Annotated in this window: 52 protein-coding genes (1 of these 52 cut by a window edge); 32 read left to right on the top strand and 20 right to left on the bottom strand. The window is 72.8% G+C overall.

Going from position 1 to position 56,390, the window contains the following annotated elements; translation table 11 throughout:
• On the top strand, positions 1-1,005 hold the 3' portion of the coding sequence (locus tag DP107_RS02475; RefSeq protein WP_144260542.1) for a carboxypeptidase-like regulatory domain-containing protein. 228 nt of this gene lie to the left of the window's left edge; 1,005 of the gene's 1,233 nt are visible here — the last part of the coding sequence; the start codon falls outside the window, past its left edge; the stop codon is at positions 1,003-1,005.
• Positions 1,006-1,110: 105 nt separating this feature from the next.
• Here DP107_RS02475 and DP107_RS02470 read toward each other — a convergent pair whose 3' ends face one another.
• From DP107_RS02470 to DP107_RS02460, 3 genes are all read right to left on the bottom strand, one after another.
• A complete protein-coding gene (locus DP107_RS02470) occupies positions 1,111-2,193 on the bottom strand; it encodes a geranylgeranyl reductase family protein (protein WP_144260541.1) in 1,083 nt (360 codons plus the stop codon).
• Between the two features lie 52 nt (positions 2,194-2,245).
• Positions 2,246-3,001, bottom strand: coding sequence for a protein-L-isoaspartate O-methyltransferase family protein (locus DP107_RS02465; RefSeq protein WP_144260540.1), 756 nt, complete (start codon positions 2,999-3,001; stop codon positions 2,246-2,248).
• Positions 3,002-3,074: 73 nt separating this feature from the next.
• Entirely contained in the window at positions 3,075-3,905 is an 831-nt protein-coding gene (locus DP107_RS02460; protein ID WP_144260539.1) for a nucleotidyltransferase family protein, read from the bottom strand.
• Between the two features lie 83 nt (positions 3,906-3,988).
• Between DP107_RS02460 and truA the strand changes: the two genes are divergently transcribed.
• On the top strand, positions 3,989-4,864 hold the full coding sequence (gene truA, locus DP107_RS02455) for a tRNA pseudouridine(38-40) synthase TruA (protein WP_144260538.1): 876 nt from the start codon (positions 3,989-3,991) through the stop codon (positions 4,862-4,864).
• A 14-nt stretch (positions 4,865-4,878) separates the two neighbouring features.
• Here truA and DP107_RS02450 read toward each other — a convergent pair whose 3' ends face one another.
• From DP107_RS02450 to DP107_RS02430, 5 genes are all read right to left on the bottom strand, one after another.
• Positions 4,879-5,163: a hypothetical protein gene (locus DP107_RS02450; RefSeq protein ID WP_144260537.1), complete on the bottom strand. Its 285-nt coding sequence runs from the start codon at positions 5,161-5,163 to the stop codon at positions 4,879-4,881.
• A 174-nt stretch (positions 5,164-5,337) separates the two neighbouring features.
• Entirely contained in the window at positions 5,338-6,795 is a 1,458-nt protein-coding gene (locus DP107_RS02445; RefSeq protein WP_202877310.1) for a M28 family metallopeptidase, read from the bottom strand.
• A gap of 230 nt (positions 6,796-7,025) precedes the next feature.
• On the bottom strand, positions 7,026-8,093 hold the full coding sequence (gene aceA / locus DP107_RS02440; protein WP_185977134.1) for an isocitrate lyase: 1,068 nt from the start codon (positions 8,091-8,093) through the stop codon (positions 7,026-7,028).
• A 224-nt stretch (positions 8,094-8,317) separates the two neighbouring features.
• A complete protein-coding gene (hisS, locus tag DP107_RS02435) occupies positions 8,318-9,613 on the bottom strand; it encodes a histidine--tRNA ligase (RefSeq protein WP_144260793.1) in 1,296 nt (431 codons plus the stop codon).
• A 709-nt stretch (positions 9,614-10,322) separates the two neighbouring features.
• Positions 10,323-11,297 (bottom strand): lamin tail domain-containing protein, encoded by a 975-nt coding sequence (locus DP107_RS02430; protein ID WP_144260535.1) that lies wholly within the window; start codon positions 11,295-11,297, stop codon positions 10,323-10,325.
• Positions 11,298-11,401: 104 nt separating this feature from the next.
• Between DP107_RS02430 and DP107_RS02425 the strand changes: the two genes are divergently transcribed.
• The 3 genes from DP107_RS02425 to DP107_RS02415 all read left to right on the top strand — a co-directional run bounded on the left by DP107_RS02425 (position 11,402) and on the right by DP107_RS02415 (position 14,774).
• Positions 11,402-11,782, top strand: a complete 381-nt coding sequence (locus DP107_RS02425; RefSeq protein WP_144260534.1) for a hypothetical protein — start codon at positions 11,402-11,404, stop codon at positions 11,780-11,782.
• Positions 11,783-11,950: 168 nt separating this feature from the next.
• Entirely contained in the window at positions 11,951-13,630 is a 1,680-nt protein-coding gene (locus DP107_RS02420) for a GTPBP1 family GTP-binding protein (RefSeq protein WP_144260533.1), read from the top strand.
• Positions 13,631-13,730: 100 nt separating this feature from the next.
• A complete protein-coding gene (locus DP107_RS02415) occupies positions 13,731-14,774 on the top strand; it encodes a M48 family metallopeptidase (protein WP_238330740.1) in 1,044 nt (347 codons plus the stop codon).
• A gap of 19 nt (positions 14,775-14,793) precedes the next feature.
• Here the strand turns inward: DP107_RS02415 and DP107_RS02410 are convergent, their stop codons facing one another.
• Positions 14,794-15,915 carry a pyridoxal phosphate-dependent aminotransferase gene (locus DP107_RS02410; protein ID WP_144260532.1) on the bottom strand — a complete coding sequence of 374 codons (1,122 nt, stop codon included), beginning with the start codon at positions 15,913-15,915 and terminating at the stop codon, positions 14,794-14,796.
• A 370-nt stretch (positions 15,916-16,285) separates the two neighbouring features.
• On the bottom strand, positions 16,286-17,119 hold the full coding sequence (locus tag DP107_RS02405) for a DUF7839 domain-containing protein (protein WP_144260531.1): 834 nt from the start codon (positions 17,117-17,119) through the stop codon (positions 16,286-16,288).
• A 148-nt stretch (positions 17,120-17,267) separates the two neighbouring features.
• Here DP107_RS02405 and DP107_RS02400 point away from each other — a divergent pair, with 148 nt between their 5' ends.
• The 11 genes from DP107_RS02400 (at position 17,268) to DP107_RS02350 (ending at position 26,885) form a co-directional block, all read left to right on the top strand.
• Positions 17,268-17,870 carry an ATP-binding protein gene (locus DP107_RS02400; RefSeq protein WP_144260530.1) on the top strand — a complete coding sequence of 201 codons (603 nt, stop codon included), beginning with the start codon at positions 17,268-17,270 and terminating at the stop codon, positions 17,868-17,870.
• On the top strand, positions 17,867-18,652 hold the full coding sequence (locus DP107_RS02395; RefSeq protein WP_144260529.1) for a cobalt-factor II C(20)-methyltransferase: 786 nt from the start codon (positions 17,867-17,869) through the stop codon (positions 18,650-18,652). Before DP107_RS02400 ends, DP107_RS02395 begins: the two co-directional genes overlap by 4 nt.
• Positions 18,649-19,572, top strand: coding sequence for a cobalt-precorrin-4/precorrin-4 C(11)-methyltransferase (locus tag DP107_RS02390; protein WP_144260528.1), 924 nt, complete (start codon positions 18,649-18,651; stop codon positions 19,570-19,572). Before DP107_RS02395 ends, DP107_RS02390 begins: the two co-directional genes overlap by 4 nt.
• 220 nt (positions 19,573-19,792) lie before the next feature.
• Positions 19,793-20,785, top strand: coding sequence for a cobalt-precorrin 5A hydrolase (cbiG, locus tag DP107_RS02385; RefSeq protein WP_144260527.1), 993 nt, complete (start codon positions 19,793-19,795; stop codon positions 20,783-20,785).
• Complete coding sequence (locus tag DP107_RS02380) at positions 20,782-21,693, top strand: precorrin-3B C(17)-methyltransferase (RefSeq protein ID WP_144260526.1); 912 nt, start codon at positions 20,782-20,784, stop codon at positions 21,691-21,693. The genes cbiG and DP107_RS02380 overlap by 4 nt, the downstream gene beginning before the upstream one ends.
• Positions 21,694-21,695: 2 nt before the next feature.
• A complete protein-coding gene (gene cobJ / locus DP107_RS02375) occupies positions 21,696-22,724 on the top strand; it encodes a precorrin-3B C(17)-methyltransferase (protein ID WP_144260525.1) in 1,029 nt (342 codons plus the stop codon).
• Positions 22,724-22,972: a ferredoxin gene (locus DP107_RS02370; protein WP_144260524.1), complete on the top strand. Its 249-nt coding sequence runs from the start codon at positions 22,724-22,726 to the stop codon at positions 22,970-22,972. The genes cobJ and DP107_RS02370 overlap by 1 nt, the downstream gene beginning before the upstream one ends.
• Positions 22,973-23,045: 73 nt before the next feature.
• The gene (locus tag DP107_RS02365) at positions 23,046-23,747 is read left to right on the top strand and encodes a cobalamin biosynthesis protein (protein WP_144260523.1); all 702 of its coding nucleotides are present in this window, start codon (positions 23,046-23,048) and stop codon (positions 23,745-23,747) included.
• A gap of 178 nt (positions 23,748-23,925) precedes the next feature.
• On the top strand, positions 23,926-25,176 hold the full coding sequence (locus DP107_RS02360) for a CbiX/SirB N-terminal domain-containing protein (protein ID WP_144260522.1): 1,251 nt from the start codon (positions 23,926-23,928) through the stop codon (positions 25,174-25,176).
• Positions 25,177-25,213: 37 nt separating this feature from the next.
• Positions 25,214-25,591 (top strand): DUF3209 family protein, encoded by a 378-nt coding sequence (locus DP107_RS02355; RefSeq protein WP_144260521.1) that lies wholly within the window; start codon positions 25,214-25,216, stop codon positions 25,589-25,591.
• The gene (locus DP107_RS02350) at positions 25,578-26,885 is read left to right on the top strand and encodes an outer membrane protein assembly factor BamB family protein (protein ID WP_144260520.1); all 1,308 of its coding nucleotides are present in this window, start codon (positions 25,578-25,580) and stop codon (positions 26,883-26,885) included. The genes DP107_RS02355 and DP107_RS02350 overlap by 14 nt, the downstream gene beginning before the upstream one ends.
• Before the next feature lie 75 nt (positions 26,886-26,960).
• On the opposite strand, the gene DP107_RS02345 is transcribed toward DP107_RS02350, so the two are convergent.
• From DP107_RS02345 to DP107_RS02335, 3 genes are read right to left on the bottom strand one after another with little or no spacing between them, the layout of a single operon-like run.
• Positions 26,961-27,713 carry a CbtA family protein gene (locus DP107_RS02345; RefSeq protein ID WP_144260519.1) on the bottom strand — a complete coding sequence of 251 codons (753 nt, stop codon included), beginning with the start codon at positions 27,711-27,713 and terminating at the stop codon, positions 26,961-26,963.
• Positions 27,713-27,919, bottom strand: a complete 207-nt coding sequence (locus DP107_RS02340) for a CbtB domain-containing protein (RefSeq protein WP_144260518.1) — start codon at positions 27,917-27,919, stop codon at positions 27,713-27,715. The genes DP107_RS02345 and DP107_RS02340 overlap by 1 nt, the downstream gene beginning before the upstream one ends.
• Positions 27,920-27,971: 52 nt before the next feature.
• A complete protein-coding gene (locus DP107_RS02335; RefSeq protein ID WP_144260517.1) occupies positions 27,972-30,221 on the bottom strand; it encodes a VWA domain-containing protein in 2,250 nt (749 codons plus the stop codon).
• Positions 30,222-30,255: 34 nt separating this feature from the next.
• Between DP107_RS02335 and cobN the strand changes: the two genes are divergently transcribed.
• The 3 genes from cobN to DP107_RS02320 are packed head-to-tail and all read left to right on the top strand — an operon-like array spanning position 30,256 to position 35,841.
• Entirely contained in the window at positions 30,256-34,209 is a 3,954-nt protein-coding gene (gene cobN, locus DP107_RS02330; protein ID WP_144260516.1) for a cobaltochelatase subunit CobN, read from the top strand.
• On the top strand, positions 34,199-35,035 hold the full coding sequence (locus DP107_RS02325; RefSeq protein ID WP_144260515.1) for a precorrin-8X methylmutase: 837 nt from the start codon (positions 34,199-34,201) through the stop codon (positions 35,033-35,035). The genes cobN and DP107_RS02325 overlap by 11 nt, the downstream gene beginning before the upstream one ends.
• Positions 35,032-35,841 carry a cobalt-precorrin-7 (C(5))-methyltransferase gene (locus DP107_RS02320; RefSeq protein ID WP_144260514.1) on the top strand — a complete coding sequence of 270 codons (810 nt, stop codon included), beginning with the start codon at positions 35,032-35,034 and terminating at the stop codon, positions 35,839-35,841. Before DP107_RS02325 ends, DP107_RS02320 begins: the two co-directional genes overlap by 4 nt.
• Positions 35,842-35,929: 88 nt before the next feature.
• Here the strand turns inward: DP107_RS02320 and DP107_RS02315 are convergent, their stop codons facing one another.
• Complete coding sequence (locus DP107_RS02315) at positions 35,930-36,715, bottom strand: CbiX/SirB N-terminal domain-containing protein (RefSeq protein ID WP_144260513.1); 786 nt, start codon at positions 36,713-36,715, stop codon at positions 35,930-35,932.
• A gap of 174 nt (positions 36,716-36,889) precedes the next feature.
• Between DP107_RS02315 and DP107_RS02310 the strand changes: the two genes are divergently transcribed.
• The 5 genes from DP107_RS02310 to DP107_RS02290 all read left to right on the top strand — a co-directional run bounded on the left by DP107_RS02310 (position 36,890) and on the right by DP107_RS02290 (position 41,682).
• Complete coding sequence (locus tag DP107_RS02310; RefSeq protein ID WP_144260512.1) at positions 36,890-37,969, top strand: nicotinate-nucleotide--dimethylbenzimidazole phosphoribosyltransferase; 1,080 nt, start codon at positions 36,890-36,892, stop codon at positions 37,967-37,969.
• Positions 37,966-39,267 (top strand): cobyrinic acid a,c-diamide synthase, encoded by a 1,302-nt coding sequence (locus DP107_RS02305; protein ID WP_144260511.1) that lies wholly within the window; start codon positions 37,966-37,968, stop codon positions 39,265-39,267. Before DP107_RS02310 ends, DP107_RS02305 begins: the two co-directional genes overlap by 4 nt.
• Entirely contained in the window at positions 39,268-40,857 is a 1,590-nt protein-coding gene (locus DP107_RS02300; RefSeq protein WP_144260510.1) for a cobyric acid synthase, read from the top strand. It begins immediately after the preceding gene.
• An 83-nt stretch (positions 40,858-40,940) separates the two neighbouring features.
• Positions 40,941-41,177, top strand: a complete 237-nt coding sequence (locus DP107_RS02295; RefSeq protein WP_144260509.1) for a hypothetical protein — start codon at positions 40,941-40,943, stop codon at positions 41,175-41,177.
• 55 nt (positions 41,178-41,232) lie between these two features.
• On the top strand, positions 41,233-41,682 hold the full coding sequence (locus DP107_RS02290) for a pyridoxamine 5'-phosphate oxidase family protein (protein ID WP_144260508.1): 450 nt from the start codon (positions 41,233-41,235) through the stop codon (positions 41,680-41,682).
• Between the two features lie 270 nt (positions 41,683-41,952).
• Here DP107_RS02290 and DP107_RS02285 read toward each other — a convergent pair whose 3' ends face one another.
• The 4 genes from DP107_RS02285 to DP107_RS02270 form a co-directional block, all read right to left on the bottom strand.
• Positions 41,953-42,468, bottom strand: a complete 516-nt coding sequence (locus tag DP107_RS02285; RefSeq protein WP_144260507.1) for a type II toxin-antitoxin system RatA family toxin — start codon at positions 42,466-42,468, stop codon at positions 41,953-41,955.
• Positions 42,469-42,873: 405 nt separating this feature from the next.
• Positions 42,874-44,070, bottom strand: coding sequence for an ABC transporter permease (locus DP107_RS02280; protein ID WP_144260506.1), 1,197 nt, complete (start codon positions 44,068-44,070; stop codon positions 42,874-42,876).
• Positions 44,060-44,824: an ABC transporter ATP-binding protein gene (locus DP107_RS02275; RefSeq protein WP_144260505.1), complete on the bottom strand. Its 765-nt coding sequence runs from the start codon at positions 44,822-44,824 to the stop codon at positions 44,060-44,062. Before DP107_RS02275 ends, DP107_RS02280 begins: the two co-directional genes overlap by 11 nt.
• Entirely contained in the window at positions 44,821-46,479 is a 1,659-nt protein-coding gene (locus DP107_RS02270; protein WP_144260504.1) for a COG1361 family protein, read from the bottom strand. Before DP107_RS02270 ends, DP107_RS02275 begins: the two co-directional genes overlap by 4 nt.
• A gap of 165 nt (positions 46,480-46,644) precedes the next feature.
• Here DP107_RS02270 and DP107_RS02265 point away from each other — a divergent pair, with 165 nt between their 5' ends.
• Both DP107_RS02265 and DP107_RS02260 read left to right on the top strand, forming a co-directional pair.
• Positions 46,645-47,331, top strand: coding sequence for an SDR family NAD(P)-dependent oxidoreductase (locus DP107_RS02265; protein ID WP_144260503.1), 687 nt, complete (start codon positions 46,645-46,647; stop codon positions 47,329-47,331).
• A gap of 79 nt (positions 47,332-47,410) precedes the next feature.
• Entirely contained in the window at positions 47,411-48,283 is an 873-nt protein-coding gene (locus tag DP107_RS02260; protein WP_238330739.1) for a ZIP family metal transporter, read from the top strand.
• Between the two features lie 15 nt (positions 48,284-48,298).
• Here the strand turns inward: DP107_RS02260 and DP107_RS21040 are convergent, their stop codons facing one another.
• Together DP107_RS21040 and hisG are read right to left on the bottom strand one after the other, a co-directional pair.
• Complete coding sequence (locus DP107_RS21040; protein ID WP_144260502.1) at positions 48,299-49,609, bottom strand: twin-arginine translocase subunit TatC; 1,311 nt, start codon at positions 49,607-49,609, stop codon at positions 48,299-48,301.
• A 61-nt stretch (positions 49,610-49,670) separates the two neighbouring features.
• Positions 49,671-50,528 carry an ATP phosphoribosyltransferase gene (hisG, locus tag DP107_RS02250; protein WP_144260501.1) on the bottom strand — a complete coding sequence of 286 codons (858 nt, stop codon included), beginning with the start codon at positions 50,526-50,528 and terminating at the stop codon, positions 49,671-49,673.
• A gap of 470 nt (positions 50,529-50,998) precedes the next feature.
• On the opposite strand from hisG, the gene DP107_RS02245 reads away from it, so the two are divergent.
• From DP107_RS02245 to DP107_RS02220, 6 genes are all read left to right on the top strand, one after another.
• Positions 50,999-52,231 carry a hypothetical protein gene (locus DP107_RS02245; protein WP_144260500.1) on the top strand — a complete coding sequence of 411 codons (1,233 nt, stop codon included), beginning with the start codon at positions 50,999-51,001 and terminating at the stop codon, positions 52,229-52,231.
• Complete coding sequence (locus DP107_RS02240) at positions 52,228-53,127, top strand: glycosyltransferase family 2 protein (RefSeq protein ID WP_144260499.1); 900 nt, start codon at positions 52,228-52,230, stop codon at positions 53,125-53,127. Before DP107_RS02245 ends, DP107_RS02240 begins: the two co-directional genes overlap by 4 nt.
• Positions 53,128-53,318: 191 nt before the next feature.
• Entirely contained in the window at positions 53,319-53,543 is a 225-nt protein-coding gene (locus DP107_RS02235) for an NAD(P)(+) transhydrogenase (Re/Si-specific) subunit beta (protein ID WP_144260498.1), read from the top strand.
• 18 nt (positions 53,544-53,561) lie between these two features.
• Complete coding sequence (locus tag DP107_RS02230) at positions 53,562-53,993, top strand: DUF4260 domain-containing protein (protein WP_238330738.1); 432 nt, start codon at positions 53,562-53,564, stop codon at positions 53,991-53,993.
• 147 nt (positions 53,994-54,140) lie between these two features.
• Positions 54,141-55,490 carry a TIGR00341 family protein gene (locus DP107_RS02225; RefSeq protein ID WP_238330737.1) on the top strand — a complete coding sequence of 450 codons (1,350 nt, stop codon included), beginning with the start codon at positions 54,141-54,143 and terminating at the stop codon, positions 55,488-55,490.
• Positions 55,491-55,534: 44 nt separating this feature from the next.
• Positions 55,535-56,317, top strand: coding sequence for an SIMPL domain-containing protein (locus tag DP107_RS02220; protein ID WP_144260497.1), 783 nt, complete (start codon positions 55,535-55,537; stop codon positions 56,315-56,317).
• Positions 56,318-56,390 lie beyond the last annotated feature (73 nt).

Genomic DNA, 56,390 nt, shown 5'->3' with positions numbered 1-56,390 from the left:
GACGTGGAGCTGACCGTCCAGGACGACAGGTACGTCCGCAACTTCCCGAAACGGGTCACGGACGCCGAGGCCGAGGCGGTGACCGTCGAGGTCGCACGGAGGGGGTCCGCGACGCTGACGATCACCGACGGTGACGACCAGCCCGTCCGGAACGCGACCGTCTTCGTCCGGCAGGGACAGCGCGTGGTCGTCACGGGCCAGACGAACGCGGCGGGCCGGTTCAGTACCGGCACCGTCGAGCAGCGGGACTACAGGGTCATCTTCCGCAAGCCCGGCTTCTTCCGCAACGAGACCGCCCTCTCCGTCACCGGCAACGTCATCCGCTCGTACGAGATGCGCCGCGGGAGCGTCAACGTGGAGTTCCGCGTGTTCGACGACCACTTCGACGACCCGCGGACCGTCCCCAACGCGGCCGTCACCATCGAGGACATCGGCACCCAGCGGACCAGCAACGGTCGCGTGACGTTCACCATCCCCGTCAATACGGCGCAGGAGGTCTCGGTCACCAAGGACGGCTACCAGACCGCGGAACGGACGCTCAGCGTCGGCGAGTCGAACCGGGAGGTCAGCGCTACGATCCAGCGGACGCCGGAGCTGAACCTGACGGCCGAGAGCACGCGCGTCCTCGTCGGGAACCGACTTCGCGTCTCCGTGGTGAACGCGTACGGTGAACCGGTCAACGGGGCCGATATCAGCTACGACTCCGAGCGCCTCGGGCAGACAGGGGCCGACGGCGAGTTCCGCCTCCGCGTCGAGTCGTCCGGCAACCACACCGTCCAGGCCCAGTCGGGCAGCCTCAGCTCGAACACCCTGACCGTCCGTGGGTTCGACCCCGACGCGGGCACGCCGACCCCGACCCCGACCGCCACGCCGATCCCGACCCCGACCGCCACGCCGACCGAGACGGAAACCGCCACGCCGGCGGTCGGGCTCCCCGGGTTCACGCCCGCCGTCGCGGTCCTCGGCCTGCTGCTGTCGGCGCTGCTGCTCCGCCGGCGCGACTGACGACTCCCGCGACAGTCGCCGGGTGACGGGCCCCCCATCCCCGACCGACTCGCCGACGGGTTCCAGCCGCCGGCCGTGTCGGTCCTGAGCGCGCGTCCCGGCCCCCTACATCGGCAGTAGCGCGCGCAACTGTGCCCTGGAGAACAGCGTCGAGGGCTCGTCCATGTGGACGCCGATCTCCCCGGAGAACGCCCGGAGCCCGGCGCGTTTGACCGGCCCGGGAGCGTCGTAGCCGGCCCGGACGAGGTGGCCCAGGCGCTGCTCCGTGCGGAGGTCCTCGCGCCATGTCCGCTCGTAGTCACCCAGCGTCCCCGGGTCGGCTGGGTCGACGGCCCGGGCGGCGTGGTCGGCTGCGCGCATCCCGTAGAGGATGCCCCCGCCGGTGAACGGCTTGGTCTGGGCGGCGGCGTCGCCGACGAGCAGCGAGCGCCGGCCCGTCACCCGCTTGGGCGGGCCGACGGGGATGAGCCCGGAGCAGCGCCGGTCCAGCGTCACGCCGTAGTCCTCGCAGAGCGTCTCGAACCGGGCGCGCTCGTCCTCGCCCGGCGACACCGCCAGCCCGTACTCCACGCCCGCATCGCCCCGCGGGATGCGCCAGGCGAAGAAGCGCGGGACCGTCAGGTGGACGTCGACGAACTCCTCGGCGTCGGGGTCCTCGTCGAAGCCGAGCACGCCGTGGAGGAACTCGTCCGGCTCGGGGAGGCCACATTCGTCCCGGACCCGCGAGCGCGGGCCGTCGGCGCCGACGACCATCCGGGCCTCGTGGCGCCCCGTGCCGTCCGGGCCGCGGGCGGTGACGGTCACGCCGTCCCGACGCTCGTCGACCGCCGTGACGGTGTGGTGGTCGCGCACGTCGGCGCCGGCGTCGGCGGCGGCCCGCGCGAGGGCCCGGTCCAGCCCCACCCGGTCGACCGCGTTCGAGATGGGCTCGTCCCGGTGGAACCGGTGGGCGGGTGAGTCGGCGCCGCCGAGGTGGAACCGGGCCCCCCGGATGGCGTTCTGGAACAGCGTCTCGTGGTCGTCCTCGGGTACGTAGTCCCAGACGTCGAGCGAGACGTGACCGGAGCAGGCCAGCGGCTCCCCCACCTCGCCCTGTTCGAGGACGAGCACGTCCCGACCGCGCTCGGCCGCGCTCCGGGCGAACCGCGCGCCGGCCGGCCCACAGCCGACGACGACGAAGTCGTGCATCTATCCGTTCTCGGGGGCTGGTCGGTAAGTAGCTTGTCGCTCCGGTCGGCGACTACAGCTCCCGGTCCCAGTCGATCCACTCCTGCTCCCAGCCCTTCCGGCGCTCGGCGGCCCGCTCGGCGTGTTCGCGGTCCTCCCGCACCGTCCGGTTGCGCTCGACGGTGGTCGCCTGCTCGCCCTCGACGAGCATCGGGGCGAACGCCGTCGTCCCCCGGCGGCCGACGGTCTCGTAGCCGCGGGTGGCGGTCGGCTCGACGACGGTCAGCGTCTGCTCGCCGCCGCCCAGCGGGAGCACCAGCCGGCCGTCATCGGCCAGTTGGCGCACCAGCCGCCGTGGCGGCTCGATGGCCGCCGCCTCGACCAGCACCCGGTCGTACGGGGCGTACTCCGGGAGGCCGTCGGCGCCGTCCCGGCAGTCGACCAGCACCTCGCCGTAGCCCGCCTCGGCCAGGTTCGACCGGGCGTCGTACACCAGTCGCCGGTCGATGTCGACCGCGTGGACGTGGCGCGCGCCGGCCAGCTCGGCACAGACCGCGGCGGTGTAGCCGACGCCCGCGCCGACGACGAGCACCTCGTCGCCGGGCTCCGGGACGAGCGCCTCCAGCAGCCGCGCGGCGGTCGAGGGGGCCAGCACGCGGGTGCCGTGGCGCTCGAACGCGCGGTCGGCGTAGGCGGCCCGCTCGTCGTCGACGAACGCCTCCCGCGGCACCGCCCGCATCGCGACGCTGACGGCCTCCGACCGGACGCACCGCTTGGCCTCGTGTTCGAGGCTGTCGACCATGTCGTCCCGGAGGACCGCTGGGTCCATATCCTCGGTTGGAGACGGGACGGCTTGAATCCCGCGGCCACCGCGTCCCGCTGCAGTCGTGTGGTTTGCGGGGTCAACGGTGGGGGTCGCCCGACGCCTTCCCCCCGAGCAGCCGGGCCTCGACGGCCGCGCGGTCCCGGGGGGTGTTGACGTTCCGGCGCCAGCCACGCAGCCGGACGGTCTCGACGCGGCCCTCACGCGCCAGTCGGGAGATGGCATCCGAGAGCTCGCGTTCCCCGGTGTCGCCCCGTCCGACCGCGCGACAGGCATCGAAGACGCCCGGGGAGAACGCGAAGCGGCCGGTCTGGACCAGCCGCCCGGACCCGCCCGTGCAGCGAGCGCCGTGGGCCTCCGGCGGGAGGTCGTCGGGTTTCTCGACCACGTCCACGACCCGACCGTCACCGTCGGTCCGCACGACGCCCACGCGCCGGGCGGCTTCGGGGGGGACCCGCTCGACGAGCAGGACGGCGTCGGCGTCGGTCGCCCGCTGGCGGGCGACCAGCCGGCGGACGTTCGCCACCCCGCCGGGGTCGGGACCGAAGACGTTGTCCGCGTTCAGGTGGACGAACGGGCCCTCGACGGCGGGCTCGGCACACGCCAGCGCGTCGGCCAGCCCGCGCTGCTCGGGCTGCTCGACGTACGTCAGCGGCAGCCCCCGGTCGCTGTCGCCGAACCGGTCGCGCACGCGGTCGCCGTGGTCGCCGCCGACGACGACGGCGCCGCTCACGGCGGTGCCGCTCGCCCGGGGCGTCTCCGACGCCCCGCTCTCGACCACGGGCCGGACGGCGTCCAGCGCGTGCGCGAGCAGCGGCCGGCCGCGGACCGGGACCAGCGGTTTCGGCCGTCGCGCGGTGAGCGGACCCATCCGGGTGCCGCGGCCGGCGGCGGGGAGCACAGCCTGCACGGACGGCGCCAGGGTGGCCCGCGGCAAAGTCCTGGCGGCAGGCGCCCCAGCGGTTTTTGCCGCCCGTCGCCGAACGGGGAGGCGTGACCGACGACGCCGCGGCCGACGGGGCCACCTCCGGTCGGCGCGCCTACCGCGTCGCCTACGACGGGACCGGCTACCGGGGGTTCCAGCGACAGCCCGACGGCGACACCGTCGAGGACACGCTGCTCGACGCGCTCTGCCGGCTGGACGTGCTCGCGGGGCCGCCGGCCCCGGCGGGTGCCAGCCGCGAGACGCCGCCGGGATGGGCCGCCGCCGGGCGGACGGACCGGGGAGTCTCGGCGGTCGCCCAGACCGTCGCCTTCGACGCGCCCGACTGGCTGACGCCGCGGGCGTTCTGCGGTGAACTCCCGGGCGACGTGCGCGTCCACGCCAGCGCCGACGTCCCGCCCGACTTCCACGCCACCCACGACGCCCGCGAGCGCACCTACGAGTACCACCTCCACGCGCCCGAAGCCGACGACGACGCCGTCCGGGGGGCCTGCGACCGGCTGTCGGGCGACGTCGACCTCCACGACCTGAGCGCGAACCCCCGCGGCGACCGGACCCGGCGGGACCTGTCGCTGTCGGCCGAGCGCGACGGTTCGTACCTCCTGCTGGGGGCGCGCGCCGACGGCTTCCCCCGCGAGTGCGTCCGGCGGCTCGCGTCGCTGGTCGCCTCGGTCGGCGCCGGCGAGCGCGACCCCGCCTTCGTCGACCGGGTGCTGGACGACGAGCCGCTCCCGGGGCCCGACGGCGTCGCCGCCGCCCCGCCCGAGCCGCTGGTGCTCGTCGATGTCGACTACGACCTTGACTTCCGCACCGACCAGGAGGCCGCGGCGACCGCCTGGACCGTCTTCGAGGGCCGTCGGGTCGAACGGACGACCGGCGCGCGGGTGGCCGCCCGACTGCGCCGGGGGGCCTCGCGGGACCCGTAGCTCGCCGCAGCGCTTCAGGTCACGGCGTGCCCCTCGGTCGTGACGTTCCCGTCCTCGCCGACACGGGGTCCGCACTCCTCGCAGTGGCGGACGGTCCGGTCCCATGCCGTCCCGCCGTCGACGGAGACGATGGCGTGGCTGGTCGTGTCCGCCTCGAAGGCGCCGGCCCCCTCGTCGGACTCGGCGGTGAAGCTGCCCTCGAACGTCCCGTCCACGGGGGCCCGGTTCGTCGGGTGCCCGGTGGCGACGACGCGGACTGGCGGGGCCTGGAACGCCTGAATGTCGACGTCCGCTGTCATCCCGTGGTGGACGGAGGCACCGGGCCTCGGCGTCGCCGTGGCGGCCGGGTCGGACGGACCGCCGCCCCCGGGAGGCCGGCCGTGCAGCCGGCGAGGACCAGCAGGAGCCAGCGGGTGACGGTGCGGAGGGCCATCGGCCGGGCCGAGCGCCCGGCCGGCAACTGTCCTCGGCCGTCAGTCCCAGCGCTCGGGCCAGACGCCGGCCGCGCGCATCCCCGGCTCCGCGCTGGCCTCCCGGAGGTCGGCCGCGACCGCCTCGGGCGCCCGTCGCGGGAGGTCCCGCCGGGTCAGCTCGCGCACCAGCAGCGCCGTCAGCACCGCATGCGACCGGAGGTCGCGCCGGTCGACCTTGTCCCGCGTGTCCGCCCGCGTGTGGGTGTACCCCCGGCCGCGCGGGCCGCCGGGGCCTTCGCCCGGTCCGCCGGCCGGCGGCGACCGGCTGTGGAGCTGGAGTGCCGGCACCCCGGCCCGCAGGAACGGCCAGTGGTCGCTGAACGAGTGCGGCGTCCGCTCGAGGTGCAACGGGACACCGACGGCGTCCGTGACCTCGCGCGCGACGGACTCCATCGCCTCGGCGCCGTGCGTGAACGCCCGGAGGTCCCGCGCCCGGCCCCCACCGTCGACGTTGCAGACCGCGTGGACGCGGTCCAGCCCGACCGCGGCGTCGAGCCGGTCGGCCAGCGCCTCGGCCCCGAGCAGCCCCGTCTCCTCGCAGCCGACCGCCGCGACCGTCACCCCCCGCTCCAGCCCCGAGTCCGGGGCGGCCGGGTCGTCGGCGACGGCGGCCAGCAGCCGCGCGGCGGTCACGGCGACCGTCAGCCCGGCGCCGTTGTCCAGCGCCCCCTCCGCGATGTCGTGTGCGTCGAGATGGGCGACGAGGACGACCCGCTCGTCGGTATCGGGGCCGAGATGGGTGAGGACGTTCCGGCTCTCGCCCGGCTCCGTGGCCGCCTCGACCCGGAGGCGGGCGGTGGCGGGGGCCCCGGGTGTCGTGGCGTAATCGGTCAGCCAGTCGCCCGTCTCCCGGGAGACGCCGACGCCCGGAATCGACGCCGCGCCGGCGTCGGCGGTTCCGAGCTCCACGTCGCTCGGCGTCCCGCCGAACCGGAGCGACCCCGTCGGCGGCAGCTGGCCGGGGACGTGGTTGACGAACAGGAAGGCGGCCGCGCCCGCGTCGACGGCGTGCCCGAACTTCTCCATCCGGTGGACGAACCGCCCGTCGGCGGGGCTGTCCGTGCTCGCGACCGCGACGCACCCGTCGAGGGCCGCTGCCTCGATTGCGGCCTGGGTCCCGTAGCCCACGTCGACCAGCGGCGCCTCGACCGTGCCGCCGGGCGAGTACGGCAGCGCGATGGCTTCGAACTCCCGCTCGACGGTGCCGTCCGACCGGTCGACAGCGACGGTCAGGTCCGTCCGGCCCCGTACCCAGCGCTGGGTCGGGAACTCCTCGACCGTGGGGGTCCCCGGCAGTGCCACGTGCGTCAACTCCGCCGCCCGGTGTTCGCCGGGCGAGCCGCCGAGCCGGTTCGGGATCTCCGCGATGCGGCTGAGGAAACGCCACGGGAACGGGTCGGCGAACGCCCGGCCCGCGAGCGCCCGCACCAGCGGGTCCGCGTCGTCCTGGTCGAACATATCGGACGGAAGGGTGGCGTCGGGCATAGGTTCCGGGTCCGCGGGCCGGCCGCTCCGGCGTGGTCGCGAGTGGCCCCGAACCGCTCGCGCCAGCGCCGGCGCGTCGACTGGCAGAGCAGTTGGGGCCGAGATTGGCGTGTAACCGTCGAATACGGGGATTTGACGGGCAAGCTCGTCTTCATCCGACGAGTCGAAGAAACAGCAGCGAAGAACCGCGAGTTACGACGGAATCAGTCGTCGTCGTTCGAGGTCAGCGGGTCCGACTCCTCCTCGGTGAAGCCGGCGGACTCCTCCATCCGCTGCTTGGCCTCGGGGTCGAACTGCGCCTCGATGTCCTGGAACCGCGAGACGAAGGAGAGCTCGTGGTGGCTCTCGGTCTCGTGGCCGAGATAGCGACCCTCGAGGTCGAACTGCGCCTCCTCGTCGTTCTCCGCGATCGCCTTCATGTCCTCGTAGACCGCGTGCGCACCGCTGTGCAGGGCGTAGAGGGTGATGAAGATGTACTGGTAACCCAGGTCACCCAGCTCCTGGAAGGTGAGCGCGTCCTCCTCCTCGGACCACGCGAAGGAGCTGGAGTAGTTGAACGCCATCATGACGTCCGGGTGGGTCTCGCGAAGGGTCTCGGCGTAGCTGACGGCGTCCTCGCGGGACGGGTCCGGCATCTCGGGCCAGACGATGTCGACGCCGGCGTCGGCGTACATCCGGCCGCGCTCGAGGTGCTCCTCCCAGTCGCCGTTGGCGGAGCCGTAGGCGTCCGTCCGGGCGATGATGATGGTGTTCTCGTCCTGCTTCGCGTCGACGGCGGCCTCGAACCGGGCCTTTGCCTCGTCGCGCGGGACGATCTTCTTGCCGGCGATGTGCCCGCAGCGCTTGGGCGTCGTCTGGTCCTCGATGTGGACGGCGGCGACGCCGGCCTTCTCGTACTCCCGGACCGCGCGGCGGACGTTGTGGATGCCGCCGTAGCCGGTGTCACAGTCGGCGATGACCGGCAGGTTGGTCGCCTCGACGATGCGCTTTGCGTTCTCGACCATCTCGGTCATCGTGACCATCTCCAGGTCCGGGAAGCCGAACTGGCCCAGGACCGTCGAGTAGCCCGACATGTACGCGGCGTCGAGACCGGCCATCTCGGCCAGTCGTGCGTCGAGCGCGTGGTAGAGACCGGGTGCGAAGGTGAAGTCCTGCTCCTCGAACTTCCGACGCAGTTCCCGCGCGGCGTGGTTGTCGACCTCCCGAACGATGGACTCCGTGTTCTGGACGCGGCTTGCGACCTCGTCCGTACCGTCGTTGTCGTGTGCCATTGGTTGTCTGAGCGGGCGTAACGCCCGTGCTCTGTCCCACCGTGGCGCGAGGGCGAATAAAACCCTTATGAATTATAATGGTAATATCCACTAAGGAGTTGCCCCCGGCTAGGTCCGACTGAGGAATATAAGGGCGTGACATCCTCTAGCGTGCGGTTTCGGCGCGACGACCGGGCCCCATCACGGTGCCGACCGGCATGGTACCGCGGTCGGTGTCGGCCCGGCTACACGAAGTCGTCGTACGTCGGCCGCTCGTGCTCGCCGGGGAACGAGTCGAACGGGGCGGTCGTCTCGTCGCCGCTTTCCATGTTCTTGACCGTCACGTTCCCCTCCGAGAGGTCGCGCTCGCCGACCACGACCACGGTCTCGGCGTTGACGCCGTCCGCGTAGGAGAGCTGTGAGCCGAAGCCCCGGTCGTTGAGGTCGGTCTCGACGACGTGGCCCCGCGTCCGGAGGGCCCGGGCCACGTCCAGCGTCTCGGGGCGGGTGTCGCCGACGGAGAGGACGTAGTAGTCGGTGCTGACGGCCTCGTCCGGGTAGACGCCGGCCCGCTGACAGAGCAGGTGGAGGGTCGCGTGACCGGGGGCGACCCCGACGGCCGGCGTGGGCTGGCCGCCGAACGACCCGATGAGGTCGTCGTAGCGGCCGCCGCCGAAGACCGATCGGGAGACCTCGCCGGTGGAGTCGAAGCACTCGAAGACGACGCCGGTGTAGTAGTCCAGCCCCCGGGCGGTCGCCAGCGAGACCTCACAGTGCTCGCGGACGCCGAAGTCCGCCGCCGCGTCGAGCACCGCTCTGAGGTTGTCGACCGCGGCGTTCACCGCCTCGTTGCCCGCCTCGGCGACGGCGTCGAGATCGTCGTCGGCGATGAGGTCGTCGAACGACCGGGCGTCGGCCCGGCTCAGTCCGGCCTCGGCGAGCAGGCCGAGGTACTCGTCGTCGTCGACCTTGGCGCGCTTGTCGACCGCGCGGATGGCCTCGCGCGTGTTCACGTCCGACTCGAACGACTCGATAAGGTTGCCCAGGATGTCCCGATGCGAGACGCGGAACTCGAAGTCCCCGCCGTCGAGCCCGAGTTCCGTCAGCGCGTCGCCGGCGAAGGCCAGCACCTCGGCGTCGGCGGTCGGCTCGCTCGTCCCGAAGATATCGGCGTTGGTCTGGTGGAACTCGCGGAACCGGCCCTGCTGGACCGCCTCGTACCGCCAGAACGGCCGCGTCGAGAAGAACTTGATCGGCTTTGGCAGCTCCTGGCCGCGGTCGACCACCATCCGCGCGACCGTCGGCGTGAGCTCCGGCGTGAGCGTGACGTGGCGCCCGCCGCGGTCCTCGAAGGCGTACAGCTCGTCGACGATGTCGTCGCCGGCCTTGTCCGTCCACATCTCGGCGGGTTCGAGCCGCGGGGTGTCGATCTCGCGGAAGCCGTACCGGCGGGCCACGTCCTCGACGGTGTCGACGACGGCCCGGCGGGCGGCCATCTCCGGGGGGAAGAAGTCGCGAAAGCCCTTCAGGCGCTCGTACATGGCCCGCGGTTCGCCGGGCGCGGGTTGAAAGGTTACGGTCGGGCACGGGGTGGCCCGGGTGAGGACTGGCCCGTCCTCAGTCCCCGCCCGGCTGCCGCTCGTGCCAGGCCACCTCGGGGTCTCGACCGTGTGGACGGCGTACCCGCCGTCGGTCGCCCGGGTCCCGGGGACCGTGTCGAACGCCTGCTTGACGAGGTCGTAATCGACCGTCCTGACGGCGTCCAGCAGCGGCGCGACGCCGTCGACGCCCACCCGGCGGTTCGGGTTCGGCGGCGAGAGCTCGTCGAGCCGGCTGGAGAGCGACAGCCCGATTCGGTGGAGCCGTCCGGCCCCTCGACGGCCTCGACGCGCTCGTTCGGCTCCGAGCGGCCGTCGATGGCGCTCCGGTCGGGGTCGCCGCTGGCGTCCACGGCGTGGCCCTCCGGCTCGTCCGGCCCGGCGCGCTCGAACCCGAAGCCGAGCGCGTCGACCGGGTCGGTCATCGTCACGAGCACCGAGCCGCCCTCTCGGCCCGAGGTGAGCACCGCCCACAGCAGTTCGCGCTTCCCGGTCCCGGGCGGTCCCGCGAGCAGCACGCTCGTCCCGGCCCCGACACCCTCCGTCCCCAGCACTGGCGGCAGCTCGTATCCCATCGCGGCGGTTGCTGCGAGGGACGCGGATGCGGACGAAAAGCCCCCCGGAAGTGGGCACGTAACCACCCCGACGGCGGCTAGTACGACCGCTCGGCGACGACGGTCCCGTCGGCGTCGCGGACGGTGATGGTGTCGCCGCCGTTGTTCCAGACCGCGCCCCCGCGGCCCCAGTAGACGTCACCGTCGCCGTCGGTGCCGCTGCCGGTGTGTAACGTGACCTGCTCGCCGGGCGTGAGTGTCACGTCGCCGAAGGTGTACGTCTTGCCGGCCTCGTCGGTGACGGTCCAGCCCGAGAGGTCGAGTCCCGTCTCGGCCGTGCTCCCCAGCGTGACGTACTCGTCGTCGAGGTTGTCGTTATCGTTCCCCTCTGCGTCGGCATGGACCGTCACGACCCGGAGCCGGCCGTCCGTCGAACCGCCGTCGGGCGACGCGGTGGCGGTCCCCGTCGGCGGCGACGCCGTGGCGCACTCCCAGAGGCCCGTGCCCTCCGCCTGGGCGGTCGACTCGGCGTCGTAGAACGCGTTGCGGGCGGTGAACTGCGAGTCGTACACCCGGGCGTAGCCGTCCGTGACGAGCCCGTAATTGACGTTCGAGCCGTCGTGGACGACGTACGAGAGGAGCCGGTCGTAGTAGCCCCGACGGCCCTCGGCCGCGTCGAAGTAGAGCGTGACCTCCTCGCCGGCCAGCCTGTCCTTCGCGTGGCTGCTCGCCGTCTCGCCCCAGCGCCGGAGGCAGGCGCGCCCGGCTGCCGTCTCGGGGACGCCCGCGAACTCCTCGGGCGTCGTCTCGGTGTGGACCTCCGGGGTGTCGACCCCCAGCAGCCGGACGGTGTCGGCGGTGCCGTTGTCGTACGCCACCTTCAGCGTGTCACCGTCGACGACCCGGGTGACGGTCACGGTGACGCTGCCGGCCGTCTGGGCGCCGCGGAGGTCCGCGTCGGCCGGGCTCCCGGCGCCGCCATCGCCCCCGACCTCGCCGGGCGCCGAGGTCGTACAGCCGGCGGTCAGGAGGAGCACCGCGAGCAGGACCGCCGCGAACCGGGAGCCGTCCATGCCGGTCGCTGGCCCGCCGCCGGCAAAGCCGTGACGGCCCGCCCGGCCCCGGAGAAGCGCCGCCACCACGGCGGTTATGTGCGTGGCAACAGAACACACGGGTGATGAGTGACCGAGACGACCTGCGGGACGTACTGCTCGCGCATTCGGACCACCAGCCGGTCCGCAACGTCTTCGAGGCGATGACCGACGGCGCGGACGCGTCGCTGACGGACTACGTGGAGACGATGCGCGCGACCGACGGCGACCTGGCGCTGGTCGCCCGGGATGGCGCCGCCGACGTGTACGCGCGATGGTCCGGGACCCGCTTCGAACTGCTGACCGTCTGGCCGCCCTGGACGGTCACCGGCTACGACACGACCGACCGCAGCGGCCTGGAGGCGGAGCTCGACGGCGCCGACGGCCTCCGGCCGATGGCCCACGACGAGACGCCCTTCGACTCCCCGGAGACGCTGACCAGCCTTCGCGGCCTCGTCTGGCCCTGAATCTCGGTTTCAGGCGCCGGTAACGGCGGTCCGCTCCCCCTACTCCCGCAGCGCCACGACCCCGTTCGCCGGGCTCGCAACGCCGCGACACGACCGTGATGGTCCACCGTGCTCCCGGCGGCACGCGTTCGGGAGGCTTTTGCCGGGGCGGGTGGTACGCGTACACGTATGTCAGCCGACCGAGCCGCCCTCGACCGCGCCATCGAGCGCGGCGAGGAGGAGGGCGGCAGCGTCGAGTTCAAGGAACGGCTCACCCGCGAGGTCCATCTCTCCGACGGCCGGCTCGAGTCCCTCGCGGCACAGCTCCGGCATCGCGTGCTCTCCGGCGACGGCGAGGCCACCTACGTCGTCGGCGTCACGGACGACGGCGGCATCGCCGGTATCAGCCCGGACGCCTTCTCCGAGTCGATGGACGTGCTCAGCCTGCTCGCCGAGGAGGCCGGGGCCCACATCGACGACGTGTCGACCTGGGGCGTCGGCGAGGACGGCACCACGGCGGGTATCGCCAGCGAGGGCGGGACCCCGGCGGACGGCGAGGGGGACCGCGGCATCGTCGGCATGGCGACCGTCCGCGAGGGTGCCGTCCTCGACACCGACGACGAGCATATCGTCGTCGGGACGGCGGGCCACGTCGACCACGGGAAGTCGACGCTGGTCGGCTCGCTCGTGACCGGCGAACCCGACGACGGCGAGGGCGGCACCCGGTCGTTCCTCGACGTCCAGCCCCACGAGATGGAGCGGGGACTCTCCGCGGACCTCTCGTACGGCGTCTACGGCTTCGACGACGAGGCCGGCCCCGTCCGGATGGACAACCCCCACCGGAAGGCCGACCGCGCGAGCGTCGTCGAGCGGGCCGACCGCCTCGTCAGCTTCGTCGACACGGTCGGCCACGAGCCGTGGCTCCGCACCACCATCCGCGGGCTGGTCGGGCAGAAGCTCGACTACGGCCTGCTGGTCGTCGCCGCCGACGACGGCCCCACCAAGACGACCCGCGAGCACCTGGGCATCCTGCTCGCGACGGAGCTGCCGACCATCGTCGCCATCACGAAATGTGACATGGTGAGCGACGAGCGGCTCTCCGAGGTCGAGCGCGAGATCGAGCGGCTCCTCCGCGGGGCCGACCGGACGCCGCTGTCGGTGGCCCGGCACGGCGTCGAGGCCGCCATCGAGGAGATCTCCGAGCAGGTCGTCCCCGTCGTCGCGACCAGTGCCGTCACGATGGAGGGGCTGCCCGTCCTCGACGAGCTGTTCCACCGGCTCCCCAAGACCGAGGGCGGTGCCGCCGCCGACCGCTTCCAGATGTATATCGACCGGAGCTACAACGTGAAGGGTGTCGGCGCGGTCGCCTCCGGCACCATCCGCTCCGGAACGGTGTCGGCCGGCGACGAGCTGCTGCTCGGCCCGATGCAGGACGGCTCCTTCCGGGACGTGGAGGTCCGCTCCATCGAGATGCACTACCACCGCGTCGACGAGGCCCAGGCCGGCCGCATCGTCGGTATCGCACTCAAGAACGTCCGCGAGGCCGACGTGGAGCGCGGGATGGTCCTGCTGCCCCGCTCGGCCGACCCCGAGCCGGTTCGGGAGTTCGAGGCCGAGGTGATGGTGCTCAACCACCCCACCCGCATCGACGAGGGGTACGAGCCGGTCGTCCACCTCGAGACCGTCAGCGAGGCGGCGGCCATCTACCCGGAAGCGGGCCAGCTCCTGCCGGGCGACACCGGCAACGCCCGCGTCCGGTTCAAGTTCCGCCCATACCTCGTCGAGGAGGGCCAGCGGTTCGTCTTCCGCGAGGGCCAGTCCAAGGGCGTCGGCACCGTCGTCGACACCCGGCCCGGGGACGACGCGTAGCCCCGCGAACGGGTCGTGTCTCGGGCCCCAGGCCTCCGGAAGGCGCCCCCCGGGCACCCCCACGACAACCATCTTGATTCCAGGTCCCATACGCGTGGGCGTGTCCCGGAGTGGCCCTCGCTCGCCCGACAGCGCGCCGGCGACCGCCCGGTCCTCGTTCGACCCGGGGACCGGACTGCGACTGCTGATGGCCGTTGTCGGGCTCGCCGTGCTCGTCCTGTACGCGACGGCGGCGTTCGTCGTGTACCGCGGCCTGCTCGACCTGTGGGCCCGGAGACCCGCCCCGGCGACGACCGTGCTCGTGGTGCTGGGACTGGCGCTGACGTTCGGCTACGTCAGCTATCGTGGTGGTGTGGCGGCCCTCCGGCGTGAACTCGACACCACCGAGCTGCCACGGGCCCGGGCGCCGGACCTCTACCGGCGGGTCGAGGCGCTGGCCGCCGAGATGGATATCGACCCGCCGCCACTCGCCGTCGGCCGGATGGGGATGCCGAACGCGCTCGCGCTCGGCGGCCCCCGCGACGGGCTCATCGTGATGGACCCGTCGCTGCTCCGGCTGCTGAGCCAGCCCGAACTGGACGCCATCCTCGCCCACGAACTCGCGCATCTGGAGACCCGCGACGCGCTGGTGAAGACACTCGGCAGCAGCGTCGTCCGGACCGTGACCGGGCTCGCGGTCGTGGCGCTGCTCCCGCTGGTCATCCTCGCGGTCGGGGTCGCCCGGGCGCTCGCCTACCTCCGCGGGGGGTCGCCCCGGGAGATCACGACCGCCACGAGGCGAGCTTACACCGTCGCTACCGCCGGCGTCGTCGTGCTCCTGTTCGTGTTCACGCTCGCGCTGCGGGCGTACTCGCGCCGACGCGAGTTCGCGGCCGACGACCGCGCGGTCGAGGTGACCGGGCAGCCGGTCGCGCTCGGGCGGGCGCTGCTCCGCATCGACCGCGCCGCCCAGCCGGCGGACGGACTGCTGTCGGACCTGGCCATCCACGGCGACGAGAAGGGGACGCTCACGCGGTTACTGGCGACCCACCCGCCGATGGAGCGCCGCGTCGAGCGGCTGGCCGACCGGAGCGGCCGCGAGGTGACGGTCTCGGGTCAGGCGCGGGCCCGCGGCGGCCGCGGCGTCCGCATCGAGGTGCGCTGAGCCGGCTCGGAGCGGCGCGCTACTGGACGGCCGCCGTCGCCTCGCCCATGATCTCGATGGCCTCCTTCAGGGTCGCCATGTCCGTCGCGTAGGAGATGCGGGCGTGGCCGGCGCCGTTCGCGCCGAAGGCCTCGCCCGGGACGACGACGACCCCGCGCTCGATGACCTCGTCGACCCAGCCGGCCGGGACGCGCGGCATCGCGTAGAACGCCCCCTTCGGCGTCGGAACCTCCAGCCCCATGTCCGTGAGCCCGTCGAGCAGCACGTCCCGGCGCTCCTCGAACGCCGTCACCATCTCGTCGACGGGGGCCTGCGGGCCCGCGAGCGCGGCCTCGGCGGCGTACTGGGAGGGTGCGGAGGCACACGCCTGGCAGTACTGGTGGACGCGGAGCATCCGCTCGACCCGCTCGTGGCTCCCCGTCACCCAGCCCAGCCGCCAGCCCGTCATCGAGTAGCTCTTGGAGCAGGCGTTGACCACGACCACGTTGTCCGACTCGGCGAACTCCAGCGGCGAGCGGTGCTCGCCCTCGAAGACGATGCGCTCGTACACCTCGTCGGAGATGCAGAGCAGGTCGTGCTCGTCGGCGATGCGCGCGAACTCCCGCATGTCCGCGGGCGACTGGACGGCGCCGGTCGGGTTGGCCGGCGAGCAGACCACGAACGCCGCCGTCTCGTCGGTGATGGCCGCCTCGACGTCGGCCGGGTCCATCGTCAGGTCCTCGCGCAGCTCGACGGGTACCGGCTCGCCGCCCGCGAGGTGGGTGAGCGCCTCGTAGGAGACGAACCCCGGGTCCGGAACCAGCACCTCCTCCCCCTGGTCGACGTGGGCCTCGATGGCGATGTGGAGCGCCTCGCTCCCGCCGGCCGTGGCGATGACATTCGCCGGGTCCACGTCGAGCCCGCCGTCCCGGGCGTGCTTCTCGGCGATGGCCTCCCGGAGCTCCAGCGTGCCCTTGTTGGACGTGTAGGCATCGCTCTCGCCCGAGTTGATGGCCTCGACCGCTGCCTGCTTGGCGTGGTCCGGCGTCGGGAAGTCGGGCTGGCCCAGCCCCAGGTTGATAGCGTCCTCACCGGCCGCCTCGAACACCTCGCGGATGCCGCTGATGGAGACCTGCTCCACGCGCGACGAGAACTCGGTCATATGCGGGTTGTGGGGTGCCGGGGTGGTAACTGTTCGTGGTCCAGGGTAACGGTGATACGCGGCCGATACCGTTCCTCCCGGGTGCTTCCGTCGTCAGGGTCCGATGTCGTGGCCGGGTGATGGCATCACGTGGTTACCGCGGGCCTTGCGAGGGTTTCGGCCCGGCTGACGTGCCCGAGGGCCCGACTGCTCCCCCTCTCGGCGCGGGCTATGGCGGCGATCTGACCGTTTCCGAAGCTCTCGCGCTCTCGGGGTGCCAGGCCTCGCCGCGCGTTTCGCTCGTGTGCGTCCCCCGTCCGGGCACCGTCGAGAGCGCGAGGGCTTGCGACCGCCCCTGCCACCGCCGGCCGTCCCACGAGTGAACGTCCCCTTACAGCGTCTCGCCGTCGATGACGTCGTAGCCGAGGTCGCCGTCCCGCAGGGCGTCGGTGACGGCCGACAGCTCCGTCACCGAGGCGACGACCAGCACGTCCAGGCCGCGATGGGCGGCTTCGGCGACCGCCGCGGGGGCGCCGAAGCGGATGTCGAGGTCGAGGCCTGCCCGGCGGACGGCCGCCAGGGCCTCGGTGCCGGCGACGGCGAGCAGGTCGATGTCGGTCCGGCGCTCGGCGAGCGCGTCGGGGTCGACGGCGCCGCTCCCGCCCTCGTGGACGCGGGGGACGCTCACGACCCGGACCTCGCCCCACTCGTAGTCGACGAGCCCCTCGAACTCCGTGACGCCGACGTCCTCGTCCGTGTCGGCGGTGGTGACCGCGACGCCCGTGGCACTGCCGGCGCTACCCGGGGTGGCCCGGAGGACGCCATCGCGCATCGACAGCGAGACGGGCTGGCCCTCGTCGATGTGGGCGGTGGCGAGGGCGGTGTCGACCTCGACCCGGCCGAGCACGTCCTCGGAGACGTGGCCGACGTAGTCCCGGAGCGCCTCGGTCCGGCTCATCAGCCAGTCGACGCCCTCGTTGGTCACCTCGTAGCGCCCGCGGCCGTGCTTCTCGACGTAGTCCTCGGCGACGAGCCCCTGGAGGTAGTCGCTCACCGCCTGGGCGGTGACGCCGATGGCGTCGGCGACCTCCTGCTGGCTGACCGCCGGCTGTCGCTGGGCGATCTCGACGAGAATCTGGTAGCGCGTCGCGTCGCGCTTGCTGCGGAGCACCCCCGCACGGTCGCCGGCGCCGGTCGTCTCGGCCGCCGCATCGTCGCCGCTCATAGAACGGGGTTCGGCCGCAGAGTGCAAGTAATTTTGCACTCGCGTCGGCCATCCGGCCGTTTCGGACCAGCTCGGACGAGCATATCACGATTCTGGTTTATCTAAAACAAGCACAATTGTTTTATCGTCCGCCTCGTTTGTGTCCTCTATGTCACGGGTACGACTCCCCCACGACGCCAAGGCCGGACCGACGAAGCCGGAGGTCCGGGCCGTGACGCTCGCAAAGCTCGACCCGTCGCCGGACGACCACGCCGTCGAGGTCGGTGCCTGCACGGGTGCCGTGACGGTCGGGCTGGCCCGGCGAGCGGGCCGCGTGACCGCGCTCGAACGGAAACCGGAGCGGCTGTCGGCCGCCCGGAAGAACCTCGCCGCCAACGGTGTCCCGGTCGAGGGGACGGAGGCGACCGCCGCGGACGGCGGCGCCGTCGAGGCGGAGCCCCCGTCAGCCGCCCCCGTCACGCTCCGCGAGGCCGAGGCGCCGGGCGGGCTCCCGGAGGATGCCGACACGCTGTTCCTCGGTGGCAGCCGCAACTACGAGGCGATCCTCGACCACGCCGTCGGGACCGGCGTCGGGACGGTCGTGATGAACGTCGCCCGCCTGGAGGTCGCGGGCGACGCCGTCCGGGCGTTCCGGGAGCGTGACCTGCTGGACGAGGTCTGCCAGTTCCAGGTGAGCCACGGCTACGAACTCGCGGGCGCGACGAGCTTCGACTCCGATAACCCGGTCTACTGCATCGTGGGGGGCGCATGACGCTGTACGGCGTCGGCCTGGGCCCCGGCGATGCGGGCCTGGTCACGGTTCGGGGCCGCGAGGTCCTGCAGGAGGCGGAGGTCGTCTACTCCCCCGGCCGGCTCTCCCGATCGGTCGCGACCGAGCACGTCCCCGGGGAGCGCATCGGCGACCTCGACTTCCCGATGACCCGGGACGAGGAGGAACTCCGCGAGGCCTGGCGCGAGGCCGCGGCCGCCATCGCGCCGAGCGCCCGGGACGGGACCGTCGCGTTCGTCACGCTGGGTGACCCGAACGTCTACTCCACCTTTGGCCACCTCCGGCGGACCCTGGAGGCGTTCCACCCGGACGTGGACCTCGAAGTGGTGCCAGGTGTGAGCGCCCTGACGGCGTTCGCGACCGCGCTCGGCGTCGAGGTCGCCGCCGGGTCCAGCATCGCGCTCCGGGAGGGCGCCCGCGGGGCCGCCCCGACCGGCCCGGACCGGATGGTCCTGTTCAAGGTGACCGACGCGCCCGCCACCCACGAGGGCCTGACCGAGGCCGGCTACGAGGTGACCTTCGGCCGCCGGCTGTTCATGGAACAGGGCGAGACCCTGGTCACGGACGACCCCGCGGAGATCGACGAGCGGGACTACTACACGCTCGCCTACGCCGAGCGCCCGGAGGCCCGCGTCGAGCAGGCCACGGACGCGTTCGTCGAGGCGACGAGCGGGGAGACGGTCGCCGATGGGGGGGTCGCCACGGAGGAGCGCGCCGTCGCGGAGGGCTGTGGCGACGAGTGGCCGGGGGTGACCGGCCGATGAGCGACGACGCAGACGCCCCGGCGGACGCCGCGGCCAACCCACAGGCGGCCATCGACGCGGCCTCGGCGGCCCGCGCGGAGGGGCGCGACCCACGCCTGTACGAGCACACCGCCGGCGACGACCAGAGGGGTATCCCCTTCGTCGGCGCCGGGCCGGGCGACCCGCGGCTGCTGACGGTCGCCGGCCGCGACCTGCTGGCCGACGCGGACCTCGTGGTCCATGCCGGCTCGCTGGTCAACAGCGAACTGCTGGCGGAGTACTGCGTCGACGCCGAGACGGTCTCCTCCATCGGGAAGGACCTCGAGGAGCTCATCCCCCTGATGCGGGACTCCTACGAGGCCGGCGACACCGTCGTCCGGCTCCACAGCGGCGACCCGGCGGTGTACGGCGCCGCCCTGGAGCAGATGGACGCCCTGGAGAGCGAGGGGGTTCCCACCTACATCGTCCCGGGCGTCACCTCGGCGTTCGCCGCGGCGGCGACGCTGCGGACCCAGCTCACGCTGAACGGCGCGGCCAACCACGTCGCCTTCACCCGGCCGCAGGGGAAGACCCTCGACGCCGAGGACGACCACATCGCGGACTTCGTCGAGATGGGCGACGTGACGACCTGCATCTATCTCGGCACCCACGCGGTCCCGGAGACGATGGACCGGCTGGTCGAGGAGGGTATCGACCCCGAGACGCCCGTGGCGGTCGTCTACCATGCCTCCTGGCCGGACGAGGACGTGCTGACGGGGACGGTCGCGACCATCGGCGACGAGATCGAGGACGCGGGCTACCGCGCCTCCGCGATGGTCGTCATCGGGGACGCGGTGGGAGCGGGCGACTACGAGCGCTCCTACCTGTACGGTGGCTGGGCGAACCGGGGTCCCGATGACGACTCCGCTGACGACGCCGGCGAGGAGGTGGAGGCGGACTGATGAACCGGCTCGGACTGCGGAACCAGCGACGGGACTGCTCCGGAAGCCCCCGCCGGCTCGACGAACCCCGGCGACGCAAGCACTGCACCGAGCGACCGGAGGGAGCGAGGGAAGGGCGCAGCGAGCCGCGGGAGTCGAGCCGGCGGCCCCTTCCATTCCCACCCGGGGCGGGTGGCGCACCGAGCGGCGCGGGCGGACCCACGGTGAGTACGATATCCACATGAGCACGGACAGCAACAGCGGGACGACCGACGAATCGAGCGACGACTCCGGGCACGGCTGCTCGACCCCGGACAGCGACGGCGAGGTGGCCGAGGAGATCGCCATCGTCGCCTTCGAGCGCAAGTGGGAGGTGGCCGAGGAAATCCGCGCGGGCATCGGCGACCGCTACGAGGCCATCGACCTCCTCGAATATCACGGCGACGTGTTCGCCGAGCACTGGGGGGAGTACGACTGCTTCGTCGGCCTGATGGCCAGCGGCATCGCGATGCGCAAGACCGCCGGCCTGCTCGACGACAAGTGGGAGGACCCCGCGGTCGTCGTGGTCGACGAGGCGCTGACGTGGGCCATCCCGCTGACGGGCGGCCACCACGGGGCCAACCAGGTGGCCGACGACCTCGCCTCGATGGGCGCGGTGCCCGCGATGACCACCGCGAGCGAGGCTGCCGGCAAGCAGGGCGTCGAGGAGCAGGCGAAGGCACTGGACGCCCACGTCGTCAACGGGGATAGCACGGTCGCGACGAACCTCGCCGTGCTGGACGAGGAACTCGGGCCCGTCGCCCGGCTCGACGGGCCGGCGGCGGTGCTGGCCCACGACGAACTGACGGTCCTGAAGCGGAACTCGGAGGACGGTGTCGTCCTCGGGACCGGCAGCGTCGCGGGCGCCGAGGCCGAACAGTTCGAGGCGGCCTGGACGGCGGCGCTCGACGGGACGGACTACGACCTGAGCGACGTGGAGTTCGTCGCGACGGGCACGCGGAAGGCCGAGGAGGAAGGCCTGCTCGAAGCGGCCGAGGACCTCGACCTCGGCGTCGTCTCCTTCGAGAAGGAGACGCTGGAGGAGTTCGAGGGGCCGACCCCGTCGCGCTCGCGCGAACTCATCGGCTGGCCGGGCATCGCGGAGTCGTCGGCCATCGCCGGCGGCCGCGAGCACGACCTGCTCGTCGAGAAGCGCTCCCACGAGGACGCCGTCACGGTGGCGGTCGGCCGATGAGCGCCGACGCCGAGGGCGACGCGGCCGACGCCGCCGAGGAGTTCGACCTCGACGGCGAGGTCGTCCCCGAGTCCGAGTACGGCACCCTGTACGTCGTCGGCATCGGGCCCGGCCTGCCCGACGAGATGACCCAGCGCGCCCGGGACGTCATCCGGACCGCGGACTGCGTGGTCGCCTCCAACCTCTACCAGGAGTTCCTCCGGAAGGACGGCACCCTGCCGCCCGAGGACCGGGTCGACGGGGACGGCGTCTTCGAGCGGCCGGACGGCTCGACCGGCGAGCTGGTCCGGTCCTCGATGGGCCGGCAGGTGGAACTGGCGAAGGAGGCGTTCGCGCGCGTCCGCCGCGGCGAGGACGTGGCCCACGTCTCCGGCGGCGACCCGAACGTGTACGGGAAGAGCGACCTCGTGTTCACGATGGCCGAGGCCGAGGGCGCGACGGACGTGCCCATCGAAATCGTTCCGGGCGTCACGGCGGCCCTGGGGCTGGCGGGCAACCTCGGCGCGCCGCTCTCCAACGACTTCTGCACCGTCTCGCTCTCCGATAAGTGGCGCGGCTGGGCGGAGATCGAGGAGAAGCTGCGGGCCGCCGCGATTTCGGGGTTCGTCGTCGTCCTCTACAACTGCTGGCGCGACTACGAGCGCGCCATCGACACCCTCCGGGAGGAGCGGGCCGACGACGTGCCCGTCGCCATCGTCAACGACGCCGGGCGCGGCGAGGCCGGGCGCAACCTGGAGGACGAGACGTTCACCATCACCACGCTGGGCGAGGCCGACGAGCACGACGAGGAGGTCGGCGGGATGGGCACCTCCATCCTCGTCGGCACCCACGAGACGGAGGTCTGGAGCAACGACCACCGCGACTACCTCGTCACGCCCCGCGGCGGGCGCGACGTGGAGGACTTCTGATAATGAGTACCGAGAACACCGACACCACGACCGAGGCATCGAGCACGACCGAGAGCAGCTGCGGCGCGACGAGCGCGAGCGAGGCGTCTACCGACGCGTCGACCGGGAGCAAGTGTGGCGCGTCGACGACAGAGGAGAGCACGAGCAGCGACTGCGGCGCGAGTTCCGACGCGTCGAGTTCGTCGGGCTGTGGTGCAAAGACCAAGAGCGAAACCACCGACGAGAAGGTCGCCGCGACGGCGGAGGACTTCGAGGGCGACCCCGGCCGGCTCATCGCCGTCGGACTCGGCCCGGGCCACGCCGAGGGGATGACCCAGCGTGCGCGGGCGGCGCTCCTCGAAGCGGAGCATATCGTCGGCTACACGACCTACATCGACCTGCTGCCGGACGAGATCGTCGAGGAGGCCGACGACATCTACGACACGCCGATGTGCGGCGAGGTCTCTCGCACCGAGGAGTCGGTGGACCGCGCACTCGCGGGCAACGACGTCGCCATCGTCGGCAGCGGCGACCCGAACGTCTACGCGCTGGGCGGGCTCGCGCTGGAGATCGTCGAGTCGAAGGGCACGACACCCTCGGCGGTCGACTTCGAGGTCGTCCCCGGCGTCCCCGCGGCACAGTCCTGTGCCGCGCGGCTGGGCGCCCCCCTCGTCAACGACACGGTCACGGTGTCGCTGTCGGACCACCTCACCCCGATGGAGGAGATCGAGTCCCGGCTGCACGCGGTCGCGCCGGAGGGGTTCACCATCGCGGTCTACAACCCGTGGAGCCGCAAGCGCCGGGAGAACTGGGAGACCTGCTGTGACATCCTGCTGGAGCACCGCAGCGACGATGTCCCCGTCGGCGTCGTCCACGGGGCCGGCCGCGAGGACGAACAGGTGGAGATCGTCGAGCTCTCGGAGCTGAACGCGCTCGGCGAGACGGACCTCGTCGACATGACGACGACGGTGCTGGTCGGCAACGAGGAGACGTACGTCGAGGACGGGCGGATGGTCACGCCCCGCGGCTACGAGACCAAGTACGACTACTGATGACCGACAGATACCGCGTCACCGTCGACAAGACGGCCTGTGACGGCATCTTCGCCTGCCTCGTCCGGGACGACCGGCTGGTGGAGGCCGACGACGGCCTCGCCGGCTTCGACCCGGAGGAGGCCGTGTCGGTCGAGCGGACGGACGACCGCGTCACCGCGACGTTCGAGGACGACCGCCTCGACGCCGCGGAGGGCGCCGCTCGGGCCTGCCCGCCGAGCGCGATCTCCGTGGAGGTGGAGGAATGACCGAGGAACATCGGTCTTCCGCGGATACTCCGGCGAACATCCTGGTAATCGCGCGGATTACGGGGGTATCCGGATGAGCGACGCACCCGCGGCCGGGGACCACGACCCGCCACGGGACCTGCTCGCGGCCCACCCCGAGACGGCGTACTTCTGGGGCCGGGTCGCCGGCGACGGCGACCTCACGGGCGAGCGCGTCCGTGTCCGTGCCGCCGAGGAGTCAGTCGCCCGCCGGCTCGCGGCCATCGCTGGCGACGACGGCCGCCTCGCGGGCGAGCGCACGGTCGAGCGGCCGTACGCCCACGACGCCTCGCTCGCGCGTGTCGAGGACGAGTACACCGTGAAGGTGTTCGGCGGGGCCGCCGACCGCGCCGCCGCGGCGTTCGGTCTCCCCATCGACGGGACCGACGGCGGCTACCGGCTCGACGCGCTGGCCGACCACGACCGGCAGCTACTGCGCGGACTCATAGAAGCCGCGGGGACCGTCTGCTTCCGCGAGTCCGAGGGCGTCGTGGGCGTCTCCTTCGTCCACGAGGCCCGCCCGCTGCTGGAGTGGGTCCGGGAGGCGCTCGCCGACCACGGCTTCGGGAGCGACGAGCTCTCCGAGACCTCGTCGGGCGGCTACTGGTTCGGCGTCGCCGACACCGACACCGCCGCCTTCGGCGAGTGGGTCTACGAGGGCAGCGACGCGACGGGCCTCTACGCCGACGACCGCCGGACGAAACTGCTCCGGAGCATCGAGCGCGCCGCCAGCGTCTCGAACGCGGGGGGTGACTGACCGTGCCACGTCCGAGACACGCCGCTCCGGCACGGAGATGCGTCCATCGCCGCGGGCCACGTCGGGTGGGACCGGAAGGGGCCGCGCGCTCGACCCTGCCCGGGCGAGGCCGTCCCGAGAGCCCCCGGTTCGGGTCGAGGGGAGTGCCACGGCGACCGTCCACAGGAGGTGTTCCGGCATGAGCGACGCCCCGCCGGGTCCGAGTCCGACGGAGAGCCCGGAGCTGCCGGACCGGCTGGACGACGAGGCGATCCTCCTCGTCGGCCACGGCTCCCGCCGCGAGAAGTCCAACGAGCAGGTCCGGGAGCTGGCCGTGATGCTGGAGGAGCGGCTGGGCATTCCCGTCGACGCGGGCTTCCTCGAGCTCGCGGAGCCGGCCATCCCGGAGGCGCTCGGCGGCCTCGTCCCCAGCGTCTCGCAGGTGACGGTCGTCCAGCTGTCGCTGTTCGCCGCCAGCCACGTCAAGAACGACGTGCCGCTGGCCGTCGACCAGGCACGCACGGACCACCCCGAGGCGACGTTCCACGTCGGCGGGCATCTCGGCGTCCACCCGGCGCTGGTGGACCTGCTGGACGACCGCGCGGCCGCCGTCGAGGCCGAACTGGGCGTGGACCGCTCTTGCGACGACGTGGCGGTCGCGCTCTGTGCGCGGGGCTCCTCGGACCCGGACGCCAACGCCGACGTGCACAAGCTCGCGCGGCTGCTCCACGAGGGCCGCGAGTTCACCCGCGTCGACCCCACGTTCATCGGCGTCACGGAGCCGACGCTTTCCGAGACGCTCCACCGGACGGCCAAATCGCGCCCGGACGCGGTCGTCGTGCTGCCGTACATGCTCGGCGACGGCGTGCTGACGGGCCGCATCCGTGACGGCGCCGACGAGTTCGACGCCGACTACCCGTACGTCGACGCCGCCGCGGGGGACCCGCTGGGCACCGACGACCGGCTGCTGGACACCCTGGGCGACCGCTGGCAGGCCGCCCGCACGGACAGCGTCGAGATGTCCTGTGACACCTGCAAGTACAAGGTCGAACTCGACGGCTACGAGCGGGACGTCGGCGGCGCCCGCGCCCAACTGCGCGCGCTCACCCATCTGGAGACCCACGCCGACCGCGAGGACGTCGACGACGACCCACACGTCCACGACCATCCCGACAAGCACGTCGCGGTCTGTACGAACACGACCTGCGCCGCGGACGGCGCGCCGGCGGTCCTCGAACGGCTCCGCCAGGGCGTCCGCGACTCGGACGCCTGTGATGCGCGTGTCACCCGCACCTCCTGTCTCGGGCGCTGTGGCGACGGTCCCATCGTCGCCGTCTACCCGGACGGCGTCTGGTACGGTGATGTCGACCCCGAGGACGCCGAGCGCGTCGTCGGCGACCACCTCGACCGCGACCGCATCGTCAGCGACCTCGTCGACGGCACGCTGTAGCACCGCCCGCCCACCGACCCACTGTCACGATACAACCATGACCTGTCACGAACTCGAAGCCCTGCGACTCGGCCTGATGAACGTCCTCGGCACGACCGACCGGAGCGCCCGCGAGCACGCCCAGAAGGAACTCGAGGGGCATCTGGAGGGCCCCATCGGCGCGCTCGCCGAGGCGGACGACCTCGCGGCGATCGAGCGCCACCTCGACGCCGCGCTGGTCGACTTGGAGGAGGAGGTCGCCGCGGCGGACGAAACGACGGACCGGTACGACTACCTCCGCGGGCGGCTCGTCGCGGTCCGGGACGCCGAGCGCGCGGTCCGCCGGCTCACCGCACAGGGGGAGTCCGTCCTCGCGGGCATGGACGACGCGCATCACCTGCTCCACGAGGCGTTCCCCGTCGATGACGACGACTGACCCCACGGTCGACGACGACCTCACACCGACCGCGACCGTTCCGCTTGCCGAGGTCGACCCCGCACGCTCGCGTCACGCCGGCCGGCGGTCGGCCGTCGCGCTCGTCGACGGTGCCGACGGCCCGCTGGCGGTCGCGGGGCTCGCGGACGGCTCGCTGGTCGCGGTCGGACCGGACGGCGACGAGCGCTGGCGCCACGTGCCCGAGATGGCGGGTAGCGTCGTCACCCTCGTGCCGTTCGGCAACGGCGTGCTCGCCGGTGAGCGCGGTGCCGCCGGGACGGTGCGCTACCACGACACTGCGACGGGCGACCCCCGGTGGCGCCACGAGGCCGCCACCGACGTCGGCGCCCCACAGCGGGAGTCGCGGTTCTACCTCCCGTTCGTCGTGAGCGCGGCCACGACGACCGTCGACGGCGAGCCCCGCGCGTTCGTCGCCGTCCGGCGGTACGAGCGTACCGGGGAGCCCTCGCCGCGGCAGTTCGAGAGCGTCGTCTACGCGTTCACCCCGGACGGTACGGTCGCGTGGCGCCAGGCCGCCGCCGCCTCGCCCATCGCCGTCGACGCGGCCGGGGGGCGCGTGGCCGTCGCCTACAACCGCTGTCCCGACCCCGAGGCGCACGACGACGGCCTCGTCGTCCTCGAGGCGGCCGACGGCACCGAGCGCCTGCGCTGGGACCCCGCCGACGCGATGGCCGGACCACCCGGGCAGCGGCGCGTCGGCGACGTCTCGTTGACCCCCGACGGGCCGGTGCTGGCGAGCCACGCCGACTACCGGGGGTACGCGCTGGGCCGGGAGGGCGACGTGCGCTGGCGGCTCGACCTCGCGCGGCCCGTCGAGCGGGCGGTCGAGGGCGGAAGCGACACCGTCTACGCGTACCCGAACCACGTCCACGCGACCGCGATGGGGGCGCTCCTCGTCACCGGCAACACGTACCCAGAGGACGGCCGCGAGACCGCCGCGCGTCATCCCCGCGAGCACACCGCCGTCGGGGTCGACCCCGACGGAACGGAGCGATGGACGGCCTCCGTCGGCGGCTTCGCGACCGGCATCGGAACCGACGGGACCCACGTTGCGGTCCCTGCCTCCCAGCACTTCCGCGACCGGGACGCGACGACCCACGCGGTCCAGCAGGTCGCCCTCGCCGAGGGTCCGACCGGGGCCAGGACGACGGACGGTATCGCCACCTGTGCGGCGACCGCCGACGGGCTGGTCGCGGCGGTCGAGGAGCCGGTCGTCTACCACGACGAGGGCGTCGAACACGGCGCCTACCGGCTGCATCTGTTCGAGGCGTAGCCGTCCGATTCCCGATGTTCGGGCCGTTCGACGGGAGAGATTCGTGAGGAAAGTACGGGTGAGCTTCGCCCGTGATCAGTCGCTCGGCGCGACCGTCGGGCCGGCGGTGACGGTCGCGTCGCGGTCGAGCCCCCGGCGGTGGAGCCGGGCGAAGACCGTCGTCAGGACGAGCCACAGGCCGACCTGCCCGCTGAGGACGACACCCCGGTAGGCCGCGACCAGCGGGCCCGAGCCGCCGACGGCGGGGGCGACGACCGGCAGAGCGAGCAGCGCCGCGAGCGGCAGCGCGGCCACGGCGACGGCAACCCGCCGGTCGCGACCGGCGTCCGCCAACCGACCGTAGAGGGCGCCGCCGAGGAGACAGGCCGCGGCCCCCGCCAGCAGCGCGGCGCCGTACCAGAGGCCGCGCGCCTCGAGCGGCGCCCCCTCGACGCCCGGCGGCTGCGGGGGCACCGCGAGCCAGGGCGCGCCCGACACCGTCACCAGCCCGGCCGCACCGAGCAGAAGGATCGAGCTGTCGCCCGCCCCCGGGATGGCAGGCTCCAGCAGGTAGTACGCGACGCCGAAGCCGACGCCGAGTAGGACACCCCAGCCGACGCCACCGAGGAGGTTCGTGACGGTCGACAGCGCCGACGCCGGCAGTTCGGCCGGCCCGACGGCGACGTGGGCCGCGTGCTCGTCGCCGTGCTCCCCGCCCGTGTCGTGGTGGCCGGCACGCTCCTCCGCGACGGCGACCAGCGGCGACGCGACGAGGACGACGAACAGGCCGAACGTGAGCCCCGCGACGAGGCCGGCCTTCAGCCCGCGGAGCGCGTACGCGGCGAGCATCAGTGACAGACGATACCGGCAGCGTGGCGCGCGTCGTGGAGCGACTCGTGGACGGCCGGCTCGCCCGCGAACACCAGCAGGACGAGGAGCCCGGCGACCAGCGCGGTCCCGATGGCCAGCTGCGTGGCGGTCAGCGAGGTTCGAGCGGCGGCGATCCGGTCCTGGACGGTCGATGCCCGCGAGGCGGGCGGGGCTGACTGCGACATTGGAAACTACACTTGCAACAGGACAAGCCAGGTTGTAAAACTTTCGAGCGAACTACTCCCTGGTTGTGCTCGCCGCCCCCGCGACGGCGTCGACCCGGTCGGCCGAGAGGGCGTCGAGCCCGACGACGGTCGCCTCGGTCGCCCGGGCCACCGTGTCGACCAGTCCGCGCCCCTCGCCGGCGTCGACGATGAGCGTCCGGTCGGCCGTCTCACCGAGCGCGGCGGCCGCCTCGCGGGTCGTCGCGGTCGGGCTCCCGTCCGTGGCGTTCGCCCGGCCGTCGGTAACGAGGACGACGGCGCTCGCCGTCGGGTCCGCGCGCGCTAGCACCTCGCTCGCGGTCCGCAGCCCGGCGGGCAGCGGCGTCCGGTCGGCCGTCGGCAGCTCCTTCAGGTGTCGTGCCGCCCGACTCGTGCTGTCGGTGGGCGGCAGCACCACCTCCGCGCCGTCACCGGCGAACGTCACCAGGCCCACCTCGTCGCGGGCCGCGTAGGACTCGCGCAGCAGCTCCAGCAGGGTCCCCTTCGCGGCCCGCATCGCCGGCCGCATCGACGCGCTCGCGTCTACGACGAACAGGACGAGCGTCGTCGCGTCGCCCGCCCGGACGGAGGCCCGGAGGTCGCGCTCGGTCACGCCCTCGCGCCCGGCCGACGCCGCTGCCCGGACCGATGCCGCCGCGTCGACCCCATCGTCGCCGTCGGCGTCCGCGCGCCGCGTCCGCACCCTGGGGCCTCCCTCGCCGCCCCGGGCAGTCGCTGACCCGGCACCGGCCCCGTCGTTCGCCTCGGGCGCGTCGGGCATCGGCAGATCCGGCGCTCGCGCCTCGCCCGCCTCGGCGCGGGCCTGGCCCGGGAGCAGCGGGGTCGCGGGTGCTGCCTCGTCGTCCCCTTCGGGGTCGGTCGGGTCGTCGTCACGCTCCGGCTCCGCGCTCGGCGCCTCGTACCCCTCGTCCGTGGCGTCGCCGTCCCGGGGTGTCGGTGTCGGACCGTCCGGTGGCTCCTCGGCGTCGTCCGCGCCCGCCTCACGGTCCGGACTGCCCCCGTCCCGGTCGTCGGCCTCGGGACCGTGCTCGTCGGGACCTGCTCCCCGACCCCCGGGGCCGTCTCCGTCGCCACCCGTCTCACCGTCGCCATCCCCCTGCCCGCCGTCGGTGCCGGGGTCGCCTCCGTCCTCCGTCGGCCCTCCCTCGCCGTCGTCGGCCCCGTCGCTCCCCTCCGCTCCGTCCTCGCCGTCGTCGAACCGCTCGTCCAGCAGGTCCTCGGGCTCGGGGGCGTCCTCGAACGGCGTCGAGCGCAGCCGGTGGGGCAGCGCGAGCTCGGCCGCTCGGCGCACGTCCGGTTCGAGGACGCGGGAGCGGTCGTCCAGCGCGGCGACGGCGAGCGCGGCGCGGGCCGTGGCGATGTCGGCCCGGTGGCCGTCGACGCCCGCGTCCCGGCAGCATTCGGCCACCTCCGCGGCGAACTCGTCCGGGAGGTGGACCTCGTCGGCGGCCAGCCGTTCGCGGGCCCGCCGGAGGTCGGCGGCGTGGTCGGCGTCGGCGCCCGCCGTCTCGTCGGTCGACGCCGCCTCCCCGCGGTCCCGCGCGAGCGCCCCACGGAGCACCCGTACCCGGTCGTCGGTGTCGTCGAGTCCGGTCACGGTCGCCTGGAGGTCGAACCGGTCGCGGAACTGCGGGCGGAGGTCGCCCTCCTCCGGGTTCATCGTCCCGACGAGCGTGAACGCGGCCGGATGCCGGACGGAGACGCCGTCCCGCTCCACCCGGTTGACACCGCTGGCGGCGGCGTCCAGCAGCGCGTCGACGAGGTGGTCGTCCAGCAGGTTCACCTCGTCCACGTAGAGGACACCGCGGTTCGCCCGGGCCAACAGCCCGGGGTCGAACGTCGCCTCGCCCTCCAGGGCGTCGGCGACCGAGAGCGTCCCGACGAGCCGGTCCCGGGTCGCGCCCAGGGGGAGCGTCACCAGCGGCGTCGGACGAGTCCCGACCGGCGGGTCGACCCGCGCCCGGCAGTCCGGGCACTGTGGCGGCGCGGCGGGGTCCGCGTCCGGTTCGGGGTGGCAGCCGAACGGGCAGTCCGCAACGATCCGCTGTTCGGGCAGTAGGTCGGCCAGCGCCCGGACGGCGGTCGACTTGGCGGTCCCCTTCTCGCCGCGGATCAGTAGCCCGGACAGCGCGTCGCTCGCCCCGACTGCGAGTAGAGCCCGCTTGAGCTCTTCCTGCCCGACGACGTCGGTAAGAGACGGCCCCTCGTCACCTTCGGGGGGTTTGCCCCCCGATAGGCTTTTGTTGCGGGCGAAATCAACCATAGTTGTCCGATTGCAACGGAGGTTTAACAACATTATGCCTACCATCGGCCTGTACACGGCGACGGAGAACGAACTGGGCGCGGTCGGCCGGGCGGCCGCGGAGGTCGACGCCGACCTCATCGTGCGGTCCGAGAGCGACCTCGACGGCCCCGAGGACGCGGACGCGTTCGTCGACGAACTGACCGACGCGACCGTAGTGGTGCTCTGGCTCCACGGCGCGGAGGACTCGATGCCCGGCTACGGGCACGCGGTCGAGCGGCTGCGCGAGGCGGGCGTCCCGCTGGTCGTGAAGGCGACCGGCGACGCCTTCGCCATCGAGGACACCAGCGTCGACGGCGACACCCGCGAGCGGGTCTGTGACTACCTCGACCGCGGCGGCACCGCGAACGTCGCCAACTGCATCCGCTACCTGGTGGACCGGTTCGGCGACGAGACGCGCGAGTACGACGACCCCGTCCCGCTCCCGACGGAGGGCGTCTACCACCCCGACCACCCGGGCGCGAGTTACGAGGAACTGGCCGCGACGCTCGACCCGGACACGCCGACGGTCGGCGTCTGGTTCTACGAGTCCCACTGGACCCACGAGAACCTCCGCTACGTCGACGCGCAGGTCCGGGCCATCGAGTCGCAGGGGGCCGACGCGCTTCCCGTCTTCTGCAACCCCGCCGAGGACGACCCGGACCAGCACGATGCCGAGTGGGTCGTCGACAACTGGCTGACGGACGAGACGGGCGACCCCATCGTCGACGCGATGCTCTCGTCGTTCATGTTCTCGCTCTCGATGGACGAGCGCGGCCGCAGCGCCGACGACGAGGGCGGCGGCGACGTCTTCCTCGACCGGCTCGGCGTACCGGTCATCCAGACGGTGACGACGATGCGCTCGCGGTCACGCTACGACTCCAGCGATACGGGCGTGATGGGTTTCGAACTCGCCCTGTCCGTCGCGCTCCCGGAGTTCGACGGTAACGTCATCACCCATCCCATCAGTGGGAAGGAGCGAACCGACGACGAGGCCGGCATCGGTACCGCACCGAAACAGCATTTCCCGATCGAGGACCGGGTGAGCCACGCCGCGAGCCTGGCCGTCAACTGGGCCCGGCTCCGGCATACCCAGAACGCGGACAAGCAGGTCGCCGTCGTCCTCCACAACTACCCGCCCAGCGACGACGGCATCGGGACCGCGTTCGGCCTCGACTCGCCGGCGAGCACGGTCAACCTGCTCGAAGAGCTGGACGACCGGGGCTACGACCTCGGCGGCAGGGGGGGAGCCGACCCCCTTCCGGAGAGCGGCCAGGCGCTCGTCGAGCGCCTGACCGCCCAGCTGACGCTCGATGACCGCTGGGTCGCGCCCGAGGACGTGCGCGAGCTCTCGGTCGACACGGTCGCCCCCGACACCTACGCCGACTGGTTCGCCGATATGGACCCCTCGTTCCGCGAGAACGTCGTCGCGGAGTGGGGCGACCCGCCCGGGCGCCCGTTCGCCATCCCCGGCGTCGAGTTCGGGAACGTCCTCGTCACGGTCCAGCCCCCGCGCGGCTTCGGGATGGACCCCTCGAAGGTCTACCACGACTCGGACCTCCAGCCGCCCCACGACTACGCCGCGTTCTACGGCTGGCTCCGCCACGAGTTCGACGCCGATGCCGTCGTCCACCTGGGCACGCACGGCTCGCTGGAGTGGCTCCCGGGCAAGACGGTCGGCCTGGACGGCGAGAGCGCCCCCGACGCGCTGGTGGGCGACCTCCCGAACGTCTACCCGTACATCGTCAACAACCCCGGCGAGGGGACGCAGGCGAAACGGCGTTCCTACGCCGCCGTCGTGGACTACCTCACCCCGCCGATGGCCAACGCGGGGACCTACGACGAACTGGCCGAGCTGGAGGAGCTGGCCAGCGAGTACCGCGAGGCCGGCACGACCGGCGCGCGCCCGGACGAGGGGCAGGCCCTCGAGGAGCGCATCCGGGCGGCCGTCGACGACGCCGACCTCGCGGTGGAACTCGGTATCGCGGGCGAGATCGACGAGCAGGCGGACGTCCGCGGCCCCGACGAGGCGGGGACGACGCTCGCGGCGGGCGAGGTGGCGGGTGACGAGGCCGACATCGACGACCTCGTCGCGCGGATCCACGACTACCTGACGGACGTGAAGACGACACAGATCCGGATGGGGCTGCACACGATGAGCGAGCCCCCGGCCGGCGACCGCCTCGTCGAGTATCTGGTCGCGCTGACGCGGCTGGAGAACCCGGGCGCGCCGAGCCTCCGCGACAGCGTGGCCGGCACCCTCGGTGTCGACCCGGACCGGATGCTCGACGCGCCGGGCGCCTACGACGACGACCTCGGGACGACCTACGCGGAGGCCGCCGACGCGGTGTACGAGACCTGCTGTGAACTGGTCGAGACCCTCGCGGCCCACGAGTTCGACCTGCCCGCCTCGGAGGCCGAGGCCGGCCCCGGCGAGACGAACCTGAACCTCCTCGTGGTCGACATCGACCCGCTCGGGGACGCCCGGGCGCGGCCGGGCGCCCACGACGACCTCCGCGAGGCCCTGCAGTTCATCTGCGAGGAGGCCGCGCCGCGGGTGGGTGGCGCCCGACAGGAGGTTCCGCGGACCGCGGACGCGCTGGCCGGCGAGTACATCCCGCCGGGCGGGAGCGGCGCACCCACCCGCGGCGGCGCCGACCTGCTGCCGACGGGGCGGAACTTCTACACGCTGGACCCGCGGAAGGTGCCCGCGAAGCACGCCTACGACGCCGGGAAGAAGGTCGCCGATGGCGTGGCCGAGCGACACCACGACGAGCAGGCGGCACGAAGCGCCGCCGAACGGTCGAGCGGCGAGCGGAGCGAGCCGCGAGACGAGGGCGAGTACCCGGAGGAGGTCGGCGTCGTCGCGTGGGGCACCCCGACGGTCCGCACGCGCGGCGAGACGGTCGGCCAGGTGCTCGCGCTGATGGGCGTTCGCCCGGTCTGGACCGACGCCGGCCGCGTCGACGACGTGGAGGCGATTCCGCTCGACGAACTGGGGCGGCCGCGCATCGACGTGACCACGCGCGTCTCGGGGCTGTTCCGGGACGCCTTCCCCGCGGCCGCCGGCGTCGTCCACGACGCCGTCGACCTCGTGGCCGACCTGGACGAGCCCCACGAGATGAACTTCGTGAGGAAGCACGTCGAGGAGGAGGCCGAGGACCTCGCGGCCGACGGGCTGGACCCGGACGACGCGCGCTCGGCCGCCAAACAGCGCGTCTTCACCACCCGGCCCGGCGGCTACGGCGCCGGGACGAACAAGGCGGTCGACGAGGGCAACTGGGACGACCGAAGCGACCTCGCGGAGGTGTACGTCCAGTGGGGCGGCTACGCGATGGGCTCGCGCGGGACGGTGAGCGAGGCCCACGACGCCTTCGAGCGCCGCCTCGGGAGCGTCGAGGCCACCGTCAAGATCGAGGACACCGCCGAGCAGGACGAGTTCGACTCCTCGGACTGGTACGCCTTCCACGGCGGCTTCATCACCGCCGTCGCCGAGACCGCCGGCGAGGAGCCCGCCTCCTACGTCGGGGACACCTCGGACCCGTCGCGGGTCGACGTCTACACGAACGAGGAGAAGGTCCGCAAGGCGATGCGGGCCCGCGTCCTCAACCCGGCGTGGCTGGAGTCGATGGAGGAACACGGCTACAAGGGCGCCGGCGACCTCTCGACCACGGTCGACGTGGTGCTGGGCTGGGACGCAACCACCGGCGTCATCAGCGACGGGCTCTGGGACGACGTGGCCGAGAAGTTCGCGCTCGACGAGGAGCGCCAGGAGTGGCTCCAGGAGGTGAACCCGTGGGCGCTTGAGTCCATCACGGACACGCTGCTGGAGGCGGCCGAGCGCGGCCTCTGGGACGCCGACGACGCGATGCTGGACGACCTGCGCGACGCCAACCTCCGTGCCGACGGGGCCGTCGAGGCGCGTGACGCGGGCGGCACGACCCCGGAGGTGACCAGCGATGACGACTGAGGAGACGGCGACCGACGGGGGGGCTGCGGCCGACGACGGCGTCGAGGCGTACGCCGACCTCGGCGCGACGACGGAGAACGCGATGGAGATCGCCGAGACGAGCATGGATCGGGTCCACGAACTGGTCCCGCAGGAGACGCTGGCCGACCGGTTCCGCGCGAAGGCGGTCCACGCGACGGGCGACCCCGAGTTCCAGCATCTCGTCCGGTTCACCGGCGCCGACGAGTCCGAACCCGCTCGCGCCGGCGCCCGCGCGGTGCTTGCCGAGGCACCAATCGTGACGGACATCACGATGGTCAAGTCCGGCATCACGGGCCGCGGGCACTCCTGCGAGGTGCGGAAGGCCATCGGCAACGGGGCGGAGCTGGCGGCGGAGACGGGGATGACCCGGACCGCCGCCTCCGTGCTCGAACTCGACCGGCAGGGCGTCTACGACGGCGCCATCGCGGTCGTCGGCAACGCGCCGACGGCGGCACTGGCCCTGGCCGACTGCATCGAGGACGGCACGCGGCCCGCCGCCGTCGTCGCCACGCCCGTCGGCTTCGTGAAGGCCGCCGACTCCCGGAAACGGCTCCGCGAGGTCGCCGACGAGCACGGCGTGCCCGCCATCACGAACGTCGGGCGTCGCGGCGGCAGCGGCCTCGCCGCGGGTCTGACGAACGAACTCGTCCACGTGGCGAGCGACGCTCGCGAGGGGGCGGTCTCGGTAGCGACCGCGAGCCGGTCGAGCGGGGAGAGCGGGGGCGAAGCCCCCGACGAGCGGCAGCGCCGCGAGGCCAGCGACCCGCGAGACGACCGTGCGGCAGACCCGGAGGACGGCCAGTGAGCGACGCCGAGGACCCGGAGCCGTCCGACGACGGCTTCGACGACCCGACCGCCTTCGCCGCGCGAGCACCCGAGCCGGCCGGTACCGGCGGTCGGCAGACCGACGCCAGCACCGAGGACGGCGACGACCCGCCCGTGTTCGCGGTCGGCGTCGGGCCCGGGAACCCGGAGTACCTGGTTCCCCGCGCCCGGCGCGCCGTCCGCGAGGCCGACGTGCTGGTGGGTTTCGAGACGGTCGTCGACGTGGTCCGCGAGCACGCGACCGGCGAGGTGCTCGAATGCGGCTACCGCGACCAGGCCGAGACCCTGGCGACGTTCGCCGACCGCGTCCGGGAGGGCGCCCGCGGGACGGCCCTCCTGATGGGTGACCCGAACCACTCGGGCTACCAGCTGGTCGGGCGGGTCGAGCGCCACGTCGACCGACCCGTTCGCGTCGTCCCGGGCATCTCCTCGCTCCAGCTCGCGGCCTCGCGGGCCCGGACGCCGATGGAGGAGAGCACGTTCGTCACGCTCCACCGCCGCGGCGACCTGACCGAGGCGCGCGAGCGGCTCCGGCGCGATGTCGGCGACCGCCACCTGCTCGTGCTGCCCCGGCCGTTCGACCTGATGCCCGGCGACATCGCCGCGGACCTGCTCGATGCGGGTGCGGCCCCGACACTCCCGGCGCTCGTGCTGGAGCGGCTCACGCACGACGACGAGGCGGTCACGCGGTCGACGCTCGGCGCGCTCGCCGAGCACGCGGGCGGAGAGGGGCGGGAGGACACGCCGTTCTCGGACCTGTCGGTGCTGGTCGTGCGCCGGGCGTAGCGACCCGGATAACGGTACTGGGCCCTGTTTTACGCGCTTGTTCTCCCCATATCCGACGGAAACGGGGAGCTGAGAGGAAATATCCGGGTTACAGCGACCGCCCGTCGCCGTCCGTCGCGAGCTGCTGGGCCTCCGCAGCGAGTTCGTCCTCGAACGAGACCGTGGGGCCGTCCTCGCCCGCGCGGCGCTCGGCCACCCGGGCCGCGATGGCGTCCGTGACGGCGGGGTGGTCCCCGAGCGGGTCGGCGTAGGCCAGCCCGCCGCGGTCGAGCTCGAGCTTCCGGGGCATCCGGTCGGTCGTCGCGGCCGAGGGGACCAGCGGCAGTGGTACCGCGACGGCCCGGTCGTTGTTCAGCTGGTAGCGGGCGCACTCGACGGCCGGGTTCTGGAGGAGAAAGGCGCTGGTGACCTGGCCGTACGGGGTGGCCTCGCGGAGCCGCGCGGCGTGGTAGTCGGCGGCCTGGCGCTCGAACGGCTGGTCGCCGCTACCCAGCCCCACGAGCAGGAGCGAGGCGTCCCGGCCCGGTTCGACCTGCTCGGCCGCGCGCGCGGCGAGCGCGTCCGTCACGCCGGGCGAGGGGCCCGCGGGCTCGCAGTAGCGGACGGCCCCGTCGAGCGCGTCGAACGCGGTCGGCACGCCGTCCGTGGTGGCCCGGGCGTGGGCCGCCCGCACCGGGACGACGAAGACCCGGTCCGCCTCGACGCTGGCGAACCGCGCGCGCAACTCGCGGCCCGGCTCCTCCACCCAGGTGGCGACGTGGACCGCGTCCGCCAGTTCCTGTTCGCGCAGCCGGCGGGCGTGGGTCCCCAGCACGCCCGCGGCCGCCGGCGACTCCCGTGCGACCAGCACCAGCGCGTCGGTAGTCCGTGTCACTGTTGAAAGCTCGCTTGGTTTACACCAAGTCGGGTTGTATACTTGCGTGAGTGTGCGTGCCACATATAGCTGGTGGTGGGGTATCGGCGCCCGCCTGCCGACGGATTCAAGTTCGTTTGTCCACAGAACAAACGTAGTGATTCGACACGCGACCGACGGGCCACGGGGGCGCCCATGACCCGGTTCGTCCTCGTCGCCGGCGGGACCGAGACCGCGCGCATCGATGGCATCAGCGCCGCGGGCGCCGACCCGGCGCTGATGGCCCACACACCGAGCGCCGACGCCGAGATCCTCCTGCACGGGTCCCCCACGACGGCCCCTGTCGTCCCGGTCAGTCCCTCCGGTTGCCCGACCCCGGCGGTCGTGACCCGCGCCGTGCGCGAGCGACTGGGGTTCGACGCGTCGGTCGTCGACGCCGGCCTCGTGGCCCCGACCGGCGCGGCGTCGACGACCGTCGCCGACGGCCCGGGCGCGGACGTCCGTGACGCCGAGGCGGTCCCGGACGCCGACGGGATCGTCGACCGTGCTCGTGAGCACGGGCGGACGCTCGCCGACGAGACGGACGACCTGTGGCTGGCCGAGACGGTTCCCGGTGGGACCACGACGGCGTTCGGCGTCCTCGCGGCGCTCGGCGAGCGCGCGCCGGTTTCGTCGTCGCTGGCGGCGAACCCACTCGACCTGAAGCGGCGCGTGGTTCGCGAGGGGCTCGACGCCAGCGGGCTCGACCCCGGTGACCGCTCCGGGGCCCCCGTCGCCGCGGTCCGGACGATGGGCGACCCGACGCTGGCGGCGACCCTCGGACTGGTGCAGGGCGCGACCGCGGCGGGTGCCGACGTGACGCTGGCGGGCGGCACCCAGCAGGCGGCGGCGGCGCTGCTGGCCCGACACGCCGGCGTCGACGCCGACCTGACGCTCGCGACGACCGCGTTCGTCGCCGCCGACGGGAGCGCCGACCTCCGGGGCCTGTCCGACGCCGCCGACGCCACGGTGCGGGTGACCGACCCGGCGTTCGACGGACGCGACCACCCCGCGATGCGGGCGTACGCCCGCGGCGAGGCGAAGGAGGGCGTCGGTATGGGCGGCGCGCTGGCGCTGGCCACGGACGCCGGTCTCGACATGGGCGCGGTCCGCAAGCGGGTCCGGGTCGTCTACGACCGCCTGCTGGCCGACGTGGGGACGGGCCACGCGACGGCCGACGGCGGGCCGGCGGCCGGAGCTGGGGGGACGAATGACGCCGACGGGGGGGACCAATGAGGGGGTTCGTCCTCGCGGGGACGTCCTCTGGCGTCGGGAAGACGGTCGCGACGCTCTCGGTCTGTCGGGCGCTCGCGGACGCGGGCGTCGACGTCCGCGCGGGCAAGGCCGGGCCGGACTTCATCGACCCGAGCCACCACCGCGCCGTCACCGGCCATCCGTCGCGAACGCTGGACCCGTGGCTCGAGGGCGAGGCGGGCGTCCGCCGGAACTTCCACCGCGACGACGGTGACCTCCGGGTCGTCGAGGGCGTCATGGGCCTGTACGACGGCACCGTCTCCTCGACCGCCGACACCGCCGCGGCGCTTGACCTCCCGGTCGTGCTCGTCGTCGACGCGAAGGCCGGGATGGAGAGCGTCGCGGCGACGGCGCTCGGCTTCCGCGAGTACGCCGCCCACACCGGCCACGACATCGAGGTCGCGGGCGTGCTGGCCCAGCGCGCCCACGGCGGCCGCCACGCCGAGGGGGTCCGCGAGGCGCTCCCCGACGCGTTGACCTGGTTCGGCCGCATCCCCCCCTCCGGCGACCTGGAGGTCCCCGAGCGACACCTCGGCCTCCATATGGGCGACGAGGACCCGCTCCCGGACGCGGCGCTGTCCGATGCCGCCGCGCACGTCCGCGCCGACCGGCTGCTCGACCTCGCACGGGAGGCCCGGCAGCCCGAGACGGGGCCCGCGGCCGGCGACGCCACCGGCAAGCGTGTCGCCGTCGCCCAGGACGCGGCGTTCCGCTTCTGCTACCCGGCGACTCGGGAGCGGCTGGGCGACCGCGCGACGGTCACGACGTTCTCGCCGGTCGCGGGCGACCCGGTGCCCGACTGCGACGGCGTCTACCTCCCCGGCGGCTACCCCGAGCTCCACGCGGCCGCCCTCGCCGCGGGCGGGACGCTCGACGACCTCGGGGCTCGGGCCGCCGACGGGCTCCCCATCCTGGGCGAGTGTGGCGGGCTGATGACGCTGGCCGAGTCGCTGACGACCGATGACGGCACGCACGCCATGGCGGGCGTCCTCCCCGCGGAGGTCGAGATGTGTGACCGCTACCAGGCGCTGGACCACGTCGAACTCGAGCCGCGGGACGGCGCCGCGCTGACGGCCCCCGCCGGGAGGCGCCTGCGCGGCCACGAGTTCCACTACTCGTCGGCGACGCTCGGCCGCGACGCCCGGTTCGCGTTCGACACCGTCCGGGGGGACGGCATCGACGGCGACCACGACGGCCTGGTCGAGCACTGCACGCTGGGGACCTACGCCCACGTCCACGCGGCAAGCGGCGCCTTCGACCGGTTCGTGGAGGCGCTGTAGATGACCGCCGGCGACGAAACCCCCGACGCCCACACCCTGCTCGTCGCGGGCACCGCCAGCCACGTCGGCAAGTCCACCGTCGTCGCGGGCCTCTGCCGGGCGCTGGCCGACGCCGGCGTCGACGTCGCGCCGTTCAAGGCGCAGAACATGAGCAACAACGCCCACGTCGCGCTCCGGCCCGCGCCCGTCCGAGAGGGGGACGACGGGCCAGCCTGGGCGGGCGCCGAGGGCGAGCGCGGCGGGGGCACCTGGGGGGAGATCGGCGTCTCCCAGCACACCCAGGCCCGGGCCGCCCGCGTCGCGCCGACGACGGACCTGAACCCGGTGCTGCTGAAGCCCCGCGGCGACGGCGAGAGCCAGGTCATCGTCGACGGCGTCGCGGTCGGCCACTACAGCGCCGACTCCTACTACGAGGACCACTGGGAGCGGGCCCGCGAGGCGGCGGTCGCGGCCCACCGCCGGCTCGCGGCCGGGCACGACGTCGTCGTCGCGGAGGGGGCCGGGAGCATCGCCGAGATCAACCTCCACGACCGCGACCTCGCCAACATCGAGACGGCGCGGGCGACGGACGCCGAGGTGCTGCTCGTCGCCGACATCGAGCGCGGCGGCGTCTTCGCGTCGCTGGTCGGGACGCTGGAGCTCCTGCCCACGGACGTCCGCGAGCGGGTCGCGGGCGCGGTCATCAACAAGTTCCGGGGCGACCGGTCGCTGCTCGCGCCCGGCATCCAGGCGTTCGAGGACCGGACCGGCGTCCCCGTGCTCGGCGTGCTCCCGTACGACGACCCCGGGCTCCCGGACGAGGACAGCCTCTCGCTGCCGGCCCGCGACGAGCGCGCGCGGCGCGGTGGGGACGACGGCGTCCCCGACGACGCGTCGGTCACCGTCGCCGTCGTCCGGCTCCCCCGGCTCTCGAACGCGACGGACGTGGACCCGCTGGCCCGGACTCCCGGCGTCCGGGTCGCCTTCCGGCCGCCCGGGGCGAGCCTCGCGGACGCCGACGCCGTCCTGCTCCCCGGGACGAAGAACGCGGTCGACGACCTGCTGGCCTGCCGCGAGGCCGGCCTCGGCGACGAACTCCGGGCCTTCGACGGGCCGGTGCTGGGCGTCTGCGGCGGCTACCAGCTCCTCGGACGGCGGCTCGAACGGGTCGAACACGAGAGCACGCACGCCGACGGCACCGTCGAGGGGTTCGGCCTGCTCCCGGTCGTCACGCGCTTTGCGCCCCACAAGCGCGTGACCCGGGCCGAGCACGACCTGACGCCGGCCGGCCCGTTCTCGGCCGCCGGGGTCGGCCCGGACGGCCCGCCGACGGTCTCGGGTTACGAGATCCACGCCGGCGAGACGACCGCACTCGACCCCGTCGGGCGGCCGGTCGGCCCCGCCAGCGCCGCCCGAGGGAACGCCGCCGGGACGTACTGTCACGGCCTGTTCGAGCGCCCCGGGCCCCGCCGGGCGCTCCTGGCGCCGCTGTTCGACGGCTCGCCCCCCTCGACCGAGACGCGCGACCCGCTGGCGGCGGCCGCGAGTCTCGTCCGCGGGCTGGACCTCGGTGGGATGGCGTCGCTCCCGGCGCTCGACGGGCCCGGGTGAGCGCCGTTCGACCCGCACCGGGGGTTCCACCCCGCCGTCCGCTCGGACGGCACGCTTAATCCCGGTCGCTCGTATACTCGGGTATGAAGCGTCAGGACCGGAGTCCGGTCGTCACGCTCATGCTGCTCGTGGTGCTGGCGTCGGTCGCCTGGCTCGGGGGCGGGGCGGTACGGGTCGGGCTGCTCGCCCTCGGCAACACGCCGGGCTTCGCCAGCGGCGTGGGCGCCATGTCGGCGACCGCCCTGTTCGTCCTCCTCGTGGTCGGCTACTTCGTCTACGAGTCCCTCCCCGAGCGGGACCGACCCGGCCGGCTCGACTGACGTGGCCGCCCCGGCCGCCGGAAGGTAGTTGCGGCGGGCGCCCGTACGGAGGCGCGTGAACGTCACCGGATGCTGGTCGTGGTCCGAGGCCACGGCCTTCCTGGCCGAGACGGTCGTGCCGGTTCGGCTCGCCTGCCGGACGCCGGACGGCGGCCTGTGGATGCTCTCGCTCTGGTTCCTCCCCTGGGACGACGCGCTCTGGTGTGCGACAGGTGCGGACGCCGACGTGATCCGCTACGTCGAGCACGATGACGACGTCGCCTTCGAGGTCTCGACCAACGACCCCCCGTACCGTGGCGTCCGGGGGGCGGGGACGGCGACGCTCGAACCCGATACGGAGAAGTCGCTCCTGCGGGCGCTGCTCGACCGCTACCTCGGCGGCACGGAGAACGCCCTCGGCGACCGGCTGCTGGACGATGACCGCGAGGAGGTCCGTATCCGGATCGACCCGTCGCGGCTGTACAGCTGGGACTTCGGCGACCGGATGCAGGACGCCGACGACTGAGTACCTCGGACGGTCCCGCCCGTCGCGCCCCCGGGTCGGTACCGCGGGGTCGTCGGAACGCCGCCGGATCGCGTCGCCGTCTCGTGTAAACCGGCCGACTATGTGAGGAGTAACTGACGGTAGATCGTGGCCGCTAACCTGGCTGCCGGCGCGGAGGACACTACCCGCTGCCATGTACGTCCGGGCCCCACCGGCCCGGGCCTACGTCCCCACTACCACCGACCTCTTCGCTGCCGGCACCCTCCCCGTATCCCTCCGCTCCAGCGGCGCTCAGAGGCTCTCGGGCCCGCGATGGACCTCCAGGTCGACGGCCCGCGACTCCCCCTCGATATCGCGAGCCATCGCGGCCACGATCCGCTCGGATTCGTCGACGATGAGCGGTCGCACGCGGTCGAACAGCCGGTCGAGCGTCCACCCCGCGAGCGGCACCGACCCGAACGTGTCCGGGTCGAACTGGATGCGTAGGCGGAGCCGGGTGGCGTGGTCCCGGCCCGACGGCGGGTCCTGTGGCTCGATTCCCCAGTAGCCCCGCGCCTTGGGGCCACGGGTGGTCCGCCAGTCGATGCGGTTCGGCCGGTCCGTGGCCGTCACGCGGGTGTGGGAGGTGTAGGAGAGCCGCCACCAGGAGACCGCGATCTCGTAGTCCGTGCCGACGTCGCCGTCACCGTCCTGATGGACGGCGTCCAGATGCGGGGAGTAGTCCGTGTAGCCGGAGAAGTCCTCGATGAACTCGTACACCGCCTCCGGCGGGGCGTAAAGCACCGTACTCGCGTCGATTCCGTCCACGGCGGACCGACGGCGCCCGCGCTGATAACGATGCCCCTCCACCCGGAGCGCCCCCGGCGCCGAGCGGCGGCCCGCGTCGGCGTGGGTTTCCGCCCAACGTCGTGGGTTCGTCGTCATCAGTGCGGATATCGGACGTACGTTCCGGATACGACGGTTCCCCCGACTTCTATCGCCGCATCCGACGCGTTCGGGGTGTCCGTATGGACCCGTTCCTCGCCGCCTACTGCGTGGGCCACCCGGGGTGGAGCTGCCCCGCCATGGCCCGGACGTCCGGGTCGCGAGCGGGCCGGGGGCGACCTCGCGGCTCCGGACCGTGGCGCGGTCCGGACCGACGCGTCACCGGCGTCACGCCGTGGCGCTGCTCCGGCCTCGGTGCCGAACGCCCGGTCCCACAGGCGGCGGCTGTCAGTCCCGGAGGGCGTCGACCGGCTCCTCGTTTGCGGCCTTGTACGCGGGGTAGAGCCCCGAGGCGAGGCTGATAACGACGCCGAAGGAGAAGGCGACCACCAGATAGGCGCCGTTGCTCGGGTCGAAGACGACGTCCGCGCCGATGGGGGTGAACTGGAGCAGGGCGACGACCGCCAGCAGCGTCAACAGAACGCCGCCGAGGCCACCGAGCACGCCCAGGAGCGCCGCCTCCACCACCAGCGTCCGGAGGACGTCGCCCTTCTGGACTCCGACCGCCCGGAGAACGCCGATCTCCCCGCGGCGCTCGGTCGTCGACATCAGCATCACGTTGAAGATGGCGACGCCGGCGACGATCAGCGACACCGCGCCCAGCGCGATGAGGAAGGCGTTCAGCAGGCCGAAGAACTCGTTGATCCGGTCGAGGATACTGGAGAGCTCGAACACGCTCACCCGCTGCTCCCGGGCGTTCAGCCGCTCGCGGACCGTCCCGGCGACGTAGCTGGCGTCCTCGCCGGAGCCCGCCTGCACGACGACCTGACTGGGTGCGCTCTGGGCGAACGCGTCGCGCGGGAGGACGACTGCGTTCGACGGCTGGATGGGCGAGATGTCGTCGGTCTCGGCCAGCACCGCGATGACGCGGAACCGCTGGCCCTCGATCTCCACGGCGCTACCCGGCTGGACCCCGAGTCGGTCGGCGACGGACTCGCCGACCAGGGCGCCCTGGCGGTGGAACTCGGGGACCCGGCCCTCGCGCGCGGTGAACAGCGCCCGCGGCCGGTCCAGCCCGTAGAGCTGGGCGAACGTCTCCCCGTTCGGCGCGCGCACGATGGCGCCGTCGGTGACCAGCGGGACCGCCGTGCCACGACCCTCGGCGACCCGCTCGACGGTCGCCACGTCGCGCGGGGAGAGCGTCTCCCGGCCGGCGTCCTCGTTCGGGCTGACGATGACCTGGTTGCCGATGCCGCCCAGCTCGTTCGTCGCCGACAGCTGGAGGACGTTGCCGAAGATGCCCAGCGTGGCGATGGCCAGCACCCCGATGACGATGCCCAGCGCCGCGAGCCCCGAGCGCAGGCGGTTGCGCGAGAGGTTCCGCCGGGCCATCAACACCGACGGGAACCGGGCGAGCACGCCGAGTCGACCCTCGGCCCCGTCCGCGCCCGATCGAGCGCCTGCCCCCTCGTCCTCACCGGACATCCCGTATCACCCCGTCGGTGAGCTCGACCACCCGGTCCGCGAACTCGTTGACAAGCGGGTCGTGGGTGACCGTCACGACGGCGACGCCCTGCTCGCAGACGTCCGCGAACTCCTCCAGCACCGCCGTACCGGTGTCCTGGTCGAGGTTCCCGGTCGGCTCGTCGGCGAGCACGACGGCGGGCTCGTTGATGAGCGAGCGGGCGATGGCGACGCGCTGTTTCTGCCCGCCCGACAGCTGCGTAGGCCGGTGGTCCAGCCGGTCGCCGAGGCCGACCCGCTCCAGCAGGTCCTCCGCCCGGGCGCGGGCCTCCGGGTCACGCTCGTACACCGTCGGCAGCGTCACGTTCTCCGTCGCGGTGAGCGCGTCGATGAGGTAGAACGACTGGAAGACGAAGCCGATGTACTCCCGGCGGGCGTCGGTCCGCTCGGCGTCGTCGTACGTCGCGGCGTCCACCCCGTCCAGCAGCACCTCGCCCGAGGTGGGCACGTCGAGCAGGCCCAGCAGGTTCAGCATCGTCGACTTCCCCGAGCCGGAGGGGCCGATGACGGAGACGAACTCGCCGCGCTCGACCGCGAAGTCGACGCCCTTCAGCGCCCGCACCGTCTCCGCGCCGGAGTCGTACTGCTTCACCACGTCTACCAGCTCCAGCGGCGTTCCCGTCCTGGCGGTGTCGCCGCCCGCCGCGCCGCTGGGCGTCGAGTCGTCGCTCCGGCCGGGTGCCGTCCCATCGGCCGGCGCGTCGCGTCCACTCATCGACGGCGGAGGTAGGCGAGCGGCGCGCCGATGACGAGCAGTGCGACCGCCGCGCCCAGTCCTGCGAGCGGCGTGAGCCCCAGCGAGAGGGGGCCGCCACGGTCGCCCCCTGGCGGCTCCAGGCTCCGGTCGTACGGGAGCGCCGCCACCCGGGTCCGCTCCTCGCCGTCGACGACGTAGGTCACCTCGACGGGGACCTCGGTGGCGTTCTCGGCGTCGACGTCGGCGGTCAGTTCGAAGGGGGCGAACTCGCTCCCATCGACGGTGCCGACGAAGTAGCTCCGGCCGGGGTAGGCCGGCGACACGTGCTCGTTGCTCCCCATCGAGACGACCACGCCGTCGACCGGTGCGGTCCCGATGTTGCCGGCGTTGCCGCTGACGCGGAGTCTGCCGTCGTCAGTGAACGACAGGGAGACGTCGGTCACGCGGACCTCGCCGGTCGGCTGGCGGTACTGGAAGGTCCCCCGGGCGCTCCCCTCGCGGACCTGGGCGTCGGCCTCGCCCACGTCGGCGTCGCGTAGGCCGGCGGGGGCCGTCCCCGCGACGGTGTAGTTCGCGGTCGCGACCACCGTGGCCGACCCCTCGACTCCCGAGAGGTCGACCACGACGGTCCCCTCCTCGCCGGGGGCCAGCCGGCCCACGAAGCCGCGGGGGAGCCGCTGGTCGCCCGCACGCGGCCGGACGACCACGTCCTCGAGCGGCGCGTTGCCGAAGTTCGTCACCGCCACCTGCACGCGGTCGGCGGTACCCTCGCCGCCGCCCTCCTGCTGCAGCGCGCCGTCACCGCCGCCACCCCCACCGGCCCCGGCGAGCCCGCCGACGCCGCCCAGCAGCGAGGCGACCCCCCCGTCGGCCTGTTGCTGCTCCGGCGGCGGGACCCGTGTCACCGAGACCCCGACGTCCTCGCGCAGCGGCACCGCGTCCACGATCACCCGGCGTTCGGTCACGTCACGCACCCCTGTCGACGTCGTGTACGCCGTCTTCACGACCAGCGGCTGTTCGCCGGTCCTCGGCCGCATCGAGAGGTTGACGATCGTCGTCGCGCCGGCCGCGAGCGTCGGCACCGTGGCGCGCTTCCGGACCGCGCGGTCGTCCTCCAGCGTCACCTGCACGTCGCTGATGGCGTTCGCGCTCGGGTTCGACACCTCGACGGCGACCCGGCCCTCGACGCCAGCGACCGGGCCGGGGGCCGTCACCTCCAGCCGGGGCGGAGCGTCACGGACGACGAGCGACAGCGGTCGCTCGATCCGGACGGTCTCGTTCTCCGTCGACGAGTTCCCGACCGCGACCAGCGTCAGGTCCTTCCGGCCGGGGTCGGTGAACTCGGTCACCAGACCGACCGTCAGGGAGTCCCCCTGTGAGAGCGACCCGGGCCCCACGGCGCGGGCGAGCGTCGTCGAGTCGTTCCGGAGCTCGACGCGTTCGATCTCGACGGTGGCGGCGCTCCCGGCCGACAGCGACACCGTCGGACTCACCGTCACCGGTTCGCCCGCCGTCGGCGCGGTCGGCGCGGTCGACACGTCCGATATCGTCAGCCGGGCGTCCGGGACCATCGCCCCTGCGCCGACGGCGGGGACGACCGGCGCGAGTACGAGGGCGACGACGAGCAGGACCAACCCCACGCGGGGGGGCGAAATCGGGGGCAGGCGACGCATTCGACTGCCGTATGTACGGTGTCGACGCGCAAAAGGGTTCGCGTACGCGGCGCCTCGGGTCCGTCACGGCGGTTTCGCCCCGCTCGTCGAGGCCGTCGGCCCGCCCCTGGCTCACGGGCTGCCGCGGGGGAAACGGCCATGAGCGCGTCGGTCGTTGGTCCGGTGATGAACGTACTCATTACGGGTGGCAGCCGTGGACTCGGCGCCGCGGTCGCACACCGGTTCGCGGCGGCGGGCGCCCACGTCGCCATCTGTGCCCGGGACGAGGAGGCACTGCACGAGGTCGCGGCCGAGGCCGTGGAGGCGGGCGGCGAGGCGACGACACAGCGCGCCGATGTCCGCGACGAGTTCGACGTCGAGCGGTTCGCCGAGACCGTGGCCCGCGAGGGCGGCCCCCTCGACGTCGTCTTCGCCAACGCCGGCGTCTACCACGGCGACCCCGGCGATACCCCCATCTCCGAGGAGTCCTACGCCACGTTCGACGACCACCTCCGCACGAACGGCCGAGGGGTGTTCGCCACCATCCGGGAGTCCGTGCCCCACCTCGCCGACGACGCGCGGGTGCTCGTCCCCTCGGGGAGCATCGCGCGCGACCCGAAACCCGGACTCGGGAGCTACGCGGTCTCGAAGGCCCTCTCGGAGGCGCTGGCCCGCCAGTTCGCGGCTGAACTCGACGCGACGGTCGGCGTCGTCGACCCCGGCCAGCTCTCCACGACGCTCACGGGCGACGGTCCCGGCCGCGACCCCGAGGAGGTGGCCGACATGTTCCACTGGGCGGCGGTCGAGGCACCGGCCGAGGACCTCGACGGCGAGGTACTGGACCTGCGCACCTGGAAGAAGGCGACCCGCTGACGCCGGCCCGCCCGGTTATTAACAGCCGACTCACGACACCGACAACGCTATTAACGAAAGCGTCTGATTTGTTATCAGAATGAGTGCAGAGACGCGGAGCGACGAGTCGGTGGTTGACCGGATGGACGGGGTGTCGACGGTCGGACTCGCCGGCTTCGTCGGGTTCCTCGCCGTCTCCGCGCTCGGCGTCACGATGGGGCTGTGGAAGCTACTGGTCATCGGTTGGGTCGCGTTCGTCGCGATGGCGGGCGCGGCCGTCATGGGGAGCCGTGCCGCCCGGACGCGGGACGCCTTCGGCCTCGTCTGGGGCTACGGGCTCGCCGCCGGCGCGATGGTCACCTCGGCGGCGGTGTTCCTGCTGCCGCAGGCGTTCGGCCTCGCGCCGAAGATCGGCGGCTTCGGCGTCGCCGCCGGGCTGTTGACCGGCTACGCCTCCCACACTGCCAGCCACCGTCTCGCGCACGTCGACCGGTTCAACTCCGCGGCCGCGGAACTGGCCGCCCACTCGCTGGCCGCCGGGCTCATCATCGGGGTCATCTACGCCGCGCTCCCGGACCCCGGACTCCTGCTCGGCCTCGCCATCGTCTCACATAAGGGTCCTGCGGGCTACGCCGCGGCCCGCCGGCTCCGCCACGCCGGTCGCGGCGTCTCCGTCCTCCTGCTCCCGGCGGCGGGTGTCGCCCTGGCGGCCATCCCGGTCGCGGTGGTCCAGCCGCCCCTCACGACGACCGTGAGCGCCGCCGTCTTCGGCTTCGCCGCCGGGGTCTTCCTCCACGTGGCGATGGACTTCCTGCCGGAGTGCGAACTCGGCGGCGAGGTCGGCCGGGTGGCGCGCCTCGACGAGATGGACGGCGAGGCGCACCACCTTCTCGACCGCCTCCGGCTCCACGCGGTCGCAAGCACCGCGCTGGGCGCGCTCGTCGTCCTCGGCGCGTGGCTCGTCATCGCGTAGCTACGACGGGTCGCCCTACCTCCGCCCGGTCCACTTCGCCAGCAGGAGCGTTCCCTCGAAGAGGACGATCATCGTCACGGCGACGATGATGGGTGCCATCCCGGTCGGGTCGGGGCTGAACAGGAAGGCCAGGCCCGCGAAGGCACCCCAGAAGTAGAGCCGTTTGGTCGCCATCCACCGCCGGGTGACCAGCCCCATCATCAGCGCCAGGCTGACGAACAGGGGGATCTGGAAGATGATGGCGAACCCGCCCAGCATCAGCACCATCAGGTCGAACGTCTCCGTGAGGCCGAAGGCGATGACCGTCGCGTCCTCGGAGTAGAACACGAAGTAGGTGAAGATGGCCGGCAGGACGAGCAGGTGCGCGAAGGCGACCCCGGCCGCCGCGAGGACGAGGCTGGTCGGGACGCTGGCGAGGTAGTAGCGCCGCTCGGTGGGGTAGAGCCCCGGCCGCATGAACAGGTACGTCTCGTAGACGAAGACGGGGAGCGAGACGATGAGCCCCGCCAGGGTGGCCGTCTTCAGCCGTGCGAAGATGAGCGCCAGCGGGTTGTACACCCGCGCACAGGCCGCGCCCCCCTGCGAGATGTCCGGGTTGGCCGGGCACTGCCCGATCGACCCGGGCAGGTAGGAGAACCAGAGGAAGTTGATGATGCGCTCGGCGAAGGGGAAGACGACCGCGGAGACGACCGCCAGCACCACGATGACGACGCCCAGGCGCCGGACCATCTCCTCGATGTGGTCCGCCAGCGGCATCTCCTGGTCCGTCTCGGGACCGTCCTGGAGGCCGCCCCCCTCGACGGTCGTCGTCGAGGTGGGGTCGGCGTAGCCGCCGTCGGACTCGGCCGGCCCGACGGTCTCACCGGCGGCCGCGTCGACGGCCTCGGCCCCGCCGTCGTCGAACGAGGGGTCCTGCTCCGGAACGTTCGGGTTCGCCGGATAGGCCGCGTCTGCCTCGTCGTCGAACTCGACCTCCGGCGGCTCCGTCTCCACGTCCGGGAACGGGTCCTCCCACTCGCCGTCCGGCCCGTAGTCGGCGTCCGGGTCGCCGGCCGGCGGGAGATCGGCCTGGGAGACCGCCTCACCGCCCTCCTCGTCCGGCGCGTCGTCGGTCCCATCGTCGGGCGCCGCGGTCCCCCCGTCGGCTCCCGGTTCGGCGTTGGACTCCTCGACGGTCGGATCTGCCGTCCCCCCGGGCCCATCCGTGTCCGGGGCGGCGTCGGGGGAGCCGGTGTCACCGCTTCCCGGCTCCTCGACGGTGTCGGACTCGTCGCCGGACGCCCGCTCGGGGTCGTCGGGCGACCGGTCCGCCCCCTCGTCATCCATCAGGGAGTCGTCCGTTCCATGCGCTTGTAAGCCTTCCCTCCTCCGTCACGCGACCACGTGGCTACTCCACGAGGCGCTCGATCTCCGTCACGAGGATATCGCTCGCCCCGGCCTCCTTCAGGCGGGTGATGGTCTCGAACACCTCCCGCTCGTCGACGACGACGTGGACCGCGACGGCGTCCCCGTCGTCGGCCCCGTTGTCGACCTCCATCACCGTCGGGCCGCCCATCCCCGGGATGACCGACTCGACCTCGGAGAGCCGGTCGCCCGGGACGTTCATCATCAGGTAGCGTTTGCCCTCCGCCGCCAGCACGCTCCCGAGAGCCGTCCGGAGCTGCTGGACCTTCCCGTCCCCGACCCGGTCCGGGTCGGCGAACAGCCGCGCCGAGGAGGCCAGCACCTCCTCGATCTCGGCGAGCCGGTTCATCCGCAGGGTCGTCCCCGTGGAGGTGATGTCGACGATGGCGTCGGCCATGTCGACGTGTGGGGTGAGTTCGGTCGCGCCGGACACCTCGACGATCTCCGGGTCGACCGCGGTCCCGCGGAAGAACGTCCGCGTGACCCGGGGGAACTCCGTGGCCACCGTGCCGCCGTCGAGGTCCGCCGTCGACGCGACGGGGCCGTCCTCGGGGGCCGCGAGGACGAGCCGGCAGCGGCCGAACTCGAGGTCCAGCAGCTCCGGCAGGTCGGCCCCGTGCTCGCGGACCTGGTCCAGCCCGGTCACGCCGACCGCGGCGGCCCCGTCGGCCACGTAGGCGGGGATGTCCGCCGCCCGGGCGAACAGCACCTGCACGTCCGGGTCGACCGTGTCCGCGTACAGCTTCCGGTCGCTACCGTCCTCGACGTGCAGCCCGGCGCGTTCCAGCAGGGCAAGCGTCGGCTCGTGGAGTCGCCCCTTGTTGGGGACCGCGATGCGCATACGCCCTCCTCGCGGTCGACCGGGGAAGGCGTTTCGGGCGGCGCGGGGTGCTCGGGACGAGTGGGTTCGTCGCGGGGCTGCTCCGGAGGTTCGGATACGCTTCCCCGCTGGAATCTCCGACGGCTGATGGGTCGTCGTGGCTGTGCTGCAGACGGGGCGGGCATCCCGTGGCGGCATCAACCGGCGTCCGGAACGCGAATTCGAGCTGTCCGCTCACCCGTTCGAATCACGTCCACGGGTTCGGTCCGCCGTGACGAGCGTGCCAAGCTGCGACACGACGCTCCCAGCGGCGGTCTCGGTCAGCCCGCTACCGGGACAAGCCGTCGCACGGGCGTGGATATGGTTTATTAGCACTCGAAACATAATGGAAGTGATAACTATGCGAGCCAGAACGCAGTTGCGACCGATCGGCCCATCAGGAGCAGTCGATTCCCGTAAGTAGCCGGTTCGAATCCCAGCCAGACCGCATCGTGTCTACCGAGCGTCTGTACTCCACCGTCTGGGCCCTGTCGCTCGCTGTCGCGCTCCTGGGGATGATCGGCGTCGGGCTGGGTCCGAGCACCCGACCCGGGGGTTATGCGCTGCTCGCCGTTGGCGGTGGCGCCCTCGCGCTCTGCTCGCTGTCAACGGAGATCAGGACGGCTCCGGCGGGTGGGACGGCGGAGACACTCCATCTCATCGTCGTTATCGCCGGTGGGCTGACCTTCGTTGTCGGCGTCGCGGTCGCCACCGACGTCCCGTCGTGGGCGACCCCGATCCCGCTCGCGGTCCGGCTGGTCGTGCTCGCCACCGCGTTCCAAGCACTCCTGCTCACTACCGACGTCCGTACAGCCAGGCGCAACCTCCGTGCTCGCGCCGTGACGTTGGGGTTGAGTCATGGGTCGATATTCGCGGCATCCCTGCTCACCGTTTCGTGGGGGCCGACCGTGCCGCGCGCAGGGCTGGTACTGTACGCGAGTGGGTTCGCGTCGCTGCTGCTCAACGCGTTCTGGGCGCGAACGCTCTCCTCGCAGACGGTTCCTCCCCGAGCCGAGACGGATCGCCGGCGCTGGGAGGCCCTGCTCCTCGGTGCGGTCGTCGTCGGCATCCTCGGCGCGATCGCGATGGCCCTGAGCACACCGACAGGGACGCTGACGCTCCGATCGCCCGAGAGGCGTCTCCTTGCGACAGTGACCGGTATGGCGGCGATCACCGGGCTCTCGATGCTCGGTGTCCCCCGGCGGGCTCCGCCCGTGCTTCGGTGGCTTGATGGCCCCGTCATGACCGTGGCCCAGCACGTGCTGACCCTGTTCGTCATCGTGAACGGGTTCCTGCTCGGCGTCTTCGTCGCGGCACCGTGGCTGCTCCCGCCGGTCTTCGGTGCGTTCGTGAGCTTCCTCGTCCTCGGTGTGGCGCTGAACTACGGAACACTCGTCCACGGATGGCGTCGGGGCCGCGACGATACGCAGACCGTCCCCGTATCCCTCGAGGACGCGGAGGTCACCGTGGTTGTCACGGCGATGGACGAGGTCAACGCGCTCTCGGCGTCGCTCCGGGAGAACGTCACGGCGCTCACCCCGCTCCCGTTCCTCTTGGTGCCGGCGGCCCGCTCGACCGACGGCACCCAGGCGCTGATGCACGCGGTTCGGGACGACTACCCGGATCGCGTTCGGGTCGTCGAGGCGACCGGCGGCTCGAAGGCTGCCGACCTGAATGCGGTGTGAGACCACGTCGAGACGCCGTACGCCTTAGTTCTCGACGCCGACGAGACGGTCGGCCCGGCGTTCGTTACCCGCGCCCTGCGCATCCTGACGGCGCAACCGGAATCGGGATCGTCCAGGGGCGGAAGGTGCCCACCGGTACCGACGCCTCACGACTGTCCCGGTTCATCAGCGCGGAACGCCAGCACAGCACGTGGCTCGACCATCCCTTCGACGCCGACGTCCTCGGGGCGGCCCACTTCGCGGGATCGGCGGCGGTGCTTCGCCGGGAGGTCCTCCCGGACGTCAGTGGCCTCTCGACCGACACGCTCACCGAGGACATCGACCTGACGGTCCGACTGTATCTCGAGACCGACTGGGAGATCACGTACGTTCGGGAGACGGTGGCGCGCGAGCTGATCCCGGGGACGTGGACGTCGCTGTTCGGGCAACGCGAGCGGTGGGCCCGCGGTTGGGCGCAAGTCGCCGGCCGCAACCTCGGCGATGTCCTCCGCTCGTGGCGGCATCTCGGGCCACGGCGGACCCTCGGACTGTCGTGGGTGCTGTTCCTCGCGTTGAGTGCGCCGGTGTACGTGATCTTCCCGGCACTTGCGCTCCCGACCCTCGCCCTCGGCGTCTCGCTCGGCCTATCGCTGCCCGTGGTTGTCGCACTTACCCTCTTTCTCGTCCCCGAACGCGCCGTGTCGCTCGCGTACGCGGTCTTCCGCGATCCGGTGACCCCGGAACCGGCGACACCACGCCGTATCGTCGGGGTCGTCGCCATTGCCTACCTGTGGATCGCCTTCGGCTGGATTCTCCAGTTGCACTCGCTGTATCTCCAGCTCGCCGGCGCCCCACAGGTGTGGACCGTGACACCGAAGACGCGGCCGGTCGACGCCTCGACCTCCGCGGACACCTGAGCCGGTATCCGATCCCCTCATCGATACTCTCACTCGTCTCCTCGGGGCTCGCGATCGGCGAACCGCGCGGGGCGGATACGTCGCCCGGATCATACCACTGACGGTAGCAGGGCCTCCCGATGGGGAACACCCCTGAGTCGTGCGTTCACGTGTCCCAGTACCGTTATCATCTCAACGAACGTATACGAACTATGGACCCACAACTCCAGCGATGTCTGAACGGGTTCGTCACCCTCCTGAGCGTGCTCGTCGGTGCGGTCATGACCGCACTCGTGCTCCCGACGACTGGCGAGGCAGTGAACACCGGTTCGGTGGTACTGTGGACGGCCGCGTTCGCGCTCCTGACCGGCGGGATCACCTACCGCGTGTTCCTCCGTGACCGATCCGGCACCCTCAGGACGGATGCGCCAGAGTAACCAGGAGGAATACGCGAGATGAGCAGTATGAACACTACCGGGAGCAGGCGACAGGGGGTCCAACGGACCGACCCGCGCACGCTCCTCCGAACCGAGGGGCTGGCCGTACTAGCACTCACACTCTGGGGATACTTCCTGCTGGACGGGCCGCTCTGGTTGCTGGCAGCCCTCGCGTTGGCCCCGGATATCGCGATGGTCGGCTACCTGGCTGGGCCCCGGGTCGGGAGCCGGGGCTACAACATCGCACACACGTACACGGGTCCGGCGATGCTCGGCGCAGCAGGGCTCTGGCTGGACGTGTCTACCGCCGTTCTGGTCGCGCTCATCTGGACCGGACACATCGGGGCCGATCGGCTGCTCGGCTACGGTCTCAACTACGGATCCGGCTTCGGGGAGACCCACCTCTCGACCCGACCGGCCCCTGTCGAGACGCTCACCGAGTCCGAATAGGACCGGTACTGCTCCGCCGAACCGACTCTCCGCGTTCGGTACGCGACCACCATCGGATCGCGAACCGTCCGACGGAACCGCCCGTATCCGGACAGCACCGACCACGGACCACGAGCACTTATCCCGAATCCCGCCACAAGGCCGGCCGTGCGACTGGTCCACGCCTCGCTCCCGCCGGGGACGTACGGCACGGTGGTCGCCGTCCTCGACGAGGAGGGAGTCGACTACACCGTCATGGAGGCGGCCGGCGACCGCTACACCCACCTGGTGACGTTCCCGTTGCCGACGAGCGCCGTCGAACCCGTCCTCGAGCGACTCCGCGACGTGGGCGTCGACGAGGACGCCATCACGGTCGTGACTGAGGCCCAGACTATCGATTCACGCCAGTACGAGGCCCTGGCAGATCGGTTCGCCGAGGAGGCCCCCAGCGAGGACCGCATCGCCCGCGAGGAGCTGAAGAGCACGGCCGACCAGCTCGCCTCCACCCCCTCGACGTACGTCACACTGACGGTCGTCAGCGCGGTGGTCGCGACCGCGGGCCTGCTGCTGGACTCGGCGGCGACGGTCGTCGGGTCGATGGTCATCGCGCCGCTCATCGGCCCCTCGATGGCCGCCGCCGTCGGGACCGTCATCGACGATGCCGACCTGTTCCGGCGCGGCGTGGCCTTCCAGGTGCTCGGCATCGTGCTGTCCGTGCTGGCCGCGGCCGTGTTCGCGACCCTCGTGGAGGCGACCAACCTGATCCAGGTCGCGGACCCGCGCACGATCGACGAGATCGGCGAGCGGCTCTCGCCGGACTTCCTCTCGCTGGCGGTCGCGCTCGGCGCCGGGACCGCCGGCGCCGTCTCGCTCACCACCGGCGTCTCCAGCGCCCTGGTCGGGGTGATGATCGCCGTCGCGCTCATCCCGCCCGCCGCCACCGTCGGCATCGGCATCGCCTTCGGGCTGGAGTCGGTCGCGCTCTCGGCCGGCGTCCTCACCCTGGTCAACCTGCTGTCCATCGAACTCGCGGCGCTCGTGGTGCTCTACTACGCTGGTTACGCGCCGGAGGGGTTCTTCCGGGCGCGGGGGGCCCGCCTCGCGACGGCCAAGCGCGTCGGCGCCCTGGTGGTCGGTATCGCCGTCCTGTCGGTGTTCCTCGGCGGCATCACCTACGACTCCTACCAGCAGGTCCGTACCGAGGACGCCGTCGAGGCCGCCATCGATGGGACGCTTGTCGCCGACTACGAGGCCGCAGAGCGGCTCGACACCTCGCTCGCGTACGAGCAGCGGTTCCTCGTCCTCCAGCGCCCGACCGCGGTGACAGTCACGGTCGGCGTCCCGCCCGGGACGGACACCTCGGGACTGGTGCGGGCGCTCGACGACCGCATCGACGCCGCCGTCGGGCACGACGTGGCCGTCGAGGTCCGCTACGTCACCGTCGAGCGTCGCGGCCGACTCCCCCCGCCGGCCGACGACCCGTCGGCCCACCCGATGCACGGTCAAACGGCCGTTTGACATTCGGGGAGACACTTCCCGTCCTCCCTCTCAGCCCCGGGTGCATGCGACGCACCGCTGCCGCGCTGACCCTGGCGGCGCTCCTCGTAACCGCCGGGTGTAGCGCCCCGCTCGGACTGACCTCCCCCGACGACGGGACGAACCGGAACCCCGACGCCGCGCCGGACGGCGACGCCGACCGGACCATCCGGGTGACTGCGAGCGGCACCGCCGAGGCCGAGCCGGACCGCGCCGTCGTCCGTGTCTCCGTCGTTGCCCGCTCCGACGACGTCGCCACGGTCCGCGACCGGCTCGCGGCGAACGCCTCACAACTCCGCGAGGCGCTCACCGAGGCCGGCATCGACGCGGAACAGGTCGTCACCTCCCGGTACGGCATCCAGCAGAACTACCGGCACGACCCCGAGCGCCGACCCGAGGAGCCACAGTACCGCGGTCAGCACGCCTTCACCGTCACGCTCGAGAACACCTCGCGAGCGGGCGCGACCGTCGTGACGGCCCTGGAGAACGGGGCCACCCGCGTTGGCGGTGTCGAGTACACGCTGACCGAGGAGACGCGGCGTGACCTCCGCAACGAGGCGCTCGACGAGGCCGTCGCCGCCGGCCGCGAGCAGGCCGAGACCGCCGCCAACCGGACGGCCCTCTCGATCACCGGCGTCGCCAGCGTCGAGACCGCCGAGACCAGCGTCCGGCCGTACCGCGTCGAAGGTCCCCGTGCCTTCACCGCCGCGGCCGGCGACGGTGGTGGCGGCACCACCTCGTTCGAGGGCGGGACGGTGACGGTCACGTCACGGGCGCTCGTCACCTACAACGCGACGAGCGGGAACTGACGGGGCCGACGCCGGACGGCGCATCGTCCCTGGGGGCGGTCACCCGGTGGGGCGGCTGCCGGCACGGTTCAGT

Source organism: Haloglomus irregulare (assembly GCF_007421925.1).
In the GTDB taxonomy this organism is placed as follows: Archaea; Halobacteriota; Halobacteria; order Halobacteriales; family Haloarculaceae; genus Haloglomus; species Haloglomus irregulare.
This window is presented reverse-complemented; position numbering and strand designations above follow the sequence as displayed.

Excerpts from the sequence above, each read along its gene's own strand:
- DP107_RS02470 (WP_144260541.1), bottom strand. The coding sequence starts at position 2,193 with ATGCACGACTTCGTCGTCGTCGGCTGTGGGCCGGCCGGCGCGCGGTTC.
- DP107_RS02465 (WP_144260540.1), bottom strand. The coding sequence starts at position 3,001 with ATGGACCCAGCGGTCCTCCGGGACGACATGGTCGACAGCCTCGAACAC.
- DP107_RS02450 (WP_144260537.1), bottom strand. The coding sequence starts at position 5,163 with ATGACAGCGGACGTCGACATTCAGGCGTTCCAGGCCCCGCCAGTCCGC.
- DP107_RS02445 (WP_202877310.1), bottom strand. The coding sequence starts at position 6,795 with ATGTTCGACCAGGACGACGCGGACCCGCTGGTGCGGGCGCTCGCGGGC.
- aceA (WP_185977134.1), bottom strand. The coding sequence starts at position 8,093 with ATGGCACACGACAACGACGGTACGGACGAGGTCGCAAGCCGCGTCCAG.
- hisS (WP_144260793.1), bottom strand. The coding sequence starts at position 9,613 with ATGTACGAGCGCCTGAAGGGCTTTCGCGACTTCTTCCCCCCGGAGATG.
- DP107_RS02430 (WP_144260535.1), bottom strand. The coding sequence starts at position 11,297 with ATGGACGGCTCCCGGTTCGCGGCGGTCCTGCTCGCGGTGCTCCTCCTG.
- DP107_RS02425 (WP_144260534.1), top strand. The coding sequence starts at position 11,402 with ATGAGTGACCGAGACGACCTGCGGGACGTACTGCTCGCGCATTCGGAC.
- DP107_RS02420 (WP_144260533.1), top strand. The coding sequence starts at position 11,951 with ATGTCAGCCGACCGAGCCGCCCTCGACCGCGCCATCGAGCGCGGCGAG.
- DP107_RS02410 (WP_144260532.1), bottom strand. The coding sequence starts at position 15,915 with ATGACCGAGTTCTCGTCGCGCGTGGAGCAGGTCTCCATCAGCGGCATC.
- DP107_RS02405 (WP_144260531.1), bottom strand. The coding sequence starts at position 17,119 with ATGAGCGGCGACGATGCGGCGGCCGAGACGACCGGCGCCGGCGACCGT.
- DP107_RS02400 (WP_144260530.1), top strand. The coding sequence starts at position 17,268 with ATGTCACGGGTACGACTCCCCCACGACGCCAAGGCCGGACCGACGAAG.
- DP107_RS02395 (WP_144260529.1), top strand. The coding sequence starts at position 17,867 with ATGACGCTGTACGGCGTCGGCCTGGGCCCCGGCGATGCGGGCCTGGTC.
- DP107_RS02390 (WP_144260528.1), top strand. The coding sequence starts at position 18,649 with ATGAGCGACGACGCAGACGCCCCGGCGGACGCCGCGGCCAACCCACAG.
- cbiG (WP_144260527.1), top strand. The coding sequence starts at position 19,793 with ATGAGCACGGACAGCAACAGCGGGACGACCGACGAATCGAGCGACGAC.
- DP107_RS02380 (WP_144260526.1), top strand. The coding sequence starts at position 20,782 with ATGAGCGCCGACGCCGAGGGCGACGCGGCCGACGCCGCCGAGGAGTTC.
- cobJ (WP_144260525.1), top strand. The coding sequence starts at position 21,696 with ATGAGTACCGAGAACACCGACACCACGACCGAGGCATCGAGCACGACC.
- DP107_RS02370 (WP_144260524.1), top strand. The coding sequence starts at position 22,724 with ATGACCGACAGATACCGCGTCACCGTCGACAAGACGGCCTGTGACGGC.
- DP107_RS02365 (WP_144260523.1), top strand. The coding sequence starts at position 23,046 with ATGAGCGACGCACCCGCGGCCGGGGACCACGACCCGCCACGGGACCTG.
- DP107_RS02360 (WP_144260522.1), top strand. The coding sequence starts at position 23,926 with ATGAGCGACGCCCCGCCGGGTCCGAGTCCGACGGAGAGCCCGGAGCTG.
- DP107_RS02355 (WP_144260521.1), top strand. The coding sequence starts at position 25,214 with ATGACCTGTCACGAACTCGAAGCCCTGCGACTCGGCCTGATGAACGTC.
- DP107_RS02350 (WP_144260520.1), top strand. The coding sequence starts at position 25,578 with ATGACGACGACTGACCCCACGGTCGACGACGACCTCACACCGACCGCG.
- DP107_RS02345 (WP_144260519.1), bottom strand. The coding sequence starts at position 27,713 with ATGCTCGCCGCGTACGCGCTCCGCGGGCTGAAGGCCGGCCTCGTCGCG.
- DP107_RS02340 (WP_144260518.1), bottom strand. The coding sequence starts at position 27,919 with ATGTCGCAGTCAGCCCCGCCCGCCTCGCGGGCATCGACCGTCCAGGAC.
- DP107_RS02335 (WP_144260517.1), bottom strand. The coding sequence starts at position 30,221 with ATGGTTGATTTCGCCCGCAACAAAAGCCTATCGGGGGGCAAACCCCCC.
- cobN (WP_144260516.1), top strand. The coding sequence starts at position 30,256 with ATGCCTACCATCGGCCTGTACACGGCGACGGAGAACGAACTGGGCGCG.
- DP107_RS02325 (WP_144260515.1), top strand. The coding sequence starts at position 34,199 with ATGACGACTGAGGAGACGGCGACCGACGGGGGGGCTGCGGCCGACGAC.
- DP107_RS02310 (WP_144260512.1), top strand. The coding sequence starts at position 36,890 with ATGACCCGGTTCGTCCTCGTCGCCGGCGGGACCGAGACCGCGCGCATC.
- DP107_RS02305 (WP_144260511.1), top strand. The coding sequence starts at position 37,966 with ATGAGGGGGTTCGTCCTCGCGGGGACGTCCTCTGGCGTCGGGAAGACG.
- DP107_RS02300 (WP_144260510.1), top strand. The coding sequence starts at position 39,268 with ATGACCGCCGGCGACGAAACCCCCGACGCCCACACCCTGCTCGTCGCG.
- DP107_RS02295 (WP_144260509.1), top strand. The coding sequence starts at position 40,941 with ATGAAGCGTCAGGACCGGAGTCCGGTCGTCACGCTCATGCTGCTCGTG.
- DP107_RS02280 (WP_144260506.1), bottom strand. The coding sequence starts at position 44,070 with ATGTCCGGTGAGGACGAGGGGGCAGGCGCTCGATCGGGCGCGGACGGG.
- DP107_RS02275 (WP_144260505.1), bottom strand. The coding sequence starts at position 44,824 with ATGAGTGGACGCGACGCGCCGGCCGATGGGACGGCACCCGGCCGGAGC.
- DP107_RS02270 (WP_144260504.1), bottom strand. The coding sequence starts at position 46,479 with ATGCGTCGCCTGCCCCCGATTTCGCCCCCCCGCGTGGGGTTGGTCCTG.
- DP107_RS02265 (WP_144260503.1), top strand. The coding sequence starts at position 46,645 with ATGAACGTACTCATTACGGGTGGCAGCCGTGGACTCGGCGCCGCGGTC.
- DP107_RS02260 (WP_238330739.1), top strand. The coding sequence starts at position 47,411 with ATGAGTGCAGAGACGCGGAGCGACGAGTCGGTGGTTGACCGGATGGAC.
- DP107_RS21040 (WP_144260502.1), bottom strand. The coding sequence starts at position 49,609 with ATGGATGACGAGGGGGCGGACCGGTCGCCCGACGACCCCGAGCGGGCG.
- hisG (WP_144260501.1), bottom strand. The coding sequence starts at position 50,528 with ATGCGCATCGCGGTCCCCAACAAGGGGCGACTCCACGAGCCGACGCTT.
- DP107_RS02235 (WP_144260498.1), top strand. The coding sequence starts at position 53,319 with ATGGACCCACAACTCCAGCGATGTCTGAACGGGTTCGTCACCCTCCTG.
- DP107_RS02230 (WP_238330738.1), top strand. The coding sequence starts at position 53,562 with ATGAGCAGTATGAACACTACCGGGAGCAGGCGACAGGGGGTCCAACGG.
- DP107_RS02220 (WP_144260497.1), top strand. The coding sequence starts at position 55,535 with ATGCGACGCACCGCTGCCGCGCTGACCCTGGCGGCGCTCCTCGTAACC.